Origin of the sequence: Catenibacterium faecis, assembly GCF_014306455.1 — a bacterium.
Taxonomy (GTDB): Bacteria; Bacillota_I; Bacilli_A; order Erysipelotrichales; family Coprobacillaceae; genus Catenibacterium; species Catenibacterium mitsuoka_A.
In genome coordinates this window covers 1-57,671 of sequence record NZ_JACRWG010000001.1, presented here as the reverse complement: position 1 = coordinate 57,671, position 57,671 = coordinate 1, and the positions used below count along the sequence as shown (strand labels likewise).

Annotated in this window: 56 protein-coding genes and 21 tRNA genes (1 of these 77 running past the window's edge); 68 read left to right on the top strand and 9 right to left on the bottom strand. The window is 34.5% G+C overall.

Annotated elements, in window-relative coordinates; genetic code table 11:
• A protein-coding gene (locus H8909_RS00375) for an RnfABCDGE type electron transport complex subunit B (RefSeq protein ID WP_238928179.1) crosses the window boundary here: on the top strand, positions 1-303 show its final stretch. Its footprint begins 483 nt before the window's first position; only the last 303 of its 786 coding nucleotides appear in the window; the start codon falls outside the window, past its left edge; its stop codon occupies positions 301-303.
• Positions 304-326: 23 nt separating this feature from the next.
• Here H8909_RS00375 and H8909_RS00370 read toward each other — a convergent pair whose 3' ends face one another.
• Positions 327-1,295 (bottom strand): FAD:protein FMN transferase, encoded by a 969-nt coding sequence (locus tag H8909_RS00370; RefSeq protein ID WP_187011479.1) that lies wholly within the window; start codon positions 1,293-1,295, stop codon positions 327-329.
• Between the two features lie 37 nt (positions 1,296-1,332).
• Between H8909_RS00370 and H8909_RS00365 the strand changes: the two genes are divergently transcribed.
• The 6 genes from H8909_RS00365 (at position 1,333) to H8909_RS00340 (ending at position 6,492) form a co-directional block, all read left to right on the top strand.
• Positions 1,333-1,686 (top strand): NusG domain II-containing protein, encoded by a 354-nt coding sequence (locus H8909_RS00365; protein WP_187011478.1) that lies wholly within the window; start codon positions 1,333-1,335, stop codon positions 1,684-1,686.
• The gene (locus tag H8909_RS00360) at positions 1,670-2,179 is read left to right on the top strand and encodes a Gx transporter family protein (RefSeq protein WP_187011477.1); all 510 of its coding nucleotides are present in this window, start codon (positions 1,670-1,672) and stop codon (positions 2,177-2,179) included. The genes H8909_RS00365 and H8909_RS00360 overlap by 17 nt, the downstream gene beginning before the upstream one ends.
• Before the next feature lie 77 nt (positions 2,180-2,256).
• Positions 2,257-3,615 (top strand): sodium-dependent transporter, encoded by a 1,359-nt coding sequence (locus tag H8909_RS00355; protein WP_117458824.1) that lies wholly within the window; start codon positions 2,257-2,259, stop codon positions 3,613-3,615.
• Positions 3,616-3,698: 83 nt separating this feature from the next.
• Positions 3,699-5,081 carry an ROK family protein gene (locus tag H8909_RS00350; protein ID WP_187011476.1) on the top strand — a complete coding sequence of 461 codons (1,383 nt, stop codon included), beginning with the start codon at positions 3,699-3,701 and terminating at the stop codon, positions 5,079-5,081.
• A 5-nt stretch (positions 5,082-5,086) separates the two neighbouring features.
• Positions 5,087-6,004, top strand: a complete 918-nt coding sequence (locus tag H8909_RS00345; protein WP_187011475.1) for a toprim domain-containing protein — start codon at positions 5,087-5,089, stop codon at positions 6,002-6,004.
• A 14-nt stretch (positions 6,005-6,018) separates the two neighbouring features.
• On the top strand, positions 6,019-6,492 hold the full coding sequence (locus H8909_RS00340) for an LURP-one-related/scramblase family protein (RefSeq protein ID WP_187011474.1): 474 nt from the start codon (positions 6,019-6,021) through the stop codon (positions 6,490-6,492).
• 25 nt (positions 6,493-6,517) lie between these two features.
• On the opposite strand, the gene H8909_RS00335 is transcribed toward H8909_RS00340, so the two are convergent.
• Complete coding sequence (locus H8909_RS00335; RefSeq protein WP_187011473.1) at positions 6,518-7,978, bottom strand: C69 family dipeptidase; 1,461 nt, start codon at positions 7,976-7,978, stop codon at positions 6,518-6,520.
• Positions 7,979-8,092: 114 nt separating this feature from the next.
• Between H8909_RS00335 and H8909_RS00330 the strand changes: the two genes are divergently transcribed.
• On the top strand, positions 8,093-8,545 hold the full coding sequence (locus H8909_RS00330) for an RNA polymerase sigma factor (RefSeq protein ID WP_187011472.1): 453 nt from the start codon (positions 8,093-8,095) through the stop codon (positions 8,543-8,545).
• A complete protein-coding gene (locus H8909_RS00325; RefSeq protein ID WP_187011471.1) occupies positions 8,538-9,653 on the top strand; it encodes a hypothetical protein in 1,116 nt (371 codons plus the stop codon). The genes H8909_RS00330 and H8909_RS00325 overlap by 8 nt, the downstream gene beginning before the upstream one ends.
• 39 nt (positions 9,654-9,692) lie before the next feature.
• Here H8909_RS00325 and H8909_RS00320 read toward each other — a convergent pair whose 3' ends face one another.
• The gene (locus tag H8909_RS00320) at positions 9,693-11,744 is read right to left on the bottom strand and encodes an elongation factor G (protein ID WP_187011470.1); all 2,052 of its coding nucleotides are present in this window, start codon (positions 11,742-11,744) and stop codon (positions 9,693-9,695) included.
• 320 nt (positions 11,745-12,064) lie between these two features.
• On the opposite strand from H8909_RS00320, the gene H8909_RS00315 reads away from it, so the two are divergent.
• Complete coding sequence (locus H8909_RS00315) at positions 12,065-13,474, top strand: PTS sugar transporter subunit IIC (RefSeq protein ID WP_187011469.1); 1,410 nt, start codon at positions 12,065-12,067, stop codon at positions 13,472-13,474.
• Positions 13,475-13,540: 66 nt separating this feature from the next.
• Entirely contained in the window at positions 13,541-14,392 is an 852-nt protein-coding gene (locus H8909_RS00310; RefSeq protein WP_187011468.1) for a MurR/RpiR family transcriptional regulator, read from the top strand.
• A 44-nt stretch (positions 14,393-14,436) separates the two neighbouring features.
• Here H8909_RS00310 and H8909_RS00305 read toward each other — a convergent pair whose 3' ends face one another.
• Positions 14,437-15,666, bottom strand: a complete 1,230-nt coding sequence (locus tag H8909_RS00305) for an aminotransferase class I/II-fold pyridoxal phosphate-dependent enzyme (protein ID WP_187011467.1) — start codon at positions 15,664-15,666, stop codon at positions 14,437-14,439.
• 177 nt (positions 15,667-15,843) lie between these two features.
• On the opposite strand from H8909_RS00305, the gene moaA reads away from it, so the two are divergent.
• The 14 genes from moaA to yqeC all read left to right on the top strand — a co-directional run bounded on the left by moaA (position 15,844) and on the right by yqeC (position 26,845).
• Positions 15,844-16,788 carry a GTP 3',8-cyclase MoaA gene (gene moaA / locus H8909_RS00300; RefSeq protein ID WP_187011466.1) on the top strand — a complete coding sequence of 315 codons (945 nt, stop codon included), beginning with the start codon at positions 15,844-15,846 and terminating at the stop codon, positions 16,786-16,788.
• Position 16,789: 1 nt separating this feature from the next.
• Entirely contained in the window at positions 16,790-17,269 is a 480-nt protein-coding gene (gene moaC, locus H8909_RS00295) for a cyclic pyranopterin monophosphate synthase MoaC (RefSeq protein ID WP_187011465.1), read from the top strand.
• Positions 17,254-18,195 carry an MOSC domain-containing protein gene (locus tag H8909_RS00290; protein ID WP_187011464.1) on the top strand — a complete coding sequence of 314 codons (942 nt, stop codon included), beginning with the start codon at positions 17,254-17,256 and terminating at the stop codon, positions 18,193-18,195. The genes moaC and H8909_RS00290 overlap by 16 nt, the downstream gene beginning before the upstream one ends.
• Positions 18,185-18,865 (top strand): molybdate ABC transporter permease subunit, encoded by a 681-nt coding sequence (gene modB, locus H8909_RS00285; protein WP_202985876.1) that lies wholly within the window; start codon positions 18,185-18,187, stop codon positions 18,863-18,865. The genes H8909_RS00290 and modB overlap by 11 nt, the downstream gene beginning before the upstream one ends.
• Position 18,866: 1 nt before the next feature.
• Positions 18,867-19,526: a sulfate/molybdate ABC transporter ATP-binding protein gene (locus H8909_RS00280; RefSeq protein ID WP_187011463.1), complete on the top strand. Its 660-nt coding sequence runs from the start codon at positions 18,867-18,869 to the stop codon at positions 19,524-19,526.
• Positions 19,510-20,289 (top strand): molybdate ABC transporter substrate-binding protein, encoded by a 780-nt coding sequence (gene modA / locus H8909_RS00275; protein WP_187011462.1) that lies wholly within the window; start codon positions 19,510-19,512, stop codon positions 20,287-20,289. The genes H8909_RS00280 and modA overlap by 17 nt, the downstream gene beginning before the upstream one ends.
• Before the next feature lie 87 nt (positions 20,290-20,376).
• Entirely contained in the window at positions 20,377-21,396 is a 1,020-nt protein-coding gene (locus H8909_RS00270) for a molybdopterin-binding protein (protein ID WP_187011461.1), read from the top strand.
• 1 nt (position 21,397) lies between these two features.
• Positions 21,398-21,751 (top strand): winged helix-turn-helix domain-containing protein, encoded by a 354-nt coding sequence (locus H8909_RS00265; protein ID WP_187011460.1) that lies wholly within the window; start codon positions 21,398-21,400, stop codon positions 21,749-21,751.
• Positions 21,738-21,968, top strand: a complete 231-nt coding sequence (locus H8909_RS00260; RefSeq protein WP_006504393.1) for a putative Se/S carrier protein — start codon at positions 21,738-21,740, stop codon at positions 21,966-21,968. Before H8909_RS00265 ends, H8909_RS00260 begins: the two co-directional genes overlap by 14 nt.
• A complete protein-coding gene (gene selD, locus H8909_RS00255) occupies positions 21,968-22,990 on the top strand; it encodes a selenide, water dikinase SelD (RefSeq protein WP_187011459.1) in 1,023 nt (340 codons plus the stop codon). The genes H8909_RS00260 and selD overlap by 1 nt, the downstream gene beginning before the upstream one ends.
• Before the next feature lie 2 nt (positions 22,991-22,992).
• On the top strand, positions 22,993-23,574 hold the full coding sequence (gene yedF / locus H8909_RS00250; RefSeq protein WP_022424566.1) for a sulfurtransferase-like selenium metabolism protein YedF: 582 nt from the start codon (positions 22,993-22,995) through the stop codon (positions 23,572-23,574).
• A gap of 1 nt (position 23,575) precedes the next feature.
• Positions 23,576-24,394: a selenium-dependent molybdenum cofactor biosynthesis protein YqeB gene (gene yqeB / locus H8909_RS00245; RefSeq protein WP_187011458.1), complete on the top strand. Its 819-nt coding sequence runs from the start codon at positions 23,576-23,578 to the stop codon at positions 24,392-24,394.
• Positions 24,381-25,481: an aminotransferase class V-fold PLP-dependent enzyme gene (locus H8909_RS00240; protein ID WP_187011457.1), complete on the top strand. Its 1,101-nt coding sequence runs from the start codon at positions 24,381-24,383 to the stop codon at positions 25,479-25,481. The genes yqeB and H8909_RS00240 overlap by 14 nt, the downstream gene beginning before the upstream one ends.
• Entirely contained in the window at positions 25,478-26,845 is a 1,368-nt protein-coding gene (gene yqeC / locus H8909_RS00235; RefSeq protein ID WP_187011456.1) for a selenium cofactor biosynthesis protein YqeC, read from the top strand. Before H8909_RS00240 ends, yqeC begins: the two co-directional genes overlap by 4 nt.
• Here the strand turns inward: yqeC and H8909_RS00230 are convergent.
• Entirely contained in the window at positions 26,829-27,080 is a 252-nt protein-coding gene (locus H8909_RS00230) for a hypothetical protein (RefSeq protein WP_187011455.1), read from the bottom strand. The genes yqeC and H8909_RS00230 overlap by 17 nt on opposite strands.
• 226 nt (positions 27,081-27,306) lie before the next feature.
• On the opposite strand from H8909_RS00230, the gene H8909_RS13260 reads away from it, so the two are divergent.
• The 7 genes from H8909_RS13260 (at position 27,307) to H8909_RS00200 (ending at position 36,610) form a co-directional block, all read left to right on the top strand.
• Complete coding sequence (locus H8909_RS13260; protein WP_202985870.1) at positions 27,307-27,648, top strand: MerR family DNA-binding transcriptional regulator; 342 nt, start codon at positions 27,307-27,309, stop codon at positions 27,646-27,648.
• Between the two features lie 252 nt (positions 27,649-27,900).
• Entirely contained in the window at positions 27,901-28,119 is a 219-nt protein-coding gene (locus H8909_RS13255) for a helix-turn-helix domain-containing protein (RefSeq protein WP_226793764.1), read from the top strand.
• Positions 28,120-29,064 carry an RNA-guided endonuclease InsQ/TnpB family protein gene (locus H8909_RS00220; RefSeq protein WP_369409782.1) on the top strand — a complete coding sequence of 315 codons (945 nt, stop codon included), beginning with the start codon at positions 28,120-28,122 and terminating at the stop codon, positions 29,062-29,064. It abuts the gene before it with no gap.
• A gap of 194 nt (positions 29,065-29,258) precedes the next feature.
• Positions 29,259-32,378 carry an ABC transporter ATP-binding protein/permease gene (locus tag H8909_RS00215; protein ID WP_187011454.1) on the top strand — a complete coding sequence of 1,040 codons (3,120 nt, stop codon included), beginning with the start codon at positions 29,259-29,261 and terminating at the stop codon, positions 32,376-32,378.
• Between the two features lie 348 nt (positions 32,379-32,726).
• The gene (locus H8909_RS00210) at positions 32,727-35,036 is read left to right on the top strand and encodes a glycyl radical protein (RefSeq protein ID WP_187011453.1); all 2,310 of its coding nucleotides are present in this window, start codon (positions 32,727-32,729) and stop codon (positions 35,034-35,036) included.
• Positions 34,999-35,925, top strand: a complete 927-nt coding sequence (locus tag H8909_RS00205; protein WP_187011452.1) for a glycyl-radical enzyme activating protein — start codon at positions 34,999-35,001, stop codon at positions 35,923-35,925. Before H8909_RS00210 ends, H8909_RS00205 begins: the two co-directional genes overlap by 38 nt.
• 4 nt (positions 35,926-35,929) lie before the next feature.
• On the top strand, positions 35,930-36,610 hold the full coding sequence (locus tag H8909_RS00200) for a fructose-6-phosphate aldolase (RefSeq protein ID WP_117459327.1): 681 nt from the start codon (positions 35,930-35,932) through the stop codon (positions 36,608-36,610).
• 30 nt (positions 36,611-36,640) lie between these two features.
• Here H8909_RS00200 and H8909_RS00195 read toward each other — a convergent pair whose 3' ends face one another.
• The gene (locus H8909_RS00195; RefSeq protein WP_187011451.1) at positions 36,641-37,234 is read right to left on the bottom strand and encodes an HAD family hydrolase; all 594 of its coding nucleotides are present in this window, start codon (positions 37,232-37,234) and stop codon (positions 36,641-36,643) included.
• A gap of 72 nt (positions 37,235-37,306) precedes the next feature.
• Here H8909_RS00195 and recG point away from each other — a divergent pair, with 72 nt between their 5' ends.
• The 35 genes from recG to H8909_RS00025 all read left to right on the top strand — a co-directional run bounded on the left by recG (position 37,307) and on the right by H8909_RS00025 (position 53,920).
• Positions 37,307-39,307, top strand: a complete 2,001-nt coding sequence (recG, locus tag H8909_RS00190) for an ATP-dependent DNA helicase RecG (protein ID WP_187011450.1) — start codon at positions 37,307-37,309, stop codon at positions 39,305-39,307.
• Between the two features lie 33 nt (positions 39,308-39,340).
• Positions 39,341-40,315 carry a phosphate acyltransferase PlsX gene (gene plsX / locus H8909_RS00185; protein WP_187011449.1) on the top strand — a complete coding sequence of 325 codons (975 nt, stop codon included), beginning with the start codon at positions 39,341-39,343 and terminating at the stop codon, positions 40,313-40,315.
• Positions 40,315-41,007: a ribonuclease III gene (gene rnc / locus H8909_RS00180; RefSeq protein ID WP_187011448.1), complete on the top strand. Its 693-nt coding sequence runs from the start codon at positions 40,315-40,317 to the stop codon at positions 41,005-41,007. Before plsX ends, rnc begins: the two co-directional genes overlap by 1 nt.
• 102 nt (positions 41,008-41,109) lie before the next feature.
• Complete coding sequence (locus H8909_RS00175; RefSeq protein ID WP_117459467.1) at positions 41,110-42,573, top strand: nicotinate phosphoribosyltransferase; 1,464 nt, start codon at positions 41,110-41,112, stop codon at positions 42,571-42,573.
• Positions 42,570-43,394, top strand: a complete 825-nt coding sequence (locus H8909_RS00170; protein ID WP_187011447.1) for a prephenate dehydrogenase — start codon at positions 42,570-42,572, stop codon at positions 43,392-43,394. Before H8909_RS00175 ends, H8909_RS00170 begins: the two co-directional genes overlap by 4 nt.
• A gap of 143 nt (positions 43,395-43,537) precedes the next feature.
• Entirely contained in the window at positions 43,538-44,071 is a 534-nt protein-coding gene (locus tag H8909_RS00165) for a helix-turn-helix domain-containing protein (protein WP_022425431.1), read from the top strand.
• Between the two features lie 14 nt (positions 44,072-44,085).
• A complete protein-coding gene (gene potA / locus H8909_RS00160; protein ID WP_117459469.1) occupies positions 44,086-45,129 on the top strand; it encodes a spermidine/putrescine ABC transporter ATP-binding protein in 1,044 nt (347 codons plus the stop codon).
• Positions 45,129-45,998, top strand: coding sequence for an ABC transporter permease (locus tag H8909_RS00155; RefSeq protein ID WP_117459470.1), 870 nt, complete (start codon positions 45,129-45,131; stop codon positions 45,996-45,998). The genes potA and H8909_RS00155 overlap by 1 nt, the downstream gene beginning before the upstream one ends.
• Positions 45,973-46,779 carry an ABC transporter permease gene (locus tag H8909_RS13375; protein ID WP_226793816.1) on the top strand — a complete coding sequence of 269 codons (807 nt, stop codon included), beginning with the start codon at positions 45,973-45,975 and terminating at the stop codon, positions 46,777-46,779. Before H8909_RS00155 ends, H8909_RS13375 begins: the two co-directional genes overlap by 26 nt.
• Positions 46,763-47,809 (top strand): ABC transporter substrate-binding protein, encoded by a 1,047-nt coding sequence (locus H8909_RS13370; RefSeq protein WP_226793819.1) that lies wholly within the window; start codon positions 46,763-46,765, stop codon positions 47,807-47,809. The genes H8909_RS13375 and H8909_RS13370 overlap by 17 nt, the downstream gene beginning before the upstream one ends.
• A 209-nt stretch (positions 47,810-48,018) precedes the next feature.
• A tRNA-Cys gene (locus H8909_RS00145) sits at positions 48,019-48,093 on the top strand.
• Between the two features lie 7 nt (positions 48,094-48,100).
• Positions 48,101-48,189: transfer RNA gene (locus tag H8909_RS00140), tRNA-Leu, on the top strand.
• Positions 48,190-48,199: 10 nt separating this feature from the next.
• Positions 48,200-48,276: transfer RNA gene (locus H8909_RS00135), tRNA-Arg, on the top strand.
• Positions 48,277-48,286: 10 nt separating this feature from the next.
• Positions 48,287-48,363: transfer RNA gene (locus H8909_RS00130), tRNA-Pro, on the top strand.
• Positions 48,364-48,370: 7 nt separating this feature from the next.
• A tRNA-Ala gene (locus H8909_RS00125) sits at positions 48,371-48,446 on the top strand.
• 20 nt (positions 48,447-48,466) lie between these two features.
• A tRNA-Met gene (locus tag H8909_RS00120) sits at positions 48,467-48,543 on the top strand.
• Positions 48,544-48,571: 28 nt separating this feature from the next.
• Positions 48,572-48,648 (top strand) — tRNA-Ile (locus H8909_RS00115).
• Positions 48,649-48,658: 10 nt separating this feature from the next.
• Positions 48,659-48,735: transfer RNA gene (locus H8909_RS00110), tRNA-Met, on the top strand.
• Between the two features lie 4 nt (positions 48,736-48,739).
• A tRNA-Asp gene (locus tag H8909_RS00105) sits at positions 48,740-48,817 on the top strand.
• 4 nt (positions 48,818-48,821) lie between these two features.
• Positions 48,822-48,897, top strand: a tRNA-Phe gene (locus H8909_RS00100).
• Between the two features lie 10 nt (positions 48,898-48,907).
• Positions 48,908-49,000: transfer RNA gene (locus H8909_RS00095), tRNA-Ser, on the top strand.
• Positions 49,001-49,059: 59 nt separating this feature from the next.
• Positions 49,060-50,112 (top strand): FUSC family protein, encoded by a 1,053-nt coding sequence (locus H8909_RS00090; RefSeq protein ID WP_187011446.1) that lies wholly within the window; start codon positions 49,060-49,062, stop codon positions 50,110-50,112.
• A 443-nt stretch (positions 50,113-50,555) separates the two neighbouring features.
• Positions 50,556-50,990: an 8-oxo-dGTP diphosphatase gene (locus H8909_RS00085; RefSeq protein ID WP_187011445.1), complete on the top strand. Its 435-nt coding sequence runs from the start codon at positions 50,556-50,558 to the stop codon at positions 50,988-50,990.
• A 127-nt stretch (positions 50,991-51,117) separates the two neighbouring features.
• Positions 51,118-51,206 (top strand) — tRNA-Leu (locus tag H8909_RS00080).
• 104 nt (positions 51,207-51,310) lie between these two features.
• A tRNA-Arg gene (locus H8909_RS00075) sits at positions 51,311-51,387 on the top strand.
• 5 nt (positions 51,388-51,392) lie between these two features.
• Positions 51,393-51,469, top strand: a tRNA-Pro gene (locus tag H8909_RS00070).
• A gap of 7 nt (positions 51,470-51,476) precedes the next feature.
• Positions 51,477-51,552, top strand: a tRNA-Ala gene (locus H8909_RS00065).
• A 20-nt stretch (positions 51,553-51,572) separates the two neighbouring features.
• Positions 51,573-51,649: transfer RNA gene (locus H8909_RS00060), tRNA-Met, on the top strand.
• A 28-nt stretch (positions 51,650-51,677) separates the two neighbouring features.
• Positions 51,678-51,754: transfer RNA gene (locus tag H8909_RS00055), tRNA-Ile, on the top strand.
• Positions 51,755-51,764: 10 nt separating this feature from the next.
• Positions 51,765-51,841, top strand: a tRNA-Met gene (locus H8909_RS00050).
• Between the two features lie 4 nt (positions 51,842-51,845).
• Positions 51,846-51,923: transfer RNA gene (locus H8909_RS00045), tRNA-Asp, on the top strand.
• Between the two features lie 4 nt (positions 51,924-51,927).
• Positions 51,928-52,003: transfer RNA gene (locus H8909_RS00040), tRNA-Phe, on the top strand.
• Between the two features lie 10 nt (positions 52,004-52,013).
• Positions 52,014-52,106: transfer RNA gene (locus H8909_RS00035), tRNA-Ser, on the top strand.
• A 114-nt stretch (positions 52,107-52,220) separates the two neighbouring features.
• Positions 52,221-53,405: an MFS transporter gene (locus H8909_RS00030; RefSeq protein WP_187011444.1), complete on the top strand. Its 1,185-nt coding sequence runs from the start codon at positions 52,221-52,223 to the stop codon at positions 53,403-53,405.
• Between the two features lie 2 nt (positions 53,406-53,407).
• Positions 53,408-53,920: a nitroreductase family protein gene (locus H8909_RS00025; protein ID WP_187011443.1), complete on the top strand. Its 513-nt coding sequence runs from the start codon at positions 53,408-53,410 to the stop codon at positions 53,918-53,920.
• 24 nt (positions 53,921-53,944) lie between these two features.
• Here the strand turns inward: H8909_RS00025 and H8909_RS00020 are convergent, their stop codons facing one another.
• The 3 genes from H8909_RS00020 to H8909_RS00010 are packed head-to-tail and all read right to left on the bottom strand — an operon-like array spanning position 53,945 to position 55,528.
• Positions 53,945-54,091, bottom strand: a complete 147-nt coding sequence (locus H8909_RS00020; protein ID WP_187011442.1) for a glycine zipper domain-containing protein — start codon at positions 54,089-54,091, stop codon at positions 53,945-53,947.
• A 48-nt stretch (positions 54,092-54,139) separates the two neighbouring features.
• On the bottom strand, positions 54,140-54,943 hold the full coding sequence (locus H8909_RS00015) for an HAD family hydrolase (protein ID WP_187011441.1): 804 nt from the start codon (positions 54,941-54,943) through the stop codon (positions 54,140-54,142).
• A 6-nt stretch (positions 54,944-54,949) separates the two neighbouring features.
• Positions 54,950-55,528 (bottom strand): histidine phosphatase family protein, encoded by a 579-nt coding sequence (locus H8909_RS00010; protein WP_202985868.1) that lies wholly within the window; start codon positions 55,526-55,528, stop codon positions 54,950-54,952.
• Between the two features lie 1,034 nt (positions 55,529-56,562).
• Between H8909_RS00010 and H8909_RS00005 the strand changes: the two genes are divergently transcribed.
• Entirely contained in the window at positions 56,563-57,198 is a 636-nt protein-coding gene (locus H8909_RS00005; RefSeq protein ID WP_187011500.1) for a phage minor head protein, read from the top strand.
• The last annotated feature ends 473 nt before the right edge of the window (positions 57,199-57,671 follow it).

The window sequence follows — 57,671 nt, the reverse complement described above, 5'->3', positions numbered from 1 at the left end:
GGTATAGCTGTTGTAGATAAGGAAAAATGTAAAGGATGTCAGAAATGTATGGAAGCATGTCCTAATCATCTGATTGAAATGGTACCTTATGATGCAATACATCGTGTTCAATGTAATTCTCATGATAAGGGTCCAGTTGTCACTAAAAGCTGTCAATCAGGTTGTATTGGCTGTCGTTTATGTACAAGGGTATGTCCAAATGGAGCGATTACTGTCGATGATTTCTTAGCACATATAGATTATTCTAAATGTACAAATTGTGGGGCATGTGTAGAAAAATGTCCTAGAAAAGTCATTCAATAAAAAAATCCCTTTATTGGGATTTTTTAAGAGTGCTTGAAGTGTGTTGTATAAGTGATTTGATTATTTGTATCAATAAAGCATGCTTCTACATCGTCTAGTGACTCAGTGAGTGCTTTACCTTTTTCGAGTCCTAAAGAGAAACATACAGTACTTAATGCATCACCCTGCATTGAAGAAGGGGATACAATAGTAACACTAGCAAGCCCGTTATCATAACTATAACCCGTACGAGGGTTTAAAATATGATGATAAATATGATGGTTCACTTTCATCTGTCGTTGATAAATGCCACTTGTTACAACTGATTTATCTTCTATTTTAGTACTTATAATAGATTCATTTGTTTTTTGAGGATTGGTGATTCCAATACGATATCCTTCTGTCATCTTATCTCCGACACATAGGATATTACCGCCAAGATTAATCAAGGCATTATTGACTTTATGTTGGATTAAATACTCTTTAAGTTTATCTGCGATATATCCTTTCGCTATTGCACCTAAATCTATCATTGTATCAGGATTCTTATAGAGTATTCTTTTGTAATCACAGATAATATTTTGATAGTTGACTGATTGAAGACTTTCTTTTATGAGAGTTTCATCGGGTAAAATTGCTTTAGCACTTTTGAAATCCCACAAAGAACTGACAGCACCAATCGTAATATCAAAAGTACCTTTTGATAACTCACTATAATAAAGTCCCTGTTTAATGACAGAGGCGAGTTCATTAGAAATAGTTTGATATTGGGTTTTATTCTTATTATGATTAATTTGATAGAGTTCACTAGAAGTATTTGTGGTAGAGAAGATCAGCTCATATTTCTTACATAAATCAAAGCAGTTATTTAGAATCTTTTTTGAAGATGAATCATATAAAGTAATAGAGACAATTGTATCTAAACAGAACTTTTTCTGAGTAATGGGTTCATTATTAGGCTTACAGCCACTAAGTAAAGAAAAACATAGGATAAGTGAAAGTATTCTTTTCATAAAGCACCTCCTTATTCTATTATACAAGGAGGAAATAATGAAAAACAGAAAATATGATATTTATGTGTTGACTGTTTTATTGATTGTAGCTGCTGCTTGTTTTCTTCTTCGTCCTCAGTCAAAAAGTAATATAATTAAAATTACTTTAAACAAAGAAGTTTATGGCTATTATGATCTAAATAAAAATCAAACAATACATATTAATAAAGAGAATACATTAAAAATAGAAAATCACAAAATAAGAATGATTTCAGCTACCTGTCCAGATCATTTATGTATCAAGCAGGGGACAATTAATAAAAAGGGGCAGAGTATCATCTGCCTTCCTCATAAACTCATTGTAGAGGTGGTGTCAGGAGGTGAAAACAAACAGGATGATCAAGCATACTAGAGTCAGACAATTGTGCTTTCTTGCAATATTTTGTACTATATCTATCATATTGAATTATATAGAAATGTTGTTTCCTATTTATTTAGGAATCCCTGGCGCAAAACTTGGTTTAGCCAATATTGTATCTTTGACTATTCTTTTATGCTTTGGATTTAAATATGCAGTCGGTGTCGCATTGCTTCGTATCTTTATTATAGGAATCACATTCACAAATCCTTATATGATGCTTTATAGCTTAGCTGGAGGCCTTCTTTCTATTAGTATTATGGCATTGATGGTAAAGACACATCTCTTCTCAAATATCGTTGTCTCTATAATAGGAGGCGTATCTCATAATATAGGGCAGTTACTTGTTGCCTTTGTCTTCTTTTCTACCTCTGCCTTTGTCTATTATCTTCCATATCTGATATTACTTGGTATTGTATCAGGCACGGTGGTAGGAATAATCGCACAAATCATATATATTAAAATAAAAAGGCATATTATTGGGTAAAATATGGGAGTGAAACATTTCCATATTATTTTGTATATGTTATTATAAGGCGGTATGTTTAAAAGAAGGGTGAAATTATGAAAGAACGTGAACAATTTAAATCGAGAATAGGCTTCCTGCTTCTTTCTGCAGGATGTGCTATTGGTATTGGAAATGTATGGAGATTCCCTTATGTTGTAGGACAAAATGGTGGAGGAATCTTTGTCTTCTTCTATTTGATTTTCTTGCTTCTTATTGGTGTTCCGATTCTAAGCATGGAATTCTCTGTGGGACGTGCAAGTGCTAAAAGTCCAGTTAAAGCTTATCAAACTTTAGAAAAGCCAGGACAGAAGTGGCATTTACATGGTTATGTTGGGTTATTAGGTAACTTCTGTTTAATGATCTACTATACTACAGTGTCAGGATGGATGTTGAACTATTTCTATAAGTTCTTAACAGGTGGATTTACAGGAGTCAAAACATCTCAGGTTGCATCAGTTTTCCAGAATGTATTATCTAGTCCATCTCAGAATGTATTCTGGATGATAGTAGTTGTTGTTATTGGTATGTTAGTATGTTCAATGGGATTACAGAATGGTGTAGAAAGAATTACAAAAGTCATGATGATTGGCTTACTTGGACTCATTGTAGTTCTTGCAGTACATGGGTTAACACTTGATAATGCGATGGCAGGTGTTAAATTCTATTTATATCCAGACTTTAATAAAATCAAACATATTGGCTTATTAAATGTGATTGTAGCGGCAATGAACCAGTCTTTCTTTACTTTAAGTATCGGTATTGGTTCAATGGCGATATTCGGTAGCTATTTAAAGAAAGATAAAACTCTTTTAGGGGAAGCAGTGAATGTTGCAGTGTTAGATACATTTGTCGCTATTGTGGCAGGTCTTATCATCTTTCCAGCATGTTTCTCATTTGGAGTAAATCCTGACAGTGGCCCTAGTCTCATCTTTATTACTTTGCCTAATGTCTTTTTATCAATGACAGGAGGTAGAATCTGGGGTGCTCTATTCTTCCTATTTATGGCTTTCGCATCATTATCTACAGTCATTGCAGTATTTGAAAATATTATTGCCTGCACAATGGAATTATGGAACATCACAAGAAAGAAATCAGTAATCATTAATTTAATTCTTATTACTGTATTCTCATTACCTTGTGCTTTAGGTTTTAATGTCCTTGACTTCTTGCAGCCTCTTGGCAGTGGTTCAACAATATTAGATTTAGAAGACTTTATCGTAAGTAATCTTCTCTTACCACTTGGTTCTCTTGTTTATTTATTATTCTGTACATCTCGCTTAGGATGGGGATTCAAGAATTATCAAACAGAAGCCAATATGGGTGATGGTCCTAAGATTCAGAACTGGATGCAGGGTTATCTTACAATTATATTGCCTATTGCGGTCATATTCGTATTTATCAGCAGTTTGATTTAAACAGTGGATTCCACTGTTTTTTTCTTTAGAGAATTCTTCTTAATATGAGTATAATATAAATAGAGAGAGAAAGGAGGCTTTTTATGACAAAGCAACAATATCAATTATGGATTTTAGAACATCAATCAGATGATTATATTTTAGAAAGAAAGAATGAAGATCTTATACAGCTTGATACATCCTATGCAGTAGCTTCTGTACAGTTTTCTTCTATTGAAGACAATACACTAGTAGAAATTTCTATTGTTTCAAAGAAGGATGAGCGTACTAAATTTTATCTTCATTTTGAATTGAAGGAAGAAGAACATGCTAAAAAACTCTTTGATGAGATGGTTGAAACGCTGATTCGCTTAAAGGGCGAAAAGAAAGTCAGAGTATTATTATCTTGTTCTGCTGGTTTAACAACTTCGATGTTTGCATCTATGCTTACTGAAGCGGCTGCTACGCTAGGATTGGATTATGAATTCAATGCAGTGAGTTGTATGAATATTTATGAAGAGGCGGATCATTATGATTTAATACTGATTGCACCTCAGATTGGTTATATGCTGAATCGTTTAAGAAGCAGTCTCCCCGATCATCTTATTCTACAGATACCTACAGCTTATTTTGCATCCTATAATACAGGAGAAACAATACAGTTTATACAAAAATCATTGGATGATTATTGTAGAAAGAAAAACGATAATAAGAAAAAAATATGTCATTGTAAGAAATCTCAAAAGCGTATTTTATCCATTGTTATTCAAATCAATAAAAATAAGCAGCGTATCTCTTATCGTCTTTATAATAAGAATGAGGTACTAGATGAAAATCTGATTATCAAACCTACCTATAGAATTCAGGATCTTTATGATATTATTGATACACTCTTATTAAAGTACACTTTTATTGATTGTATTAGTATTGCGACACCAGGTATTGTGAATGATAATAAGCATTTTGTAGAGGCTTATACAGGAAGTATCATTGATATTCATGAATTATTTGAAGAAAAATATCATATAAGTACATATGTATTTAATAATGCGAATGCTGCCTGTGTGGGCTTTTCTTTAGAGCATCCTGAATATTCTCATATTATTTTCCATTCTCAGCCATTTGGTGTTGGTCATGGAGGACAGGGAATCATTGCTAATAAGATGCTTCTTACAGGATATAAAGGTATTGCAGGAGAGTTAAGGTATTATCTTCATCGTATGCAGTTGTCTGATGATGAAAATAAGCTGATCTGGACAGAAGCAGGGGCTTTAGAAGTTGTTACAAAAGCTTTATTACCTTCTATTATTACAATAGGACCAGAGGCAGTGGCTATCAGTTGTCGTATGACGCCGGATATGAAGGAAATAAAGAAGACACTTTCTTCTTTCATCCCAGAAGAATATCTTCCAGAATTTTATTCTATTCAGGATCCTATTCCTTATATGCTAGATGGTCTTGCTCATCTTGCTGATGAAATAATTTAAAGACTATGAAAAGAAACCGTATAGAACATGTGAAGAAATATAGTATGCTTTCTCTTGTAGAAGATTTAGGCTTTACTCTTGTTTATGAGAGTTCTAATTACTATCATCTTGAGGAACATGATTCATTAAAAATCAGAGTAAATATCAATAGATTCTATTGGTATTCAAAAGGATTTGGGGGAGACACGATTACATTATGCCAGACATTGGGTTTAGAAAAGAATCCAGAATTTCATTCTTTTATTTATACGATTCTTTATCTGGAAATGAGAATGTATAAGAATCCTCATCATGAATTTAAAAAGATTAAAAGACAAGAGAGAAAACTCTATTTACCACGTAAAGATATTAATAATAAGAAGGTCTATTATTATTTATATGAAAGAGGCATTAGTCTCAATATTATTGATTATTTTATTGATCATGATTATCTCTACCAGGAAGCAGTGCACCATAATCTTGTCTTTGTATCTTATAAAGGAAGTCAACCAGTATTCATAAGTAAAAGGGGAAGTGTGATAAATAATCGTTATATGCGTGAGCAGGCAGGAAATGATTATAACCATTGCTTTTATATATCGCATAACTCATCACTGCTTATTGTGACTGAATCTATTATTGATATGATGTCTCTAATGACTCTTACAAATAACTTTAAGAAGTATGATTATCTATCACTTAATTCTGTCTCTCATTATCGTGCACTCTTTTATCATTTAGAACATCAACCAATAGAAAGAGTCCTATTAAGATTAGACAATGATCAAGCAGGAAGAGGGGCAGTTCATACAATCGTTGATATTTTAAATAAGAACTATCCCTCTATTGAAATAGATATAGCCTATCCTTATAGGCATAAAGATTGGAATGATTATCTTGTTTATGGTATTAAGCAAAAAGAAAATGATATAATTGTATTCTAGAGAGGATGAGATACATGAAACTTATATTAAAACAAAAGATCTTTAGTTTGATGGATAGTTATAATATCTATGATGAACATGATCAGGTTGTCTATACAGTAAGCAGTCGTCTTTCATGGGGTCATAAATTAGACGTATATGACCCATCAGGTTATTGTCTAGCAACCATTAAAGAAGAAATATTCACATTCATGCCAAGATTTAGTATCTACATAGATGATCATTATATCGGTTCATTCCAAAAGAAAATCAGTTTCTTATTTCCTAGATATGTCCTAGAATTTAATGATTGGGTCATTGATGGAGATTTCATGAATTGGAATTATAGTATAAATGATTCTGATCATGAGATAGCAACTATATCAAAAGAATTATTTCATTTTACTGATGTCTATGTCATTGATGTTCATAATAGCCAGGATGCACTTTATGCATTGCTTGTAGTACTAGCAATAGATGCTGAAAAGTGTTCAGCCTCAAATAACTAAAAAAAAGAAGCCGAGGCTTCTTTTCTTATGCATCAGAACGGGCAAATTTATTCTTCATAGTAAAGCTTAATTCATCTAAGACAAGATGTAATGTCTTTGAAGTTTCCTTCTTCAACATATCAGCTGCCTTTTGATTGGCTTCATGTCTTAGCTCTGTTTTTCTTGCTTCATCTGTTTCTTTTTCAATTAGTTCATCATATGTATGAATAATATGATGTGAATGAGATTGTACCACTCTTTGATAACGTTCAATATGGATGGCTGATTGTTTATCACATGCATCAGCCATAGCTCCTATAAGTCTATTGGCCCAATAGAAGTTATCAGTAGATACTTCGCCTGTTGTATTACTGTAATATTCAGGTACGGTATCAATATGAATATATAATGGAACAAGTGTATTGAATACATTTGAACCAAATGTAAACCATTCAATAGGTTCCTGTCCCTGTCTTACCTGTAATACAGATAAGAAGTCGTTTCTATTGATTCCTACAGGACGTAATGCACCTTTATTAGATAAATCTCCACGCGTAATATATGGATCATAACGCGTATTCTGGAAATGCGTGGATAATGCATATTTTACATCTTCAACAGTAATCTTTCTTTCAGGTACCATAGTCCAAGGAATATCATCAGAAAATGGTGTAAAGTCTGCATTTTCTCCATCCCATTTATAAGTACGTGGATTTAAATAACGTCTAATAAACCAATCACGTGGTGTGTTATAGACATGATCTGAATCATCATGTGAACCAAATGCATAACGTGCATTAAATGAATCATCTAGATTTAAACATAAATGATTCTTTTCAATAAATTCCTTTAAATCATCACTACATAAATGATTTTCTTTAGTAGTAAAAGCGTCCTTTAAATCAAATGTATCAATACCTAACTGGTTAGGCATTACAACATAAGCATCATCAGGTACTCTTCTTGCAATCCAATGATGACCACCAATAGTTTCTAACCACCAGATTTCATCATGATCAGAGAAGGCAATTCCGTTCATTTCATATGTTCCATACTTTTCTAGTAATGAACCAAGTCTTAAAACACCTTCTCTTGCACTATGAATATAAGGTAATACAAGATAGACAATATCTTCTTCACCAATACCGCCTGGTGTATTTGTTTCTTCATCATATTCTACAAGTGGATCAGCCCCTAATACACGAGGATTAGAAGTGATTGTTTCTGTCGCTGTCATTGCGACTTCGGCTTCATTAATTCCACTTGCTGCCCAGATACCTTCACCTTTTAAGGCATTTGGCATCGCAGTATATCTCATTGGATTATCAGGTAATTGAATCTTTAAATGAGATAATACTGTTTCATATTCTCTTTTTTGTTGTTCTGGATGAATCACTGCAAGTTTCTTTGGTGTAAATCTTGTAGATTGTGAATCATCATTTCTTGCGATTAAGGTAGAACCATCATAAGATGCATTCTTACCTACTAGTAATGTCGTACATGGCATACATTCTCTCCTCCTTGTAGACTTTATTATAGACCCTAAAGTAAAATAATTCAGCACATATGTGCAACCAAATGGAGGAAATCATCGTATTAATAGTGAAGGGAGGAAAATATCATGACAATAGAAGATGTAATTGATACCTATGGGGATATGGTGACTCGCATTTGTATCATGAATTTGAGAAATAGTGATGACGCGAAAGACTGTTTTCAAGAAGTTTTCATTAAACTCTATAAGCACGGCATAATAGAAGACCATGATTATCTAAAACACTGGCTGATTCGTGTCACAATCAATACATGTAAAGATTATCGTCGTGTTTTCTATAAGAAGACAATTAATATAGAAGATGTGCTTATACAAGATGAGAAGAAGGATTATGTATTGCTTCCTGTGATATTAGATATGCCAACGCGTTATAAGAATGTACTTTATCTATATTACTATGAAGGATATAAAACAGATGAAATTGCAGAAATATTAAAGATGAATATCAATACAGTGAAATCAAGATTAAAAAGAGGAAGGGAGATACTAAAGAAGAAAGTGGGTGAGGATGATGAATAAATGGAAGGAATTTGATGATATTCATACGCCAGAAGATTGGAAGAAGATCACATATACACAAAAGAAAAAACATTATTCATTTTCTATGGTTTTAACTGCTGTTATTGTATGTATTTCTTTAATAACTGTCAGTGCATTTCATTCTGATATGTCAGAATGGCTGACAAATCACTTTTCTAAAGAGGATATTCATCCTGTTGAGAATGTGGCTTTTAAGGATATCAGCTGGGTTGAGGCTCCTTTTGGATATACATATACCAAGGATGATAAAATAAAAAATATTTATCTTATGCATCATAATCAAATCAAACTACAAAAACCACGTACATATAAGGGTGTTTATAAGAAACCATTCTCTTTTAAGTATGTGCGTTATCACCATGATATTTTCATGTATGATTTTTCAGAAAACATATGGTATGGTGTTAATCGTATATTTAACAATACTGTCTATTTATCTACAAAAGAGAATGATATCATTGCCTTGAATATGAAGACAGGAAATATTGAAGCAATAACCACTGATCATCGTTCTGTAAATCCATACCTATCACCTCATGGACGTTATCTATTTATTAATAAGCAGGATGAGTATTGGACAATCTATGATACAGTCAATAAGACAGAAAAGATTGTGCCTGATATATGTGGGTATGCTTTATCAAATGAACATTCATTTTATGGTGATGATTATATTATTACTTATGGTGATGATTATACGATTGTGATTGATTGTGCAACGCAGAAGGTGGTTGAAAAATGGAATGGTATTACTGAATTTGCGTCTGCATTTGAATTAGTAGATAATACAATCATTAATCATGTCACTAGAAAGAGTTGTGAAATAAAGGAAGAAAATTATCGTATAAAAATTGCAAGTTCTACAAGTCAATATCTTCTTATCACAAATGAAAATGAAGATTCTTTCTATGATAAGCATGTCAATTATTATCTCTATGATATTCAAAAGAATAGCTATGTCCCATTATCTTTACCATTTAAAAATGGTGTTGATATTTCACTCTATGAATATGAAGGAGAAAACAAATTGATCATCTATGATGATAAACAAAGCTATTTAGTCAATCTTCAATCATTGTTCCAATAGAAAAGCGGGGGAGTTCAAAAACTAAATTCCCTCGCTTCATTATTTATTTAAAATCTTTTTTACTACATTCGCAGGTGCAAATTCATAATCAAGGAATTCCATTTCAAATACACCTTGACCTTGAGTCATAGAACGAAGATCAACTGCATAGTTCATCACTTCACTCATAGGCGCTTCTGCAATAATCTTAATTAATCCATCTTCAAATACATCAGAACCGATGACTCTCGCACGTAATGTATTTAAATGACTCATAATATCACCTGTAAACTCATCATCAATAATAACCTTCATCTTCATATATGGTTCAAGTAATGCAGGTTCTGCCTTAGGCATCGCTTCCTTGAAGCACATAGATGTTGCAGTCTTAAAGGCCATTTCAGAAGAGTCAACAGAATGATAGGCACCATCAATAAGAGTTGCTTCAATACCTAATACTGGATAACCACCTAAGCATCCTGCTTTTACACTTTCAATAAGTCCCTTTTCAACAGCAGGGAAATAAGTACGAGGTACAGCACCACCAAATACTTCTTCCTTAAAAATATAAGGCTTATCATAATCACGAGAAGGTTTGAAAGTAATTTCTACTTCACCAAACTGTCCATGACCACCAGATTGTTTCTTATATCTTGTTCTTTGAGTCACTTCCTTTTTGATTGTTTCACGATAAGGAATCTTGACATCTTCAAACTTTGCTTCTACCTTAAATCTTGCTTTTAATTTATTAAGCACTGTATCAAGATGAATATCACCAATACCAGATAAGCATTGTTGCTTTGTTTCTTCGTTATATTCATAAACTAAAGTAGGATCCTCTTCGAGTAATCTATTAATCGCATTCGCAATCTTTTCTTCATTGCTCTTACCAAGAGGTACAATAGCTTTCTTATAATATGGTTTAGAATATTCTGTATCAGGAATAAGGATAGGAGAACGTGGATCACATAATGTATCATTTGTATGACATGTAGTTGAACGTGTAAATGCACCAATTTCCCCTGCATGAAGTTTATCTACTTCAATCAAGTTTTTACCCATAGGCTGATAAATCTTCACAATCTTTTCATCTTCTTTTTCTTTTGGATTATAAAGAGTCATACCTGCATATAAAGTACCACTTGTTACTTTGAAATAAGAAGTCTTACCTACAAATGGGTCAGTGATTGTCTTGAAGACAAATAAGCTTGTAGGCGAATCTTCATTACATTCTAAGATCTTTTCATCATCTTTCTTTAAATCCTTTACAATAAGTGCATTCTTTGGATGATTGGCTGAATCAAAGAAAGCACACATAGAATTCAAGATAATACTAATACCAATACGATCAGTACCACAAAGTACAGGAATCAAACTACCATCAGTTACACCCTGTCTTAATGCATTAGAAATCTCTTCTTTTGTGAAAGGTTCTTCTTCTAAATATTTTTCAAGTAATTCATCACTTGTATTCGCCACGGCTTCATCAATCATTGCCTTGATTGGTAATACTTCATCCATCATATCTTCAGGAATAGGGGCAACATGCGTCTGACCATTTTCAAACATACGTCCTTCCATCTTTGCAACATTGACATAACCAACCATCTTATTATTATCCATGATTGGTACCTGTATTGGGGCAATACCCTTACCATAAGTATCCTTTAACTGCTGAAGCTTTGTAGGATAATCACTATTTGGATTATCTAATCCATTAATATAGATGATCTTACCTTTATCTCTTGCCTTATACATTGCCTGTTTGGTACCTGCTGAAATACCCGCATAACTTGGACAAATAATTAAAGCAGATTCACAAACAGATAAAGCAGCTTCTGTTTCACCTACGAAGTCAAAAGTACCAGGAACATCTATTAAATTAATCTTACAGTTATCCCATTCAATCGGAACGATTGATAAATTAATAGAAGACTGACGTGCAATCTCCTCAGCACTATAGTCACTAATTGTATTACCACTTTGGATATTACCAATCTGACCAATTGATCCAGCGCGGTAAGCCATAGTTTCTACTATACTTGTTTTACCACATCCAGAATGTCCTAAAACAGCTACATTTCCAATTTCGTGCGCATGATAATCTCTCATAAACATCTACCACCTTTCTAATGCACTTCTATGTAATGTAAATCTATAGAAATATTTTATCATACATCATTTTAATAATGGAAAATAATCACTGTTTTAAAAAAAGTTTTCTAAAATAAGGAGTGAAAGGTTATAATTGAAATGAAAGTACTTTGGTAAATAGATTATAACTGTATCATATTTACAAGATAATGATATGTGAAAAAGAGTTCTTTGTAACAATCGTGCTCGTGATAGCGCATCCATGGACTTACATTTTAAATTGTGTAAAATAGTACCTGTACAAGAGTTACGCCGACTCTTGAAAGGGAGGAAATTAAATGGACGCTTTTGCTGATAAGCTAGGACGTGTCGGTGCTTGGTGTGGTCAGAATAAGTACTTGAATGCAATCAAGAATGCATTCCAGAACTTTATGCCAGCTACAATCTCAGGTGCCGTTGGTGTTCTTTGGACAAACGTTTTAGTAAATGATTCAACAGGTTTAGGTGCTTTATGGTCTCCAATTATGGTTCTTAAAGTTCTTAACCCAATTTTTACTGCAATGCAGTATGCTACAATCTCATGTATTACTATTGGTATTACTATGCTACTTGCTTCTGAAATTGCTGAAGCAAATGGTGAAACTGGTGCTTTCCCAGCTGTATTAGGCTTCGTCTTATGGATGATGGTAACTCCAACTTCATTTGCTGCAAAAGATTTATCTGCTTCTTTCATCGATAAAGCTGGTAAATCTCATGGTTATACTTTAGGTAAATTTATTAATGTGACTGGTGAAGCTGCTAAGCATAAAATTTCAGCTGATAGCTTTACTTACAGTGGTATTTTAAATAACTACACTGCTGCAACTGGTTTATTCACAGGTTTAATTGTTGCAATCGTTGGTATGGAAATCTACAACATGTTCCGTAAGAATGATTCATTAAAGATCAAGATGCCTGAACAGGTTCCACCTGGAGTTGCTCGTGCATTCGAAGTATTAATTCCAACTTGCTTAACTGCAATCATTATTGGTGCAGTAGGATTAGTATGTCAGTTAGCTACTGGTTCTGAATTAAACGCATTTATCTTTAATGTCGTTCAGAAACCATTACAGAGCTTAATTGGTAACAACATCTTTGCAGTTGCTATTCTTTATGTAATTATCTCATTATTCTGGTGCGTAGGTATTCATGGTAACAACATGGTTTCTGCTGTTAAGGAACCAATCTTCAGACCATTACTATATGCTAACACAGCTGCATTTACTGCAGGTGCTGCTCAGAAGGATATTCCATATGTAATGAACTTAACTATGTTACAGATGTTTGGTGAATTCGGTGGTTCTGGGGTTACAATCGGTTTAGTAATCGCAATTCTTATCTTCTCTAAACGTGAAGATAACAGAACTATCGCTGGTATCTCTGTTGTTCCAGGCTTATTCAACATCAACGAAACTATGACATTTGGTGTGCCTCTAGTATTGAACCCAATTCTAGACATTCCATTTATCATTGCTCCAGTAGTTACACTTGTTGTAGGTTATCTATTAGTTTCTAGTGGATTCTGTCCTAAGATCGTACTTGAAGTACCTTGGACAATGCCACCAGTATTCTTAGGATTCTTATGTACAGGTGGTAGCCCAATGGGTGCAGTATCACAGTTAATCGTTATCGCATTATCTGTTGTAATCTATACACCATTCTTGATTGCTTACGAAAAGTATCAGGCTAAACAGTCTGAGGCTGAATAATCAATCATTTCTAGGTACTTTCTAGGCGGGAAAGTACCTTTTTATGCGTATAAGGGAGGAAAAGTTATGTTATTAGATGAACTTATAGAATCTGGAGGAAACCTTCAGGAAGGTATTGAATTAAATACAAAACTCAGTGATGCTGAAAAATCAATCTGTCAGTATATTATCGAACATTTAGATCAGGTGCCTTATATGTCTTCAAGAGAATTAGCGCGTTTGACTTATTCTAATCCAACATCTATATTGAGACTCTCTAGAAAGTTCGGTTATGCCAATTTTAATGACTTTAAATTTGATATTGTATTAAAACTACGCGATATGCATATGCCTAAAGTAGAACTTGACAAAAATGATAGTGGACTTGAATGCATTAATAAAACAGCGCAACTTTATGATAATGTAATCGCACGCACAAAAAATAATATATCACTTGCACAATATGATGAAATTATTGATGTATTAAATAAATGTGAGGCAATTGATATTATTGCGACAGATATGAACGCAGATATTGCGCATTATGCGCAACATATTTTGATGCCAATTGGTAAACCAATTCATGTTTATGAAAATCAGGACTTACAGGTACATGCTAGTCTAAATGTTCCATCAACTCATGTTGTTATCTTGGTCACTAAAACTGGCTTTAAACGACATATTCTGGATAATGCACGTATATTATGCCGTAGAGGTATTACAACTATTGCTATTACACCAGATGATAAAGGACCAATCTCTAAATGTGTCACATATATAATCAAGGCAGAAAGCAATGAGACACTTATGAAATTACGAGATGTTATTTTCAGTATTTCTACTAAGTTTATCTTTGATTTATTCTTTACATCTTTATGTGCTATCAACTATGAGAATACATTGAATTCTGATGAATTTTACAATAAAACTGTTGGTTAAAACAAATAAAAAGGATTGAGCCATTTGACTCAATCCTTTTGCTTTTACTGAATTGTATCTAAGATATCCTTCATTTTCTTTGCTAGACCTTTAGTCTTTTCTACTGATAATGAACAGATAGCGACACGAATACCAAGATTAACCTTTACAGTAAAGATATTGTTTGCCATTAAAGCTTCATGATATTTATCACGAGTTTCATTATCCATAGCAAGTGTAACGAAGAAACCTTCTTTATATGGGTAATACTTTAATCCTACTTCATCTGCTTCAGAAGTAAAGATATCTCCTCTTTCTTTTAATAACTTCACATATTTTAATCTTTCCTGATCATATTCTTCACCATGGTTATCTAATACATCTACAAATGTTTCCATTGCCCCATTGTTGATATTTGACCAAGTTGCACGAGCATTCTTTTCAAATACGATCTTTACCTGATTCACTGATTCTTTCTTCTGACCTAAGATGATTGCTGCACCACATCTTAAACCATAGCTTGTCATTGACTTAGATAATGAGAATGAAACAACCACAATCACATTATCGCTGATCTTGTCAAACTGACCAAAATAAGTCTTAGCTTCTTTTTGACGGCTTGAGAAATCAATATAAGCAATATCATTTAATAATACAATAGCATGAGTCTTGCTGCATTCATTTAAGAAAGTAATCACTTCATCCCATTCTTCATGAGTTAAAGAATAACCAGTAGGGTTATGACATGGGTCATTGATAACAATCACTAACTTATTCTGCTTCTTCATTGTTTCAAGACATGTTTCCTTGAAAGAGGCAATATTGAAATGATCTCCTTCAAATAAAGAATACTTAGCCATTTCAAGATTATGCATCTGAGCCATTAATGCATAACTACCCCATGCAATTTCAGGAAGGATGACAGTCTGACCTTCATCTAAACATTCCTGAATAGTCATAGATACAGCACCAGTTCCTCCTGGAGTTGCCACTACTTCATGTTCAAGATGGCTATTACCATCGAGTACCCAATCATAAGCCTTCTGTCTAAATGTAGGGTTACCAGTAAAGCTTGCTGCATACTTTGCAAGAACCTTATTATCAAGATTCTTTAAAGAATTGAAGACACTGTCCAATGCGACAAGCTGACCTTCTTCATTATATAAAGAACCGATAGTTGCATCTACAACCTGATCAGCTCCATACTTTTCTTTCGCTTCCTTTGCTTTCGCAACAATAGTAAATACTGTATCTACTATTGGCTGCTGATTTACGCTATCTTTTACGAAATTCATACGTTATCCTCCGCTTGTTTAGTAATATAGATACTATTCTAATACGCTAATGCATTTGAAACAAGTCAACAAAGCGATATTTCTCATTTGTTTCACAAAATCATTGTATTTTAATGTACATCATTGTACACTATGTATGGCGTTGTTCTCGAACGAGAATAACGGAAAGGAGTTTGTATGAAGGATTGTTATAACCGTACAATTGATTATATGAGAATATCTATTACAGATAGATGTAACTATCATTGTGTATATTGTAATCCAGATAAATTCAAATTTCTTTCACATAATGATATTTTACGCTATGAAGAAATACTAGATATATGCAGAGTGGCAGTAAAACTAGGTATAGTAAACTTCAAGGTGACTGGTGGAGAACCAACGGTAAGAAAAGGATATCTTTCTTTTTTAAGACAGCTCAAACAACTAGAGGGTGTGAGACAGGTAACTCTTACAACCAATGGCTTATTACTAGATGCACGTGCTATGGATGAATTAAAGGACATTGGGATTGATGGCATCAACTTCTCTATAGATACACTTGACTCAAAGAAATATGCTTCTATCTGTGGTAAGGATACACTTGATACAGTATTAAATAATCTTCTCTATGGTGTTTCTATTGGACTCAATATAAAAATCAATGCAGTCGTAGGACCACTTTTTACACAAAGTGATTTAGAAGGCTTGATTGATTTTTGTCAAGATTTACCAGTAAGTCTTCGTTTTATAGAACTCATGCCACTTGGTTCAAATAAAAGAGAAAATAGAATAGAAGAGGTACAGTCATATTTTGCATTACATTATAATATAGAAGAAATCACAGAAAGATTAGGCAATGGTCCTGCACATTATATAAGAATAAAGAATATGAAATGTGTCATTGGCTTTATTGAAGCCTTACATCATAAGTTCTGTCATGAATGTAATCGTGTGCGTTTGTCTAGTACAGGATCATTAAAATTATGCTTATTTCATAAGAATAGTATCGCATTAAAACCTTATATAGGTGACGAAATCAAACTAGAAGAAGTAATGAGAGATGCCATTTATATGAAGCCAGAACAGCACCATTTCGAAGATGAACAAAGTGGTACTGTGATGAATCAAATAGGAGGGTAATATGGAATTTACACATTTTGATGAAGATGGAAACGCCATTATGGTGGATGTATCTGATAAAGAGATTACAAAAAGAACAGCTTATGCAAGAGGGACTATTCAAGTCAATCATGAGATTATTGAGCATATTAAAAATAATACAATAGAAAAAGGAGATGTTCTTGGCGTGGCAAGAATTGCAGGTATTATGGCCGCAAAAAAGACAAGTGATATGATTCCTCTTTGTCATATATTAATGATTACTAATGTCACTGTTGATTTTGAAATAGATGAAGAAATCAATCAGATTCATGCCTTTGCGACAGTGAAATGTAAAGGGAAGACAGGGGTAGAAATGGAAGCATTACACGCAGTAAGTGTTACATTATTAACTATTTATGATATGTGTAAGGCAATTAGTAAAGAAATGGAAATTAAAAATATTCATTTATTAAAGAAAACAGGTGGAAAGAGCGGTGAATTCAATTGGCAGGAAAAATAGAAGCAATTTGTATTAGTGAGAAGAAGGGGACTGAAAAGAAACCTATACAAGAAACTAAAATAATAGAAGATTTTGGCTTAGAACATGATGCCCATGCAGGTAAATGGCATAGACAGGTCAGTTTATTACCTTATGAAGAAAGAGAAGACTTTAAAAGACGTGGTGGAGATGTTGAAGATGGCGCTTTTGGTGAGAACCTTCTTATTTCTGGTATTGATTTTAATGAACTTGTCGTAGGAAGCCATGTTCATATTGGTGAAGTGGATTTAGAAATCACCCAGAGAGGTAAAAGCTGTCATGCTCATTGTCGTATTTATCACCAGGTAGGTGAATGTATTATGCCTCGACTTGGTATTTTCGCAAGAGTCATTCATGGCGGAGTAATTCATTGCGATGATGAAGTGACTTATACACCTCCTACAGATTCACGTATACGTGTTGCTGTGCTTACTTTATCCGATAAAGGCAGTCAGGGACAAAGAGAGGATGAAAGTGGTCCTTATATTAAAAAATATATGGAAGAAAGAGGTTATCGTGTCACATCATTAGATATTCTTCCAGATAATCAGAAAATGATTGAACAGGCACTTATTAATTTAAGTGATCGTTGTGAGAATGATTTAATTTTGACTACAGGAGGTACAGGTTTGTCACTTAGAGATGTGACACCTGAAGCCACTTTAAAAGTGGCCACACGCCTTGTCCCAGGTATTTCTGAAGCGATTCGTTATGAATCTATGAAATATACGAATCGTGCGATGTTATCTCGTGGCGCGAGTGTGATAAGAAACAACACACTCATTATAAATCTTCCAGGAAGTGTCAAGGCAGTGAAGGAGAGTTTAGATATTATTATAGATCCTCTTCATCATGGCTTAGAAATCTTAAAAGGAGATGCACACGATTGTGCAAGAAATGATGATTGATTATTCACCTATATGGATCTCATTTAAATGCGCTGCTTTTTCTATCTTTATCACATTTTTTCTAGGACTTTTTGCAGCAAGATGGATGATGACACTTAAAAATAAAGTCATTCAACTCATCTTTGATGGAATCTTCACACTTCCACTTGTTTTACCACCAACAGTAATGGGTTTCTTCTTATTACTCATCTTTGGTGTCAATCAGCCGATTGGTTCATTTTTCTTAAATGTATTTGGTGTGCGTATCGCTTTTAGCTTTAGTGCCACAGTGATTGCGGCAGTCGTCATCTCTTTTCCCATCATGTATCGCTCTGCAAGAGGAGCTCTCGAACAGGTGGATACAGATTTAGTAGATGCTGCAAGAACACTTGGTATGAGTGAAACAAGTATCTTCTTCAAGGTACTCGTACCTAACGCTTTGCCAGGTATTATCAGTGGTGGTGTATTATCATTTGCGAGAGGTTTGGGAGAATTTGGTGCCACAGCGATGCTTGCAGGTAATATTGTTGGAAAAACACGAACACTGCCTTTAGCTGTTTATAGTGAAGTTGTCAGCAGTGATATGCATAGCGCATCTTTCTATGTTGTTGTTATTATCGCTATATGCTTTACGGCTGTAATATTACTGAATATTTATCAGTTATGGGAGAAGAAAAAGAGAGGTTATTAATATGTTTTTAGAAGTGGATATCTATAAAAAACTAAGTGAATTTGACTTAGATGTTCATTTTAAGATTGATGAAATATGCTTGGGTGTGATGGGGCCAAGTGGCAGTGGTAAAAGTATGACACTTAAATGTATTGCTGGTATAGAAACACCTGATTCAGGAAGAATTGTATTAGACGGAAGAGTACTCTATGATTCTAATCAACATATTAATTTATCACCTCAGGAAAGAAATATTGGATATATGTTTCAGAATTATGCATTATTTCCAAATATGACAGTTTATGACAATATTGCCTCACCTCTTGTAGCCCGCAGACTTGATAAGACTATAATTCATGATTCAGTGATTCGGCTGATGAAGGAGTTGCATATAGAAGGATTAGAAAAGCGTTATCCAAGACAGTTGTCAGGGGGACAGAAACAGCGTGTTGCCTTAGCTAGACTTCTTATTTATAACGCTGAGGCGATTCTTTTAGATGAACCATTCAGTGCTTTGGATGAAGATTTAAAAGGTGAACTCTTAAAAGAGATGAAGACGAAACTAGATGCTTACCATCGACCTGTTGTCTTTGTATCCCATAATAAGGATGAAATCAAAACTTTGAGTCATGAAATGTATATCATAAAAAAAGGAGAAATGATTCATGAAGAAATTAGTTAGTATCTTATGTGCTTTTGCGCTCGTATTCGGTTTAGCTGGATGTGGTCAAGAAAAGAAGCCTGAAAAGAAAGTTACTATTACTATTGCGGCTGCAGCCAGTCTGGAAAAGACTTTTGAAGAAACACTTATTCCTCGTTTTGAAAAGAAATATCCAAATGTGAACGTAAAGGGTGTTTATGACAGTAGTGGTAAATTACAGATTCAGATTGAACAGGGATTAGATGCTGATGTATTCTTTAGTGCAGCCACTAAACAGATGGATAGCTTAGTTGATGAAAAACTTGTTGATTCTAAGAGTGTTGTAAATTTATTAGAAAATAAACTTGTATTAATCAAAGGGAAAGATACAAAAACTGCTGTAAAAGGTATTTCAAACATCACTGATGCGAAGATGATTGCGGTAGGTGATCCTGAAGTAGTACCTGCAGGTCAATATGCGAAAATTGCACTTACTAACGCAAATACTTGGGATGCAATCCAGAATAAGATTTCTTTTGGTGGTAATGTCACTGAAGTATTAAGCTGGGTAGAAAGTGGTAGTGCTGAAGTAGGTTTAGTTTATTCTACAGATGCAGCCAGCAGTTCTAAAGTAACAGTACTTGAAAAAGTTAACAACAATCTATTAGATACACCTGTTATTTATCCAGTAGGACGTGTAACTAAAACTAAACATAAAGAACAAGCAAATAACTTAATCAAGTTCTTACAGACTAAAGAATCGAAAGAAACATTCAAGAAGAGTGGTTTTACTATTTGTAAGTAGACTAGAGGAGGGGATTTCCCTCCTTTTTTGCAAGTATTGACACATTAGATAATAAGAAATAAACTTTAACTATTAGGAGGACAAACCATGAAACAAATCAAGACAGAAGATGCAGTAGGGGCAGTGTTATGTCATGATATTACTGAAATTGTGAGAGGCGTAAGAAAAGGCGCACGCTTTAGAAAAGGTCATATCGTAAAAGAAGAAGATATTCCTGTATTGTTATCTTTAGGGAAAGAAAACCTCTATGTATGGGAAAATGATGAGACAATGATGCATGAAAATGAAGCAGCAGAAGTATTATGTAAGTTGTGTCAAAATGATCATATGTCTACAACAGAAATTAAAGAAGGTAAAATAGAATTAATAAGCACCATTGATGGCTTATTTAAAGTGAATAGAGAAAAGTTATTAGAAGTGAATCGTATGGGTGAAATGATGATTGCAACAAGAAATGGAAATACAGTTGTTCATTCTGGTGATCATTTAGCAGGTATGCGTATTATTCCGTTAGTTATAAAAAAAGAAAAGATGGAAGAAGCATCAAAAATCACTGATACACCAATACTTGAAGTAAAGCCTTTTGTATTTAAGAAAGCAGCGGTTATTACTACAGGAAGCGAAGTCTATAAGGGACGTATTAAAGATACATTTACTCCTGTTATTATTGATAAATTAAAAGAATACAATGTAGAAGTTGTATTCCATAAATTATGTCCAGATGATCCAGATATGGTGACAAGTGCTATACAAAAAGCACTTGACATGCATGTAGATATGATAATCTGTACGGGTGGTATGAGCGTTGATCCAGATGATAAGACGCCACTTGCAATCAAAAATACAGGGGCCAATATTATTAGCTATGGTTCACCTGTTTTACCAGGTGCGATGTTCTTATTGTCATATAAGGGAGATACACCAATTGTTGGTTTACCAGGATGTGTGATGTATGCAAAAAGAACAGTTTTTGATTTAGTTCTTCCTCGACTTGTTGCCAATGATCCAATCACTGCTGATGAACTTGCAATGCTTGGTGAAGGTGGTTTATGTTTAAATTGTCCACAATGTACATTCCCAAATTGTGGTTTTGGAAAGGGCTGGTAGGATGACATATCATAATCCTGAAAAATTTGATTTTAGAGTCAGACTCTTTAATGAAGAACCCTGTTTTGGAAAAGGTGTCTCACAGTTACTACATTTATGTGATGAGTATGGCTCTTTAAGTAAGGCATGTGAGGTTATGGGGATGTCCCATTCTAAAGCATGGAAGATATTAAAGAGAGCTGAAGAAGATCTAGATATGAAGTTATTAGAACGTGTATCTGGAGGAAGTAATGGAGGAGGAAGTGTTTTAAGCGAAGAAGGAAAGACATTATTAAAGAAATATGATGAATTCCAGAAAAGAATAAAAGACTTCGCAGATGAAACATTTCAAGAACTATTTAATGAAGAAAGATAAATATTTGATTATTGCGTTTGATTCTACAAGCCATGCACTAGACTTAGAGGATAAAGCAAAAAATAAGATGCAGGGAAGACTAATTCCTCTTCCAAGAGAAATAGAAGCAGGTTGTGGTCTCTGTTTTGCCTCTTTAGAATTAGACCAAGAGAAATGGCATAGATTCTTAGAAGAAGAACATGTACAATATGCTTATATGAAAGAGGTGATTTTCTGATGAGTGAGAAGATTTACTGTCAGGGTGGAGGATGCAGCGCAAAGCTTGGCGCAAAGAAGCTCTCTCGTATCCTTGAGAAGATTGATAAGTATGAAGACCCAGACTTGTTAGTAGGCTTTGATAGTCATGATGATGCATCTGTATTAAAGATAACGGAAGATAAAGGAATTGTCTCTACATTGGATTTCTTTCCTCCAATGGTAGAAGATCCTTATCTTTATGGTCAGATTGCAGCTACTAATGCATTAAGTGATGTTTATGCTATGGGCGGTGTGCCTAGAACCGCTTTAAATATTGTTTGTTTCCCAGATGAAGAAGATTTAAATATATTAGGAAGAATTATTGAAGGTGGGAATGATAAGTTAAAAGAAGCTCATGTCACACTATCTGGAGGGCATTCTATTAGAGATACATCTATTAAGTACGGCTTAAGCGTAACTGGTATTGTGGATGTTGATTCTATTAAGACAAACAATAATGCCCAGACGGGAGATGTACTTATACTTACTAAGAAATTAGGCGTAGGTATGACACTCAATGCGATGCGTATGAAAGACGCTGCGCCAGAAGTATTAGATGATGTTTTTAAGAGTATGACAACACTTAATAAGTATGCTGCAGAACTACTGAAGCCATATGATGTTCATGCACTGACTGATGTCACAGGTTTTGGTTTAATGGTTCATTTAAATGAGATGTTAGATCATAAAAAGAGTGTACTGCTTTATGGGAATAATATTCCTTATTTTAGAGATTGTCCCTATTATGTAGATGAATTCTATTTAAGTGGAGCTGCTCAGACAAATAGAAATAGTGTAGAAAAAGAAGTTGTTTTTGAGAAGGAAAACTTCTTCTTAGAAGAAATTATGTATGATCCTCAGACAAGTGGGGGATTACTTGCGAGTGTTGCGAAAAAAGACTTAGATGACATACTTGATGCATTTAAAGAAGCAGGAAGAGAATGTTATGTCATTGGAGAAGTTGTTGATTTAAAAGATAAAAGTATATATGTAGGAGAATAAACATGAGAAAGTTAGATGCAAGAGGATTAGAATGTCCATTACCAGTTGTAAAGACTAAGGAATTATTAAAGGAAAGTAGTGAAGCTGTAGAAGTATTAGTAGATAATGAAACAGCTGTAGAAAACTTAAAGAAGTTTGCGAAAGTAAAAGGTTATAATGCCGTAAGTAGTAAAGTCAACGAAGATTATACTGTAGTCATCAGCTCAGGTGAACAGGTTGTAGAAGAAGAGAAGGCTGACAATATCTTGAAAGGACAGATTGTTGTAATAAGCAGTGATAGTTTGGGAAGTGACAAGGAATTAGGTAAAATCTTAATGAAATCTTTCATTTTTGCGCTTACTAAGCAGGATGCCTTCCCAGAAACAATTATTTTCTATAATGAAGGTGTTAAGATTACTACTCAGGAAAGTGATACAGTGAAAGATTTATTATTCTTAGATTCTGAAGGTGTAGAAATTGTGAACTGTGGAACATGCTTAGACTTCTTTAAGTTAAAGGATGATTTAAAAGTGGGCAGCATTACAAATATGTATGATATTGTAGAAAGAATGGAAAAGGCTGAAAAAGTCATCAAGCCTAACTAATATGAATAATCTTGTAGTAGTAAGAGGTGGCGGTGATATTGCGACTGGCACTATTTATAAGCTTGCCCGCTGTGGGTTTCATGTGCTTGTATTAGAGATTGCCCATCCAAGTGCGATTAGACGCAATGTTGCATACTCTGAAGCAGTATATGATGGTCATAAGGAAGTAGAAGGTATTGAATGCGTACTGATTCATTCACTTAATGAATTAGGATCTGTATTTAAAGAAAATAAGATTGCGATGATGGTGGATCCTGAAGGGAGTTCTATTGATATCTTAAAGCCAGAAATTGTGATTGATGCGATACTTGCGAAAAAGAATATGGGTACTTCAAGAAATATGGCGCCTATCACGATAGGTTTAGGTCCTGGATTTAATGCAGGAAAAGATGTAGATATCGTGATTGAAACAATGCGAGGACATCGCTTAGGCCGCTTGATTGAAGAAGGATCAGCAATGAAAAATACAGGGATTCCTGGACTGATTAAAGGATACGGGAAAGAACGTGTCATTCATGCAGAAGTAGAAGGTACTGTTCATCAGGTAAAGAAGATTACGGATACAGTTGAAAAAGGAGATGTGCTTGCTTATATAGAAAACAAGGAAGGACAGCATCCTGTATATGCTTCTATGTCAGGGTTACTTAGAGGTTTGATTCGTGAAGGTTATTATGTCACAAAGGGATTCAAGATGGCAGATATTGATCCTCGTTTAGATGAATATGAGAACTGCTTCACTATTTCAGATAAAGCAAGATGTATTGCAGGTGGTGTATTAGAAGCTATCTTCTATTTAAGAGGGCAGCATGATTTATCTTGATCAAGGGGCAACAAGTTTTCCTAAACTGCCCTCTGTTAAACAAGCAGTAATGGATGCACTTGACCACAATATGAACGCTCAAAGAAGTACAGGTGCTTTTAAGACAGATCGTCTTTTATATTCTACCCGTAAATTTATTGCACAGTATTTTAATCTTCCTTATTTTGATCATGTGATTTTTAATAGTGGTAATACAGAAAGCTTGAATACATGTTTAAAAGGAATCTTATCAAAAGATGATCATGTCATTACGACTTATGCGGAACATAATTCTGTCTTAAGACCACTTCGTCAAATAGGAGTTGATTTAACTGTTACAGCACCTTATAAGGAAGATATTCTTAAAGAAATAAGAGAAGACACAAAGATGATTGTAATGACGCATAGTTCTAATGTGACAGGAGAACTCTATGATATAGATGCCATTGGTCAAATAGCCTATGAAAATCATATCTTATTTGTGGTTGATAGTGCACAAAGTGCAGGTCATATCTCTATTGATATGCAAAAATCTCATATTGATTTGCTTACTTTTAGTGGTCATAAGGGATTACTAGGAATGAGCGGTGTAGGAGGAATCTGTGTCAATACAGATATATTCATTCAACCACTTAAGACAGGTGGGACAGGCATTGATTCCTTTAATAAAAAACAGCCTGATAGTTATCCAGAACACTTAGAAGCAGGTACTTTGAATATACCTGGTATTGCCTCTTTAAATGCAGGTATGACTTATTTATTAGAACATCAAAAAGAGATAGAAGAAAAAGAAAAACAGCTTTTTGATGCTTTATATGAAGGTATGAAACATATTAACGGAATCACATTCTATTGTGATTATGATACCTGTAGCCATACACCTATCATTGCCTTTAATCTTGAAGATTATGATTCATCTAAGATCAGTGATGTCTTAAGTTATAAATATGATATCATTACACGCTGTGGTGCCCATTGTGCACCACTGATGCATACACATCTTAATACAGTAGAAAGAGGTATTGTACGCTTCAGCTTATCATTTATGAATAGTATGGAAGAAGTCAATACTGTTATTGATGTCTTAAAGGAGATGAGTGAGGAATGATCATTAGTATTATTGGGTCAGGTGGAAAAACAACACGTATGAAGGAACTACTTTTTAAGTATAAGGAAGAAGGAAAAACAGTTCTTATGACGACTTCTACACATATGCGTATAGAAGAAGATACTTTAGTTGATCCTACTTATGAAGAAATTCATGAAGAAATAAAAAACAAAGGCTATGCCTTTGCAGGAAACCGTTTTGATGAATCTAAGATCAAGGCTTTAGATCAGGATTTACTCAATCAATTAAAAAAAGAAGTAGATGTCATTTTAATTGAAGCAGATGGTTCAAGAGGATTCCCTCTTAAAGTACCAGCTGATTATGAACCTGTTATTGATGAAGATACTGATGAAATTATTTTGATTACTTCTATGAAAGGATTAGGAAAACGAGTCAAGGATGTTGTACATCGTTATGAATTATTAGACCTTGATCCAGATAGAATAGTAGATGGTGCGCTTATTCAATATCTTGTGAGATATTATTTAAAGAGATATCCTGATGCAGTTATTGAAGTCAAGCAACCTGAAGGACTTTATCAAAGAGCTTTAGCTTCTTTAATAGAACACAACGTAGATGTGACATGTATACAAAAAGAGTGGTTCATGCCCCAGCCAAAATTAGTATTACTAGGTGCAGGACATGTCTCACAATATGTAGAAAAAACAGCGCATCTATTAGATTTTTATACAATAGTCATTGATAATCGTGAAGAATTTGCGAATAAAAATATCTTTACAGAAGCCCAGGAAGTGCATTGTGTCAATTATGAGGAAGCAGAACAGTATTTTCCAAAAGAAGAGAATACGTGTTATGTTATTGTGACAAGAGGTCATAAGGATGACAAGGTTTGTCTTAAAAAGGCCCTTGATCAAACAGCGCTCTACATAGGGATGATTGGAAGCAAAGGCAAAGTGAAAAAGACTATGGATGCCTTAATAGACGAAGGTTATGATGAAGATCTATTAAAACAAGTTCATGCACCTATTGGTCTTCCTATCAATTCACAAACACCTGCAGAAATTGCGATAAGTATTATGGCTGAAATTATACAGATTAAAAATACGCATCAATACTCTACAATGACAAGTGATCTCTATCATACAAAAGAAAAAGGTACTCTTTGTATCATTACATCCAAAGAAGGGTCTGCACCTCGAGGAGTAGGAAGCATGATGCTTGTCACTGATGATCACATCATTGAGACAATTGGTGGAGGACGTGTCGAATACCAGACAATATGTGACGCTAGAAATGAAGAAGGTATACGTTCTCATCACTATGAACTAAGTAATAAAGAAGGTGCAACACTAGGTATGATCTGTGGTGGTCGTAACGATGTATTATTTATTCCATTAAAGTAGAAAGCGTACAGGGTTGATCAGTTTGTATCACAATACTATTTGATAAAATATCATCATAAAGTAATATACGATTGTTAGAAAACATATAACGTTGAACACGTGACTTATCAAAATCTACAATCAGTTGATCAATAAAAGAAGGATGAAGTTTATTTTCTATAGAATGACATATTTTTAGAAAAATATCGCTTGATTCTTCTTTTTTTATTTTATAAACATATAAATAAGATCTCATAATTCTCACCTCTATAACTATTATATATATTTATAAAATAAAATGCGTTATGTATCCCTTCGACAACTCCTTGAATGAGGCGCTTATTTAAAATATGTGAAAATTTAGTGAAACATCTTTGTTTTTACACATAATATATTATGTTATGATAGAAAAAAAGGAGAAAATCTAAGTAACTGAATATGTTGACTATTGTGTTTGAATGTGCTTATAGAGGAACGTTAAAATGAACACATCAAATATCAAAAATTATAAGCCAAAAGATTTTGCCAAACTTTTAGGTGTTTCTGTTAAGACATTACAACGTTGGAACAGAGAAGGTACTTTAAAGGCAAACCGAACTCTAACTAATAGGCGTTATTACACATATGATCAGTATCTACAATTCAAAGGTATGAATATTGAAAATGATAAACGTCAGGTGGTTATTTATGCCATAGTGTCTACAAAGAATCAAAAAGATGATTTACAAAATCAAGTTGCATTTTTAAGACATTTTTGCAATGCGAAAGGAATTATTCTAGAGCAGTGTATTGAAGGTTATGGAAACCGTGTAACGATTTATTAGATGAAGTAATGGAACGGAAAATCAAAGCCACAATTTGAATCCCCACAAACCATAGGCTAGTGAAAATTAAATTTCATAAGCACCTATTAAACGGCGTTCTCGAAGCTGAACCTAATACATGAATTTTCCAGTTGTTCTATAATTAGATTAGAAATCAGATGGAGAACTCATGCAGGATATTGTTTCAATACTCCATGTGTTCTCATGCAGGCTGCAAAGGGCTTCGTAAGTATAAAAAACAGATAGAAAGGGATGAGGAAATTGCTGAAGAGCTTCAAGACGGAAATAAATCCGACAGAGGAGCAGAAAGTAAAGATTCGTAAAACAATAGGTACTTGCAGATTTATCTATAACTTCTATCTTGCTCATAATAAGGAACTTCATGAAAGTGGCAAAAAGTTTATGAGCAGCAGCCAGTTTAGAGTATGGCTCAACAATGAATATCTTCCGAACCATCCAGAATATTCCTGAATCAAGGAGGCTTATTCAAAATCGGTAACACAGGCAGTAAATAACGGACAGACCGCATTTACAAGATTCTTTAATCATAAGAGCGACTTTCCAAAATTTAAGAAGAAAGGCAGATCTGATGTGAAAATGTATTTTGTAAGGAATAATCCAAAAGATTGCCACTGTGAAAGACACAGAATCAAGATTCCGTCACTTGGCTGGGTACGCATCAAAGAGAAAGGATATATCCCCACTACAAAAGATGGAAACGTAATTAAGAGCGGTCATGTCTCAATAAAAGCTGACAGATACTATGTTTCAGTTCTTATAGAAATCCCAGACAAAACGACAGCCAATAATTCCAGTGAAGGAATTGGCATTGACCTTGGATTAAAGGACTTTGCGATTGTTTCTAATGGAAAGACTTATAAGAATATCAATAAATCTGCAAAATTAAAGAAGCTTGAAAAAAAGCTTGCTCGAGAACAGAGAAGTCTTTCTCGAAAATATGAAAATCTAAAGAAAGGAGGGTCCACTCAAAAAAGAAATATACAAAAACAAAGGCTTAAGATACAGAAGCTTCATCATAGAATTGACAATATTCGTACTGATTACATCAATAAGACAATCGCAGAGATAGTGAAAACCAAGCCATCTTATATAACGATTGAAGATCTAAACGTATCAGGAATGATGAAGAACAAGCATCTTTCAAAGGCAGTTGCTTCGCAGAAGTTTTATGAATTTAAAACAAAGCTTCAAGCTAAATGCAAGGAGAACGGAATTGAACTTCGAATAGTAGATAGATGGTTCCCATCATCTAAAACATGTCACTGCTGCAAGAGTATCAAGAAAGATTTAAAGCTTTCAGATAGACTTTTCAGATGTGACTGTGGCTATATCGAAGATAGAGATTTCAATGCTGCACTAAACCTGAGAGATGCTACGACTTACGAAGTTGCATAAATGAACGCAAACGTAGGTATGTACCGAAGGCTATTTCGGGAATTTACGACTATGGAGTGTACATGAACTTGTGAGTAGATATGATTTCGGTCAATCGAAAGCATACACAATAAAATAGTAAGTAATGTTCGTGAGAACTTACATTATCTCTATGTGAGTATATTTAATCACATTTTGAGTGGCAGTTGAGAAGAATGCTTACAATTAAGGATTTATGCAAACAATATCATACAGGTGAACTCACTCAGACAGCTCTTGATCATGTGTCTTTATGTTTAAGAGATAATGAATTTGTCGCAATATTAGGACCATCTGGTTCAGGAAAAACAACTTTATTAAATGTGATTGGCGGCTTAGATCAATATGATTCAGGAGATCTTATCATCAATGGTATTTCCACAAAACAATATAAGGATAAGGACTGGGATTCTTATCGAAATCATACAATAGGTTTTATTTTTCAAAGCTATAATTTGATTCCACATCAGACAATTCTTGCGAATGTAGAACTCGCTCTCACAATTTCAGGTGTTTCTAGAGAAGAAAGAACACGTCGTGCACAAGAGGCACTTAGTCAGGTAGGACTTAAAGAACAGTTTCATAAACTACCAAGTCAGTTATCTGGTGGACAGATGCAAAGAGTGGCTATTGCCCGTGCATTAGTGAATGATCCAGATATTTTACTTGCGGATGAACCAACAGGGGCACTAGATAGTGAAACAAGTATACAAGTTATGGACTTGCTTAAACAGGTTGCGAAAGAAAAACTTGTAGTCATGGTCACTCATAACCCAGAACTTGCACATATGTATGCTAATCGTATTGTGAATCTAAAGGATGGTGTGATAGTCTCTGATTCTAACCCAGTATCATTTAAAGAAGAAAAGCCTGTTCATAAAAATTTGGGAAAGACATCTATGAATTTCCTAACCGCATTAATGCTTAGTTTTAATAACCTTAAGACAAAAAAAGCTCGTACAATATTGACATCATTTGCTGGCTCTATTGGTATTATTGGAATTGCACTTATTCTATCTATTTCCACTGGTGTCAATGCCTATATCTCATCCATTGAAAAAGAGACGTTATCAGAATATCCTCTTTCTATTCAATCTACAGGAATTGATATGAGTGCGATGATGGGCGAACCAGTCAAGAAAAACAACAGTGAAGTCAAGGTTGTGGATATGATGGAGAATATGTTCTCTAAGATCGGTTCTAATGATTTAAAGAACTTAAAAGCGTATATAGAGGAACATAAAGAAATTAATCAATATGCCCGTGCTGTAGAATATGATTATGGTATCTCACCACAGATTTATGCAAATGATCAATATGGAATCAGACAAGTGAATCCTGATGCCACAATGAAAAAACTTGGCATGGGAACAAGCAGTAATTCTATGATGAGTAGTATGATGAATACGAATGTTTTCTATTCTCTTCCATCTCATGCCTCTTTATATGATGATCAATATGATGTAAAAGCGGGTCACTGGCCTAAAAATAAAAATGAATGTGTATTGGTACTCTCTAAAAAAGGTGGTATCAGTGATTTTATGCTGTATACATTGGGTTTAAGAGACCCAGCACAATTAGATCAGATGTTAAAAGCTTTTAGTGAAGAGAAAAATATTAAAGTCACAACAGGCAAACAAGGATATCGTTATAATGATCTATTAGGTATTACTTTTAAAGTAGTGAATGCATCCTCTTATTATCAATATGATGATACATATAAGGTATATAAAGATAAAAGTAATGATACAAACTATATCAATTCACTTGTACAAAATGGCAGTGATTTAAAAATTGTTGGTGTTGTGCAGCCTAAAGAATCGACTAACGCTTCTATGCTTGCTATGGGGATTTATTATCCTTACTCACTTGCCACTTCTACTATTAAAGATGCGAGTAATAGCCAGATAGTAAAAGCACAGCTAGAAAATAAAAATATAAATGTGATTACTGGACAATCTTTTAATGATCAGTCTCAAAAATCATTTGATTTATCATCTATGTTTCAAGTAGATAATAATGCACTAAAGAATGCATTTCAGTTTGATACAAGTAAGATAAATATGTCCATGCCACAAATTGATATGTCTAGTATTTTAAGTCAGATAATAATTGATATATCTCAAAATGATGCATCATTATTTATGTCCACGCTTACTTCAGGCTATAACGATTATTTAAAGGAACATCCTTTAAAAGAAACAGAAAATTTAAATGAGGTGGTTCAAAAATATCTTCAATCCAAAAGAGCATCAGATATTATTAAGAAAGGTATTGATGATGCAATTAAAGAAAATGGTGAAATAAAGATCACTGAAGAACAGATGCAGAAGATTATGAAGAATGTAGCGGATGACTTTAGTGATTATGCAAAAGAAGATATCAATTCATTTACATTAGGATTGCAGAATAGTATGATGAACTATCTCAATTCACAGGATTCTAAGCAGGTCATCAATCAGTTTATTAATAAAGTTATCAAAGATAATCATCTAGAAGAACAGTTGAATACTATTATGGCAGGATATATGCAAAATGTCACAAAACAATTGTCTACCTCTTTATCTCAGGCATTTACTTTTAATCCTGATATCTTTAAACAGGCCATTAAAATGAATAGAGATAGTACGGATATGACTGAGCTTATGAAATCAATGATGAATACAGAACAAACAAGCTACGATAACAATCTAAAGAAATTTGGCTATTGTGACTTTGATAATCCAAACAGTATTAGTATTTTTCCACAGAATTTTGAAAAGAAACAGTCTGTTTTGAATTATTTGGATCATTACAATGAGAAGATGAAAAAGATAGATGAAGATAAGGTGATTACTTATACAGATGTTGTAGGTACACTTATGTCTTCTGTGACTGATATTGTTGATGTAATCAGTTATGTGCTTATTGCCTTTGTTGGTATTTCTTTAGTTGTTTCTTCAATTATGATTGGTGTAATTACTTATATTAGTGTATTAGAAAGAAAAAAGGAAATTGGTATACTACGTGCAATAGGTGCTTCTAAGCACAATATTTCACAGGTCTTTAATGCAGAAACATTTATTATCGGTTTATTATCAGGACTTATGGGGATTGGTATTACCTTGCTTCTATTGATTCCAACTAATATAATTATACATAACGTTTCCAATCAGACCTCTATCAATGCGATGCTGCCAGTAAGTGGCGCAGTTGTTCTTATATTATTAAGTATTGGTCTTACATTACTAGGTGGATTAATTCCATCACGTAAAGCTGCAAAAGAGGATCCTGTCAAAGCATTACGTACAGATTAAAGAAGTAAATGATGCCAAAGAACGTCATTGAAGAAATCTATTCATCCCATGATCATTTCTTTGACTTAGAAAAAATACGAAATATTTCATGTATCATACAAGTGAAGCTTCTGTTTTTTGTTTTTATATGGCCGTTGTTCTCATGTGATTGCCATTGCAGTAATAGAAATACTCTATCTTTGAAGGAAGAGGCACATTAAAAGAGCGCTAAACATGAAGATTTGATTGCAGGAGATAAGATATAAGGTATGCAGGTGATGTATACCTTTTTATTTATCACAAACAATAATAAAAGTATTGAAAACAATAATGCAATGAGTATAATGAAGTTGAAAAGGAGAGAAGACTATGAGAAACAGAATTACAATATTAAAAGAGAAGATGCTTGATGAAAAACGTTATGCATCTATTGAACAAGCGCGTATCATAACACGTATTTATAAAGAGAATGAAACTCTTTCTGTTCCTATGAAACGTGCTCTCTCTTTAAAAGTAGCGTTAGAAGAAATTGAAATTGGTGTTGAAAAAGAAGAATTGATTGTCGGCAATCGTACAAAAGGTGTACGTGCTGGTGTTGTATTTCCTGAAAGTGGCTGTTCATGGGTGGATAAAGAATTTGAAACACTTCCTACACGTCCTCAAGATCAGTTTGAAGTGAAAACTGAGGATATTAAAGAATTTAGAGAAACCATATACCCATACTGGAAAGGACATTCTATGGAGGATGTCATTAGAACACGCTATGGCAAAGAAATTGATCATATCAGTAAAGTAGTCAAGATCAATCAGAAAGACCATGCACAGGGTCATATCTGTCCTGATTCAGCTTTATGGTTAAAGTATGGTCCACAAGGATTATTAGATAAGATCAATGGCAAACAAGAAACAGAATTCTATACATGCACAAAACTTGTATTAGAAGGGGCAATCACTTTCATGAAGAGATATCATGATTATATTATCTCTATGCCTGATTATCATAAGAGTGATGATTTAAAGCGTGTTGCAGATAACTGCCTTTCTTTATCTCAAAGACCTCCAAAAACATTCCATGAAGCCGTACAGTCTTTATGGTTCTTGTTTGTAATATTACATATGGAATCCAATGCATCTTCATTCTCACCAGGGCGTATGGACCAGTATCTTTACCCATATTATGAACATGATTTAAAAGAAGGACTTATTAGTAAAGATGATGCATTAGAAATATTAGAATGCCTCTGGTTGAAGTTTAATCAGATTGTTTATCTTCGTAACAGTAATTCAGCTAAATACTTTGCGGGATTCCCGATTGGGTTTAATATTGCGGTAGGTGGCTTAGATGAAAAAGGACATGATACATATAATGATTTATCCATGCTTTGTCTAGAAGCACAGAAGGAATTATGTCTTCCTCAGCCTAACTTATCAGTAAGACTTAACAAGAATACATCGCATGAACTCATGCAGAAGGCGATTGAAGTTGTGGCATTAGGTAGTGGTATGCCACAGTTCTTTAATGATGAAGCCATTATTCCTGCGATGGAAAGACTTGGTATCAGTCACGAGGATGCTTTAAATTATGCGATTGTCGGATGCGTAGAACTTACAACCCATGGTAATAACCTAGGTTGGAGTGATGCGGCTATGTTTAACCTCAATAAGGCATTAGAACTTACTTTAAATAATGGTAAATGTTTATTGACGGGACAGAAACTTGGCTTGGATATGGGATCACTTGAAACGTATCAAACATATGAACAGTTAGAAAAAGTTTTCAAGATTCAGATTGATTACTTTATTGAAATGATGATGAAAGCAGAAGAAGTTGTAGAAAGAGTACATCAGGAATGTTTACCGACTGCCTTCTTATCATGCGTCATTGATGACTGTTTAGAAAAAGGCATGGATGTTACAAGAGGTGGCGCTAAGTATAATTTATCTGGTATACAGATGATTCAGATTGCGAACCTTGCAGACTCACTTGCGGCTATTAAGAAGTTAGTCTATGAAGACCATCTCTTAGATTCAAAAGAATTGCTGACAGCTTTACAGGATGACTTTAAAGGGCATGAAATTACACAAGCCATGCTTCTAAATAAAGTACCTAAATATGGGAATGATATTGCCTGGGTAGATGAATGTGGTGCTAAATGGGCACGTTACTTTAGAAATAAGATGAAAGAGTATAAGAATTATCGTGGTGGTCCTATTCATACAGGTATGTATACTGTTTCAGCTCATGTTCCTATGGGTGAAAATGTAGGAGCATCTCCAGATGGCAGAAATGCTTATACACCTCTTGCAGATGGTGGTATGTCCCCTGCTTATGGTAGAGACTTAGCAGGACCTACAGCTGTTTTAAAATCTGTCTCTAAGCTAGATGATGATCTCACAACCAATGGGGGATTACTCAATATGAAGTTCTTACCAGACTTCTTTAAAACAGAAACAGGACGTATGAAGTTTGAAAACTTCCTTCGAGCTTTTGTAGACTTGCATGTACCTCATATTCAGTTCAATGTCGTCAATAAGAAAGATTTATTAGATGCGAAAGTTCATCCTGAAAGACATCGATCACTTACAATCCGTGTAGCTGGATATACAGCTTACTTTGTAGAACTAGCAGGTAAATTACAGGATGAAATTATTGCGAGAACAACCTATGACAACATCTAATTATCTTGTATTTGATATCAAAAGATTTGCAGTACATGATGGTGAAGGATTACGTACAACAATCTTCTTTAAAGGATGTCCTTTAAGATGCAGATGGTGTCAGAATCCTGAAGGACTTTTGCCACAAAGAAAGCCTATTTACTTAGAAAATAAGTGCATGCATTGTAGAAATTGCGAGAAGCACGGAGCAGGTAAAATAGTCTATCGAGATAGACCTGTATTTATAGACGATGATTTGGATGAAATCTTTAAGTATTGTCCTACTGATGCGATTCAGTATGATAGCTCATATTATAGTTTAGAAGAACTTGTAGATAAGGTGATGGAAGATGAAGTTTTCTTTAAATATGGTGGAGGTGTGACAGTTTCTGGTGGAGAGCCTTTTATGCAGCAGGAAAAACTGATACAATTATTAAAGGAACTTCATAAAAGAGTACATACAGCCATTGAAACTTCACTTTATACTTCACTAGATTTAGTGAAGAAGGCAGCACCTTATCTTGATCAGATCTATTGCGATTTAAAGATAGAAGATGGCAAAGCACATCTAGAAGCAACTGGTGTATCAAATGCAATCATTAAAGAAAATCTAGCTTATTTACTCACAAGTGAGCATAAAGATAAAGTGATTGTAAGAACACCACTTATTCCTGGATATACAGGTGATGATAACAATATTAAGAGTATTGCCTCTTATCTTTATAGTTTATATCCAGAAGTACGTTATGAATTATTGAATTATAATCCTCTTGCATCCGCAAAATATGATTTAACAGAATTTGAATATGGTGTTAAAGAGGATCAGAAGGCCTATAGCCAGGAACAATTAAGCCATTACTATCAGATTGTATCTGATAGTGGAATAAAAAATATAATCAAGGGAGATTAAAAAAATGGAATTTATTATTGATACTGTAGATTTAGAAGAAATTAGAGATGCAGTGGATCACTTACCAATCGTAGGTGTCACTAGTAACCCAAGTATTGTAAAAAAGACAAGCCCAAAGGATTTCTTTGGACATATGAGAGAAATCAGAAAAATCATTGGTGATGAACGTTCTTTACATATTCAGGTTATTGCGACAGAAGCAGATGAAATTGTGAAAGAAGCACACAAGATCTTTGAAGAAGTAGATGACAAGGTATATGTAAAAGTACCTACTACTTATGAAGGTGTTAAAGCTATGAAAATCTTAAAAGCTGAAGGTAAAAATGTAACTGCCACAGCTGTTTATGATTTGATGCAGGCTTATATGGCACTCGCAGCAGGTGCTGATTATATTGCACCATATACAAATAGAATTGGAAACTTAGGAAATGATCCTTTTGAATTAATGGCTCATTTATCTAATAGAATCGTAGAAGATGGTTATGACTGCAAGATTCTTGCAGCTAGCTTCAAGGGTGTACAGCAGGTAAGAGATGCATTTAATGCAGGTAGTCAGGCTGTCACTGCACCAGTAAGCGTATTAAAGGCTATCTTTGAAAATCCAAGTATTTCTAAAGCTGTGACTGATTTCAATAATGATTGGTATTCAGTATACGGAGAAGACAAAGGTCTTTGTGATATGTAATGAAAGAAACGAGCGAGGGCTCGTTTCTTTTTATATAATATGATGTTCTTTTAATTTTTCTTCTAGTTTTGAATGATCAGGTAAATGAATACCATCCATGCCGACGTTCTTACATGCATTAATATTATCAAGAGAATCATCAATAAATAGACATTCATTTGCATTTAAATGATAACGTTCTAATAATAATTCATAGATTTTTAAATCAGGTTTGATTAGTTTTTCTTTGGCACTAATTATAGCTCCATCAAATAGAGTAAACCAATCCTGCTTCTTTAAGAAACGATTATATGCATCTAAATGGAAATTAGAAATAATATAGAGAGAATAACCTTTCTCCTTTAATAAAGAAACGAGCTTTATATTATTTTCAATAGGAATAAGTAATTCAATCCATTCTTCCATGATTTCTTCTATATCCAATGCAAGTTCAGGATATTCGTTGATTAATTTTTCTGTAAACTGTTCTCTTGTGATGGTTCCTTCATCTAGTTTGATCCATAAAGGATTCTGGAAGATGATTTCAAATAATTCATTATAATGCGTATAGTTCTTCTTTTTCAGCCAAACTAAAGGCTGATAGTCTAAGAGAACACGTCCTAAATCAAATACAATATTTTTCATTTTTTTCTCCTTTTTATTATTATATGATATACTTAATAAAATGTATATGTTAATCAAGGAAGTGGTGATATTATGGAAGAATTAAAGAAAGTAACTACAAGTCAAAATAGAATAGATTTATTACATGCTTCCTCTATTGATACGTTAGAAGATATTATTTATCATTATCCTTATAAATATGATGAAGTGACTGAAATATGGCCTCCTGTAGAAGACAAATGCTGTGTAGAGGGGGTTATCATAAGTAGTCCTAAGGTATTTTATAAAGGGCGTTTTTCTCGTATGACATTCAATGTAACGATTAAAGGCAATGATTATATAGTCACAATCTTTAATCGACATTTTCTTCGCCCTCATCTTACACTTAATCGCATTGTTACGTTACAAGGTAAGGTAGAAGGAAATCGTTTCACTGCTTCTAATATATTATTAAAGAATCTAGATCAATTATCAGGTATTACACCTGTCTATTCATTAAAGGATGGACTTACAAGTCATGCCTTTTCCCAATATGTTAAAAAAGTATTAGGAATGAACATACCTATTGAAGATAGTCTTCCTATAGAAATAAGAGAAACAGTCGATCTCATGAGTAAGAAAGAAGCACTTTATGCAGTCCATTTTCCAATGAACCATGAACAACTACAAAAGGGTATTAAAACTCTTAAATATGAAGAATTCTTAAACTTTGAATTGGCTCTTTCTTATCGTAAAATGCAAAGAGAACAGGAAGTAGGCTATGCAAAGGATTTTTCTTTAGATGAAGTCAATGCCTTTATTCATACGCTTCCCTTTAAATTAACGAAAGATCAAAAACAAAGTGCTAAAGATATACTGTTAGATCTTCATAATCCAACAATCATGTATCGTTTCTTACAGGGAGATGTAGGAAGTGGTAAGACAATTGTGGCAGCTATAGGGTTATATGCCAATTATTTAAGTGGCTATCAAGGGGCTCTCATGGCACCGACTGAAGTGCTCGCAACGCAGCACTATAGTAAGCTTAAAAAGACATTTGAAGCATATGATATGAGTATTGCGTTACTCACAGGATCACTTACTTTAAAAGAAAAGAAAGAAATCTATGAAGGTTTAGAAAGTGGCGCTATTGATCTAGTTATTGGGACACATGCATTATTCCAGGAGAGCGTTCATTATAAAAAACTTGGATTTGTAGTAACAGATGAACAGCATCGATTTGGAGTCAAACAAAGAAAAGCCTTAAAACAAAAAGGTGAAGGTGTTGACTTCCTTGTCATGAGTGCGACTCCTATACCTAGAACTCTTGCAATGAGTTTATATGGAGATATGGATGTTTCAAGTATAGAAACAAGACCTGAAGGTAGAAAGCCTATCCTAACAAAATATTTTGAAGGCAGTTCTATGAAGCCTTTCTTAAAGCAATTAAAAGATTATTTAGCTCAAGGTGGACAATGTTATGTCATCTGTCCTTTGATTGAAGATAATGAAGATCTTCCATTAAAAAGCGCTTTGGCTATTTATGAAGCGATGTCTTCTTATTTTAAAGGACATTATCAAACAGGGCTACTTCATGGTTCTTTAAAAGATGAAGAAAAAAATGCAGTGATGCAGGATTTTAAAGATAATAAAATACAAATTCTAGTCTCTACTACAGTGGTAGAAGTAGGGGTTGATGTTCCCAATGCGAATATGATGGTTATTTATAATGCTGAAAGATTCGGCTTATCTTCTATTCATCAGTTACGTGGTCGTATTGGAAGAGGAAATCAACAAGGCTATTGTTTTTTGTTATCTGAAGCACAAGACGAGCCAGCAAAAGAAAGACTACACTATCTAGAAGAACATGATGATGGATTTGAAATATCACAATATGACTTAAAAACAAGAGGACCAGGAGAACTATTGGGTGATAAGCAGAGCGGTCTTCCGGCCTTTATGATGGGTGATATTTTTAAGGATATGAATATTCTAGAAGAGACAAGAAGATATGCAATTAAGATGATTCATGATTATTATAAGTACGGGGAATATGAAAACTATATTGAGATGATCAAGAAAAAGATAAAAAAAGGGAATGAATATATTGATTAGTTATGATATTATGTAACTGACGAGGTGATTTTTATGAAATTAGCAATCGATGCGATGAGCGGAGATTTAGGTAGTGCACCTGTTGTGGAGGCCTGCAAGAAGTTTGCAGAAAAGCATCCATATGTTGAATTATATGTGACAGGTAAAAAAGAAGAATTAACAGCTTTAGAATCTATTAATTCTATTCATATTGTAGATGCACGTGATGTTGTATTAATGACGGATAGTGTATTAGGTGTAAGAAGAAAGAAAGAATCTTCAATGGTGAAGGCTTTAATGATGGCCCGTAAGGATGAAGTAGATGGAGTTGTATCATGTGGTTCTACAGGTGCTTTTTATACTGCTTCTATGTTGTTTGTAAAGCGTATTGAAGGCGTAGAAAAATCATGCTTAATGGCAACTCTTCCTACATATAGCGGTAATAGTACATGCCTGATGGATGTTGGTGCTAATGCGACTAATACAGCACAACAGCTACAAGAATTTGCGGTAATGGGCTCATTATATAGCAAACTTGTATTAAATAAGGAAAATCCAAAGGTTTCTTTACTTAATATTGGTGCAGAAGATCATAAGGGTGATGAAATGCATCAGGAAGCCTATAAACTATTAAAAGATTGTGATAAGATCAACTTCACGGGTAATATAGAAGGTAGAGAATTATTATCAGGGGATATTGATGTTGTTGTGACAGATGGATTTAGTGGGAATATCGCATTAAAAGCATCAGAAGGTGCAGCCATTCTTCTTATGAAGGCAATGAAAGAATCATTATTTGCGACATTAAGAGGAAAGATTGGTGCCTTATTTGCAAAACCTCAATTATATGCTTTGAAAGAACGCTTTGATTATAAATCGGTTGGTGGTGCTCTATTTATGGGCTTTGAAAAAGCAATCGTAAAAGCACATGGTGGTTCAGATGCCAAGGCAGTTTTTAATGCGATGGAACTTGTATATAGAATGGTAGACTTAGATGTTGTAGGTCGTATGAAAGAAGGACTTCAATAATGAAAATATTAGATTTCTTACAGAAAGAAAACATTCCTTTTAAACGTATTAGTCTTTATAAGGAAGCATTTACTCATTCGTCTTATGCGAATGAATCAAATGTTCATATTCCCGATTATGAAAGACTAGAATTTATGGGAGATGCTGTTTTACAGCTATTTGTATCAGAATTCATCTTTGCATTACATCCAGAATATAAAGAAGGACAGTTAACACAACTTCGTTCTAAACTTGTAAGAGAAGAATCTTTAGCTCGCTTTTCTGAAGAACTTCATTTGGGTGAACTTCTTTACTTAGGTGTAGGTGAAGAAAAGAGCGGCGGACGTCATCGTGAAAGTGTTCTTGCAAATATTTATGAATCATTTATAGGTGCACTTTATCTAGATTGTGGTAAAGAACAGGTCATGCGCATTCTTGAAAAGACAATCTTTAAACATGTCAATGAAGTAAACGAATTTGATGATATCACTGACTATAAGACTAAATTACAGGAATTAGTGCAGTCAGATGACCGTAAGACAGTCAGTTATCATGTAAAGAGTTCAACTGGACCAGCCAATGCCCCTGAATTTGTCATTGAAGTTATTTTAGATGATATGATTTTAGGTGTTGGCAAGGGAACAAGTAAAAAGCGTGCAGAACAGCATGCGGCAAAAGATGCATTAATGAAAATGGCAAAGAAGGCTTCATAGTCTTCTTTTTCTTATGTGTAAGTTTTGTAAAAAAAGACAAATCACTTTACTTTTTGTATAATGATAGTATGATAAAAAACAAACAAGTTAGGAGATTACAATATGGGAAATAGTACAGTAAGTGATGCAAGAAATATAACTCTTGTCATGGACTTTTATGAATTAACAATGTCATATGATTATTTTAAACAGGGAAAAAAGGATGAAATTGCATATTTTGATATGTTCTATCGAAAGAATCCTGATAATGGTGGTTATGTCATCATGGCAGGACTACAACAGTTGATTGAAGCAATCAAAGATATGCACTTCTCAAAGGGCGATATTGACTATTTACGTACTTTAAATATGTTTGATGAAGAATTTTTATCTTATTTAGCTGATTTCAAGTTCGATGGTACAATCTGGGCAGTCCCTGAAGGAACACCTGTATTCCCTTATGAACCATTAGTCACTGTTAAAGGAAAATTGATTGAAGCACAGCTATTAGAAACTTTCCTTTTAGTAACAATCAACCATCAGTCATTGATTGCAACTAAAACACATAGAATTGTACAGGAAGCTAAGGGCCGTCCTGTTATGGAATTTGGGGCAAGAAGAGCACAGGGATATGATGGTGCAACATATGGCGCAAGAGCAGCTTATATTGGTGGAGCAGCAGGAACTGCTACAGTATCAGCAGGTAAAGCTTTTGGTATTCCAGTACTTGGTACAATGGCACATTCTTTTGTTCAATCATTTGACACTGAATATGATGCATTTAAAGCCTATGCTGAAATCTATCCAGATTCATGTATTCTCTTAGTAGATACATATGATACATTAAAGAGTGGTATTCCAAATGCGATTAGAGTCGCAGAAGAAGTATTACAGCCAATGGGTAAGACATTAGCTGGTATTCGTATTGACTCAGGAGATATCGCATATCTTACTAAGAAAGCAAGAATGATGCTTGATGTTGCTGGATTGATTAATACAAAGATTTCTATTTCTAACTCATTAGATGAATATTTAATCCGTTCTGTACTTGAACAGGGTGCACGTATTGATTCATTTGGTGTAGGGGAAAACATGATTACATCTAAGTCTTCTCCAGTATTTGGTGGAGTCTATAAGATGGCGGCTATGGAAAAGGATGGTCAGATTGTTCCTAAAATCAAGATTTCAGAAAATAAAGAAAAGATTACTAATCCAGGCTATAAGAAGGTCTATCGTTTAATAGAGAATGAAACAAATAAAGCCATTGCGGATATTGTAATGTTTGCGGATGAAACAATTGATCCAGAAAAGAATCTCACTATTTACTCTCAGTATGATAAATGGAAGAATAAAACATTAATAGGTGGGTCTTATACATTCTTTGAATTACAGAAACCTGTCTTTGTAGATGGCGAATGTGTATATGAAGAAAAGACACTTGAAGAAATCAGAGAAAACGTTAAAAAACAGGGCACATTATTATGGGATGAAATATTCCGTTTAGAATACCCACATGCTTATTATGTAGACCTTTCTGAAAGACTTATTGACTATAAATTAAAGATGCTTGAGGAAAAACGCGGATGAAAATTACAGTAGTAGGATTAGGCGTTATTGGTGGCAGTTTTGTTAAGGCGCTTAAAGGAAAGGGTTATGAAGTCTATGGTATCGATACAAACCAGCAGACTCTAGATATGGCTAAAGAAGAGGGATGCATCATTGAAGGATATCTAGATGGGAAGGATATTATTCCTGAAACAGACCTTACAATCATCTGCCTTTACCCAAGTCTTGTCTTAGACTTTATTAAAAACAACCAATTTAAACCAGGAAGTATCGTCACAGATGCCGTAGGAATTAAATCTTATTTTTTAAGAGAAGCACTTTCTATCATTCCAGACGATGTAGAATATATTTCTATTCATCCAATGGCAGGTAGAGAAAAGAAGGGCTATCAATATGCCTCTAAACAGGTATTTGAGAATGCGAACTTCATTATTGTCTATCATGATGATAATAAGAAATCCACTATAGATTTTGTTCAAGAATTCTCTAAGCAGTTAGGTTTCCGTTCAGTTAAGATCATGTCTCCTGAAGCTCATGATGAAATCATCTCATTTACTTCTCAGTTACCTCACTGTTTGGCTGTATCACTTATGAATAGTGATGATCAGAAATATGAGACAGGAAAGTATATTGGTGATTCATTTAGAGACCTCACACGTATTGCGAATATTAATGAAGACTTATGGGATGAGTTGTTTATGAATAATAAACAGTATTTGCTTGCTTCTATTGAACGATTTGAAGAGCAGTTAGATATTCTAAAAAATGCGATTCGTGATAATGATGATGAGACTTTAAAGTCTGCATTTAGAAAATCTACAAAAAGAAGAGAACATTTGTAAGAATGTTCTTTTTTTTATTGTGAAAGTTTAATATATAAAACAAAAAGTTTAAAAAATAGGTTGAAAGATTACTATAAGCGTGTATAATATCATTGTTTGATTAAGTGAACAAAAAGTTAATTATATAAAACAGGGAGGATTAGATGGATCTCGGAAGGAAAATTAAACAGCTGCGACTTGCAAATGACTTAACTCTTGAAGAACTTGCAAACCGCAGCGAATTATCAAAAGGTTTCCTCTCCCAGGTTGAAAGAAATCTAACATCACCATCTGTCGCAACACTTGATGATATTCTTGAAGCATTAGGTACTAATCTTCATGATTTCTTTGATCAGCAGGAGGATGAACAGCTTGTTTTTGGCAAGAAGGATTTTTTTGTGAATGAACAGGATGATTACATCATTCACTATATCGTACCAAATGCTCAGAAAAATGAGATGGAACCTATTCTTATTGAACTAGAAAATGGTAAACGTTCAATGAAGATGGAACCCCATGGTGGAGAAGAGTTTGGTTATGTATTAGAAGGTAAAGTTGTTCTTCATTATGGGATGCGAGAAGAAATTGTTAAAAAGGGTGAAACATTTTATTTGAAGGGCACACGTGCACATTATTTAGAGAATCAGTGGGAAAGAAAGGCGAGAGTGATCTGGATTTCTACACCACCATTATTTTAAATGAGGAGAGTTTTATGAAGAAAATTATTGAATTAGATAATCTGACTAAATCATTTGATGGTCAGGTCATCCTAAAAGGAATTCACTTAGACATCTATGAAAATGAATTCGTAACACTTCTAGGTCCAAGTGGATGCGGAAAAACAACTACACTAAGAATCATGGCAGGATTTGAAGAACCTGAATCAGGTACTGTATTATTTGATGGTATGAACATGGAAGGTGTACCACCATATAAGAGAGAATTAAATACAGTATTCCAGAAGTATGCTTTATTCCCACATATGGATGTTTATGATAACGTAGCATTTGGTTTACATATTAAGAAAATGCCTGATGAAATCATTGATCATAAAGTAAGAAGAATGTTGGAACTTGTAGGTTTAAAAGGTTATGAAGAAAGAAATATTTCTCAGTTATCTGGTGGTCAGCAGCAGCGTGTTGCGATTGCAAGAGCTCTTGTTAATGAACCAAAAGTACTTCTTCTTGATGAACCATTAGGCGCACTTGACTTGAAACTCAGAAAAACAATGCAGATTGAATTAAAGAAGATCCAGCAGCAGGTAGGTATTACTTTCGTTTATGTTACTCATGATCAAGAAGAAGCACTTACTATGTCTGATAAGATTGTCGTAATGAATGAAGGTTTAATTCAGCAGATTGGCTCACCAATTGATATTTATAATGAACCAGAAAATAGATTTGTTGCCAACTTCATTGGTGAATCTAATATTGTAGAAGGTCATTTCATTAAGGATTACCTTGTAGAATGGCATGGTCAGCAGTTTGAATGTGTAGATAAAGGATTTGAAGAAGGTCAGGAAGTAGATATTGTATTACGTCCTGAAGACTTAGATATTGTAGAACCAGGTAGAGGTAAAATTGCAGGTGAAGTCGTATCAGTTATCTTTAAAGGGGTACACTATGAAATCATGGTGCGTACAGAAAATCAGGACTATAAGATTCATACAACAGATTTAACAGAAGTAGGAAAGAAAGTAGATTTAGATTTCTGGCCTGAAGATATTCATGTCATGGAACCAATGGGTACTTATTAATGAAACAGTATAAAAAACTCATTACACCTTATGTCCTATTTCTATTCCTGTTAACTGTATTGCCGATGGTGTTGATTGTATTCTATGCTTTTACACAAAAGGCATCCGCAATCAAGACATTTGAATTCACATTCGCAAACTTTGCGAAATTCTTTGATCCAATCTTTGTCCAGGTATTGATTAAATCATTCGGACTTGGATTACTTACTACATTAATCTGTTTATTAATTGGTTATCCAGTCGCTTTTATGATTTCTAAGTGTAAACAGCATACTCAGACTATTCTTATTATGTTGATTACTATTCCAACATGGATCAACCTTTTAATGCGTACTTACGCATGGGTTTCTATTTTATCTAGAAACGGTATTTTAAATAACATCCTAGGATTACTTGGCTTAGGCTCTTTTAGAATGTTATATACTGATGGGGCAGTTGCAATCGGGATGATTTATAACTTCCTCCCATTTATGATTCTGCCAATCCATACATCTTTAACTAATATGGATCCTTCACTTGTAGAAGCAGCCTATGATTTAGGTGCTAATAAGGTTACAGCCTTCTTTAAGATTACTTTTAAGTTATCACTTGGTGGCGTATTAACTGGTATTACAATGGTATTCTTACCAGCTATCAGTGAATTCGTTATTCCAAAGATGTTAGGTGGAGGACAGTACTCTTTAATTGGTAACTTCATTGAAAACCAGTTCATTACTGTAGGTAACTGGCATTTCGGTAGTGCTGTATCACTTATCTTAGGTGTGATTGTTATTATTTCTATGGCACTTATCTATCGTGCTGAAAAGAAGACAAATAATGAAATTGAACAGGGAGGACTTACTAATGCGAAAAGAAAAAAAGCTCAGTAAAGTGATTATTATTTCACTATGTATGGTCTTCCTCTATTTCCCAATATTTATTATGGCAGTTTTCTCATTTAATAGCGCCAAGTCTTTATCACATTTTGGTGGCTTCTCAGGACGCTGGTATGTACAGTTATTTAATAACACACAGCTATTAAATGCCATCTTTGTATCAGTTAGTATAGCGGTTATTGCGACAATCTGTTCAGTTGTTTTGGGAACAATTACAGCCATTGCATTATCTAAATCTAAAAAGACTGTCAGAACTATTGTACAGCAGGTCAATAACTTACCAATCATGAACCCTGAAATCGTTACAGCTATTTCTTTGATGTTATTATTTAGCTTTGTAAGCTTTGAAAAGGGTTATATGACAATGTTGCTTGCGCATATTGCGTTCTGTACACCATATGTGATTACAAATGTTTATCCTAAAGTCAAGCAGTTAGATGACAATCTAGCAGACGCTGCAATGGATTTAGGAGCAACACCATTCCAGACATTGACTAAGGTCATCATTCCTCAGATCAAGCCTGGTATCTTTGCAGGAGCACTTTTATCTTTTACTATGAGTTTTGATGATTTCATCATTTCATACTTTGTATCTGGTAATGGTGTAGAAAATATTTCTATCGTTGTTTACAACATGTCTAAACGTGTTGATCCGAGTATATATGCATTATCTACAGTTATTCTTGTAGTTATTTTAATTGGGGTATTATTAGGCACTTTTGTACCATATATTTATTTGAAGAAGAGAGGGGTAAAAAATGAAAAAGCTATTTAAAGGTTTACTTTGCGTTGCAGTTATCTGCGGCCTAATGACTGGGTGTGGGTCTAAAAACTATAAACACACATTAAAGGTATTCAACTGGGGTGTATATGCCGATATGGACGTTATTAAGGCGTTCCAGGATGAATATGATTGTAAAGTTATTTATGAAACATATGATTCAAATGAATCAATGTACACTAAATTATTAGGTGGCAACCAGTATGATGTATTAGTACCATCTGATTATATGATTGAACGTATGATCAAGGAAAATCTTTTACAGAAGATTGACTGGTCTAAGATTACAAATAAGAAATCATTAGATACTAAAGTATTAAATCAGCAGTTTGACCCAAACAATGAATACTGGGTACCATATTTCTGTGGTAACGTAGGTATCGTTTATGACAAAACACAGGTTAAAAAAGAAGATTTAAAAGCAGGATGGGAAATCCTACGTAATCCTAAGTATAAGGGTAACCTTTATATGTATGACTCTGAAAGAGACTCTATGATGGTTGCATTAAAGGCTTTGGGGTATTCTATGAATACTACTAACGAAAATGAAATCCAGGCTGCTTTCAACTGGTTAGTAGAACAGAGAAAGACTATGGATCCTACATATGCAACAGATGACTCTATCGATAACATGAAGAATGGTGAAAAAGCACTTTGTGTTATGTATTCAGGTGATGCAGCAGATGTAATGAAAGAAAACCCAGATATGGGCTTCTATATGCCAGAAGAAGGTACTAACTATTGGTTTGATGGATTTGTCATCTCTAAGGATTGTAAGAACACAGATATGGCTAATAAATTCATTAACTATATGATTTCTGATAAGAACGCATTCTTAAATACACAGGAAGTAGGTTATTTAACTACTAATACTGTAGCAGCTGCAAAAGCAAGAAAGAAAGAATTCAAGAACAACAATGCTTACAGCATGCGTGTTGGACCAAAAGATGAATGTTTCAACTATCAGGATACTAAGACTAAAGAAATGTTTAGTAACTACTGGACAAAAGTTAAAGCAAAATAACACATTTTATGGTGATTCTAGATCTAGAATCACCATTTTTTTCTTTGTAAGGATTCTCTTAGGAGTTCTGATAAAAAAAGTCATATTTTTTTGATTTAAAAAACCTCGTGTTTATCAAATTAAATGTAAACACTCAGAAAAAAGTTCTAAAAACCCCTTGCATTATTTCAAAATACATAGTATAGTATACAAGCAATCTCGATTGCGACGGTTCCATAGCCAAGTTGGTAAGGCAGAAGACTGCAACTCTTCGACCATCGGTTCAAGTCCGGTTGGAACCTCCATACGTGTGCCCTGGTGGCGAAACTGGTAGACGCACAGGACTTAAAATCCTGCGGACTTCAAACTCCGTGCCGGTTCGATTCCGGCCCAGGGCACCATTTATGAATTGCGCTAGTAGCTCAACTGGATAGAGTACTTGTCTACGGAACAAGGGGTTACGGGTTCAATTCCTGTCTAGCGCGCCAATTGTATAAACGGGAAGTAGCACAGCTTGGTAGTGCACCTGGTTTGGGACCAGGGGGTCGCAGGTTCAAATCCTGTCTTCCCGACCATTTATTCGGGGCCTTAGCTCAGCTGGGAGAGCGCCTGCTTTGCACGCAGGAGGTCAGGAGTTCGATCCTCCTAGGCTCCACCAATTTAATTAATCATATACATGGCGGGATAGCTCAGTTGGCTAGAGCATTCGGTTCATACCCGGAGTGTCGGGGGTTCAAATCCCTCTCCCGCTACCATTTGATTAAAAAGCACTCTGATAGATGAGGACCCTTAGCTCAGTTGGTTAGAGCCACCGGCTCATAACCGGTTGGTCGCTGGTTCGAGTCCAGCAGGGTCCACCAAATTACATATCGCGGGATGGAGCAGTCTGGTAGCTCGTCGGGCTCATAACCCGAAGGTCGTTGGTTCAAATCCTTCTCCCGCAACCAAGATGGTCTGGTAGTTCAGTTGGTTTAGAATGCCGCCCTGTCACGGCGGAGGTCGCGGGTTCGAGCCCCGTCCAGACCGCCATTTTGGTTCCGTAGCTCAGTCGGTAGAGCAGAGGACTGAAAATCCTCGTGTCGCTGGTTCGATTCCGGCCGGAACCACCATTAGAATGATGCAGGTTTACCCAAGTCCGGCTGAAGGGATCGGTCTTGAAAACCGACAGAGGATTAACGTCCTGCGGGGGTTCGAATCCCTCAACCTGCGCCATTGAATGTTACTCGGGAGAAATCCTGAGTTTTTTTGTATTTTGATTAAGGAGGTATTATATGAAATTTTACCAGGAATTACAATTGAATCAGAAAGGCTCAAAAGAGTTAATTAAAAACAGTCAAACAACAAAAGAGAAACTATATCATATAGCAGTTTATCTTTTTAAAATTGCGATCACAGTGGCATTCTGCTTTCTCTTTGTAACATTATTTAGTATTTTATTTGGAAGTGAGAATAGTATTGCTGGAGTGGTTGTTCTCTTATGTATAATGGTATTTAGACAGGCAGACTTTGAAATTCATGCAGGACAATCTACAGTGCTTCTGGCATTATTTTTCATTAATATGACTTTATGTTCACACCTGGCTAATAAACTTCCTCCAGTCGCAGGAATGTTGGTAAATATTGGTGCATTAGCTATATTAGTATTCCTAGGATGTCATAATCCATCTATGTTCAATCAATCTACACTCGTTCTAGGATATTTACTATTATATGGTTATGATGTATCTGGAAAGAGTTATTTGATGAGACTTGCTGGAATGGCTGTAGGTGCAGTTCTTACCTGTATCGTGTTCTATCGAAACCATAAGCATAGAACTTATAATAAGCATGTAATGCATTTATTACAAGAATTTGATCTTTCTTCTACTAGAACAAAATGGCAGCTATGTCAGATTATCTGTGTGCCAGTTGTAATATGTATTGCGGAACTCTGTGATATGCCACGTGCTATGTGGGCTGGTATTGCCGCAATGTCTGTAATCTTACCACTTATGGACGATATGCAGTATAGAGTACGTAAAAGAATTATTGGAAATATTGCAGGTGTTCTATGTTTTACAGTGTTATATTTCTTGCTTCCTTCACCAATCTATGCATTTATCGGTGTCATTGGTGGTATTGGCGTAGGGTTTTCTACAAAATATGGCTGGCAGGCTGTCTTTAATACATTTGGTGCATTAGCTATTGCGACAGAGCTATATGGATTAAAGGGTGCAGTAAGTTTAAGATTAATCCAGAATATATTTGGTGTTGTCTTTGCATTATTATTCTGTATTATTTTTCATTGGTTTGTATCAAGAATTAAAGTGAAAGAAGTATTATAGGATATAATGAGGTCATAAGCTTGTTTTGACATAAGGACGTACGAAAATGTACGTTCTTTTTTTGCATATGTTCAATAGTTTTTCGATATGAAAATAATATATAGAAAAGTCTAACTAAAAAAGATGGAGGAGATAAAAGATGGATTATTATTAAAAATAAACTTGTTAGTAGTTACATGTTTATTCGCAAGTTTAGTAGGAGAAATATGTTGAATCTGTTCCTCATGATACATTATATCTAATGAGAATGTCTTAATATGTATCTGATATAAGAATGACATGTGCAATATTGCTGGTTTTTACACATAGGGATAAGAATTCACTGCATCTCTTTTGTAATATGCGTAAATAAGCGTTTTGAGGCAGTTTTGTATATATATGACAACTGTTTGTGTATAATGTGTTATAAAGCTTAGAGAAGCGATATATGAGGAGAAAGTGGCATGAGAACTGAAATGGTTGAATTGACTAATCTCTGCATGATTAAAGATGGAGATAAGTATTTACTGCAGAATAGAGTTAAAAAAGATTGGCAGGGATATACATTTCCTGGAGGGCATATAGAACATGGAGAATCAATTGTACAATCTGCAATAAGAGAAGTAAAAGAAGAAACAGGCTTAACTATGAAGAATCCCCGTTTAGTAGGAGTGAAACAATTCTGGGCAGAAAGTGGAAGATATATAGTATTTTTATTTTCTGCAAATAAATTTACTGGTGATTTAAGAGATAGTAATGAAGTTGAAGTGGGGTGGTTTACCAAAGAAGAGATGAAAAATATCAATTTAGTGAGTCATTTTTTTGAACATTTAGCTGTATTTGAAGGTGATTACTCAGAATATATCTATGAATCTGAAGATTCTATTAAGATTTACTAAAAAAAGATACATAAAAAAACATTGATATATAGTGCATATTTTATAAACTTAAAAAATAATTTTAAAAAAGGGGTTGCAAAACCTTTGAATTCATTGTATATTATACGAGCAGTCTCGATTGCGAAGTGCCCTGGTGGCGAAACTGGTAGACGCACAGGACTTAAAATCCTGCGGACTTCAAACTCCGTGCCGGTTCGATTCCGGCCCAGGGCACCATCTATTTATTAACTCAGTGTACTGAGTTTTTATTAGGACTTAGAAATGAAAATAAGTCTTGACAAAGAAATGATGATTTGATAGACTAATCAAGCATCACAAACGCGCCAGTAGCTCAACTGGATAGAGTACTTGTCTACGGAACAAGAGGTTACGGGTTCAATTCCTGTCTGGCGCGCCATCTAACGGGAAGTAGCACAGCTTGGTAGTGCACCTGGTTTGGGACCAGGGGGTCGCAGGTTCAAATCCTGTCTTCCCGACCATTTATTTGGGGCCTTAGCTCAGCTGGGAGAGCGCCTGCTTTGCACGCAGGAGGTCAGGAGTTCGATCCTCCTAGGCTCCACCAATTTAATTAATCATATACATGGCGGGATAGCTCAGTTGGCTAGAGCATTCGGTTCATACCCGGAGTGTCGGGGGTTCAAATCCCTCTCCCGCTACCATTTGATTAAAAAGCACTCTGATAGATGAGGACCCTTAGCTCAGTTGGTTAGAGCCACCGGCTCATAACCGGTTGGTCGCTGGTTCGAGTCCAGCAGGGTCCACCAAATTACATATCGCGGGATGGAGCAGTCTGGTAGCTCGTCGGGCTCATAACCCGAAGGTCGTTGGTTCAAATCCTTCTCCCGCAACCAAGATGGTCTGGTAGTTCAGTTGGTTTAGAATGCCGCCCTGTCACGGCGGAGGTCGCGGGTTCGAGCCCCGTCCAGACCGCCATTTTGGTTCCGTAGCTCAGTCGGTAGAGCAGAGGACTGAAAATCCTCGTGTCGCTGGTTCGATTCCGGCCGGAACCACCATTAGAATGATGCAGGTTTACCCAAGTCCGGCTGAAGGGATCGGTCTTGAAAACCGACAGAGGATTAACGTCCTGCGGGGGTTCGAATCCCTCAACCTGCGCCATTGAATGTTACTCAGGAGAAATCCTGAGTTTTTTATTTTCAGAATATGTAAGAGATTACAGAATTGTTTCTGTTCTGTTATAATATTGTTATCACATGTAAGGGAGATTATATAATGGATCAGTCAAAAAGTATTAATGTTAGATACTCAATGTTGCAGGGGATTTACTTTGTAGGCTTCTGTACAGTTATCGGCTATGCTGCAGTTTATCTAGGATCAATTGGCATGAGCTCATCTTTAATTGGGATTGTACTTGCAATCGCAAATATTCTAACAAGTATCGCACAACCTGTACTTGGAGGATTTGTGGATAAGTCAAACATTTCTATGAAGAAAGTCTTAATGATCATGTTTGGTCTTTGTAGTATTCTATCTGTATTACTTATGTTTACGAGTAAGGTTACATTCTTAGCTGCTGTTTTGTTTGTTGCAGTCTCTACAATACTCTATACAACAATGCCTTTAGTTAACTCACTTGCTTTCGCATTCCAGAAACAGGGCATTGACGTTAAATTTGGTGTAGCACGTGGTATTGGATCAGTCGCTTATGCTCTTGCGTCTCTTGTATTAGGAAACGTTGTAAAGGCAGTAAGTCCTACTTTAATGCCTCTTGCCTATATTGTCATCTTCTTAGGTATTTTACCTCTTATTCGCTCATTTAAGATGCCAGAAGCTGAAGTAGATGAAGTCATTGAAGAAAAAGTAGTAGAAAAAGAAAGCACAGGAGCTTTTATTAAGAAGCATCTTAAATTCATGATTTTTTTAGTTGGTTTTGTATTAGTTTATTTTGATCATACAATCATCAACAATTTCTTTATTAATGTAATTAAAAACGTTGGTGGTAATACTGGAGATATGGGAAATGCAGTATTCTTGGCTGCGATGTTAGAACTTCCTACTATGGCTTTATTTGAAAAGTATAAGAATAAAATCAATATCAAAAATACAATCATCATTTCTGCAATATTCTTCACACTTAAACATACATTAACTTATTTTGCGACAAATATGGTTATGATCTATTTAGCTCAGGCAACTCAAATGCTGGCTTATGCATTATTTATTCCTGCATCTGTTTATTATGTAGATAAATTATTTGATGCAAAGGATGCAGTTAAAGGACAAGCACTCGTTACTACAAGTATGACCGTATCTGGTGTACTAGCCAGTTTCTTAGGTGGTATTTTACTAGATAGTATGGGTGTTTATGAAACATTATTTTTAGGTTTAGTATTAAGTGCAGTAGGTACAATTGTGATGATTGTGACTGTTGAGAACGTAAATAAGAAGGGGGCTTAAATGTGTTAGATGTTTTAAAAACAAGAAGAAGTATTAGAAAATATACAGATGAAATGCCTAGAGATGAAGATCTTGAAAGAATTGTAGAAGCTGGTTTATATGCTCCTACTGGTATGGGCAGACAGGGCGTTAAGTTTGTAGTAGTAAAGAATAAAGAAATGAGAGATCATTTATCAAAGTTGAATGCTGGTGTTATGGGAAGTGATAAAGATCCTTTCTATGGTGCGCCTGTCGTTATTGTTGTTTTATCAAAGAAAGAATATCCTACATATATCTATGATGGATCACTTGCAATTGGCAATATGCTCAATGAAGCGCATGGCTTAGGACTTGGTTCTTGCTGGATTCATCGTGCGAAAGAAGTATTTGAAGGTGAAGAAGGAAGAAGACTCCTTAAAGAATGGGGCATTGAAGAAGACTATGAAGGTATCGGAAATGTTATTATAGGATTTGCAGATGGTAAGGCTCCAGAAGCATCACCCCGTCTTGATCATCGTGTAATTACAATCGAATAATGAAATAATCCTCCTTGCGGAGGATTATTTTTTTATCGGAAACAATGAAAGGGCAGCACCGACACCTAAACAGATTCCTATACCTATATTGTCAAAACAAATACCAAATACGACACCTAAACTGATGCCAATAGGTAAATAATATGCTAATTTACCATTGTTTTTTTTCATGAAATCACCTCGACTAGAGTATATCATACCTATGTGAAGATAAGATGTTTATTGTGGAAATAATGCCTTAAGAATATCCTCTAATCCATTTTTATCGATAGATTTACAGATGATATCGGCTTGTGCCTTTAATTCATCTACGGCATTACCCATAGCTACACCTATCTGACATAACTGAATCATTTCAATATCATTAAGACCATCACCAAATGCATAGGTATCTTTGATATCTAAACCATAATGTTCGATAACCTTCTTAATGCCCACTGCCTTACTCATTGTAGGAGAAAAGAACTCAAATGAATTATCACTGCCATGCTGGTCATAACTAATAGTAGTACCAAACTTACCATCTAAATAGTCGCTTACTTTTTGTTTGTCTTTATTTGTGACATTGGCTTCTATTTTAATGGCACGTTTTAAGACATCATCACGGTCAAAATCCATAGAGAACATCTCTTCCATGCCGAGGTTCTTAAAGAACGTATAAAGCTCTTTATAACGCTTATCAATATAAATATGATGTGCTGTTTCAATCATATAATCACAATTCAGTTCTTCAAGCATATCAACTGTCTGAGTCGCAAGTTCTGTATCCATTCTCTCTTCAAAGATAGATTCACCATCAATCTCGATATAACCACCATTATATAAGACATAACCATCAAAACCCAAATCAAGGAACTGCTGGTTAATCATGGCTTTAGGACGACCACTGCAGATAAAAAGCTTATGCCCATCATTTTGAATTCTTTTAAGTTCTCTTTTTACACCTTCAGGTACTTCATGAACTCCATAAGTGTTATCTACAAGCGTACCATCAATATCAAAAAATAATACTTTCTCTTTCATATGTATCTACTTTACCTCTGGTCTTAATATTTCTACAAATTTAAACTCATTGTTGTCATATGTATAATGAAGAATACAGCAATTAGTAAATCCTCCAGAGTTAAAAATAATGTCTGGATCATTAAATGCACTAAAGAATTGCATAGAAGCACCGGCATGACTTACTGCAAGAACAATTTCGTGATTTTCTTTGTTCATTACTTCTGTTAAAGTATTAACTAATCTGTTTCTTACTTCTTCTGTTGTTTCGCCACCGTAATGGGGAAATAAGTCATCATATTTAAAATCATCAAAATGAGGATTTAAATCTTCACTTTCTCCTTCAAATAATCCAAAACCTCTTTCTTTAAGCCCTTTAAGTCTTGTATAAGGTACTTTACCCTCTGTTACTATTTCTAGCGTGTCAGAGGCTCTTTCAGCTGTACTAGAATAATAATGATCAAAAGGAATGTCCTTAATCAACTCTCTTGCAGCTTCTGCCTGCTTAATACCTAGTTCAGTAAGTGGAGAATCACATGAACCCTGGATTCTTCTTCGTACATTAAAGAGAGTTTGTCCATGGCGCATCATATACAAATGTTTCATAATAATTTTCCTCCTGTATTTATGCGGTTTTTTAGGGATTTGAAACACTATGAAAGCGTAAACTAGTAACAAATCAGTAACAAGAAAAGCCACTTAGAGTGCTTCAACCGCTAACACAATAAGTATATCATAATATAATAAAAAAGCCGACTGCTGCCTGTTCTCTAAGATAAGAAAAATAATAAGTTTATTTATATCTTGACAACGGTCATATCATAACAGGTAGTTTTAATCTGTCTTTTATTACTTCTGTTGATTTCATAAAAATCGCTCCTCATAAATATTAAAAAGATATGAGAGTAAACAATCAACAAAAACGTTTAACATTATTAAACTCCTCTATTGATAATGAAGTTTAAGAAAGTAAAACTAATAGAGGAAGGAGGAAATATCAGTGAAAAAAGCGTAAAAGAAAAAGCAAGCACAAATTGCATTGGCCCGCATCGCACTTGCTACATCAATCATCAACCTAATTATTTCAATAATTGACTTGATAAAAGAAATTAAGAAATAACGGTTGGGGAGAGGTTCTTCCTCTCTCTGATAGATATTAACTTTTTGGTTCACTGTTGTCAATATATATCAGAGACGAAAGGAGATATATATCAGAGACGAAAGGAGATAACATATGAAAATGAAATTTTTAAACTAATTATAAGAATCACTTGGCTTATTATTGCTGTTTTTGGGGTAATTTTATTATTTTGGAAGTAAATAAGGAGGTTGAAGTATGAACACTAATGAAGTGTATACATTAAGAACTGCACGAGAAAGATTAGGTTTATCTCAAAAGGCAGTTAGATGAACTGATTGGGAATTTAAGTGTTGATTCTTATGACAGTATCACAAGATATCTAACAGATTCCTATTACACAGGACATATCGGAACTATGTACGATATTCAAGGCCAAGGCATTCCATTAATCACTCCTATCAATGAGAAGCAAGTCACAAGGGCTATGACGTTAAATACTAAATTGAGCGTACCACTGTATACTAGAATGGGTATTGATGTTGTTATTCTTAAGAAATAGATTGCAAAGCATATCTCAAGAGGTATAGCCACATCTTCATCTTATGCACACATTGCTAGAAACATAGATGGAGCGTCTAATATTGGTTTTAATAAGGCAATGAGGATTGCTAGAACAGAAGGACATAGAATCCAAGTTCTTAGCGCTAATGATGCACAGCATGCAGCAAAAGCCAAAGGTTGTGAAGTAGTTAAGCAGTGGGATGCTACGCTTGACGGAAGAACTAGACCAATGCATAGGCTTCTTGATGGTAAACTTGCAGAAATAGACGAGCCTTTTGTGGCAGATGATATAGAGGTTATGTATCCTGGTGGCTTTGGAATTGCTTCACAGGATGTAAACTGCAGATGCGCACTCCTTCAACGTGCTAGGTGGGCTTTAGATGCTGATGAACTCAAGACGCTGAAAGAAAGAGCCGAGTATTATGGCTTAGATAAAACTAATGACTTTGATGAATTTAGGCAGAAATACTATAAAATTGAAGATTTTATGAAAGAACAATCTGAATTTTGTGATAAATATGGATTATCTACTGATGAACGATATGCAATAAATGCTTACGTTAGTTCTTTGGCATATACAATAAATGATTGTTTGAGAAATGACTTGGAAATGCAGAAAAACGAGAAAAAATAGTATCTGATTTAAGAAGTGCATTAAATAAAATTCCTGATTATACAAAAGAGGTAACGCGCTCAATTGTTTTTTATACGAATAAGGAATTAGAAGATTTTATCGATGATTACATAAATAATAAATCTATTACTATAAAATCTTTTGTTTCTACAACTAGAGTAGGCATTTATAATCCGGAGGCACAGGTACAGATTTTTTTCAAAAACGTAAAACACGGAAAAGATATATCACTTTTTAATTTTGATGAAAAAGAAGTTTTATATTCAACAGATATAGAATTTGATATACTGAATATAGAAATAATTAATGGCAAATATTATATTTATTTATCAGAAAAAGAAAGGTGATATCTATTGTTAAACCGCAAACTCTACCCATCTGATAACTGCAAATTATATTACCCTATATAATAATGTATTCTTATAGCGACCGCAGTTTATTTCAATCAATAAATCATAGATAAAGAAAAGATG

Coding starts and splice junctions, on each gene's coding strand:
- H8909_RS00370 (WP_187011479.1), bottom strand. CDS start 1,295: ATGAAAAGAATACTTTCACTTATCCTATGTTTTTCTTTACTTAGTGGC.
- H8909_RS00365 (WP_187011478.1), top strand. CDS start 1,333: ATGAAAAACAGAAAATATGATATTTATGTGTTGACTGTTTTATTGATT.
- H8909_RS00360 (WP_187011477.1), top strand. CDS start 1,670: ATGATCAAGCATACTAGAGTCAGACAATTGTGCTTTCTTGCAATATTT.
- H8909_RS00355 (WP_117458824.1), top strand. CDS start 2,257: ATGAAAGAACGTGAACAATTTAAATCGAGAATAGGCTTCCTGCTTCTT.
- H8909_RS00350 (WP_187011476.1), top strand. CDS start 3,699: ATGACAAAGCAACAATATCAATTATGGATTTTAGAACATCAATCAGAT.
- H8909_RS00345 (WP_187011475.1), top strand. CDS start 5,087: ATGAAAAGAAACCGTATAGAACATGTGAAGAAATATAGTATGCTTTCT.
- H8909_RS00340 (WP_187011474.1), top strand. CDS start 6,019: ATGAAACTTATATTAAAACAAAAGATCTTTAGTTTGATGGATAGTTAT.
- H8909_RS00335 (WP_187011473.1), bottom strand. CDS start 7,978: ATGCCATGTACGACATTACTAGTAGGTAAGAATGCATCTTATGATGGT.
- H8909_RS00330 (WP_187011472.1), top strand. CDS start 8,093: ATGACAATAGAAGATGTAATTGATACCTATGGGGATATGGTGACTCGC.
- H8909_RS00325 (WP_187011471.1), top strand. CDS start 8,538: ATGAATAAATGGAAGGAATTTGATGATATTCATACGCCAGAAGATTGG.
- H8909_RS00320 (WP_187011470.1), bottom strand. CDS start 11,744: ATGAGAGATTATCATGCGCACGAAATTGGAAATGTAGCTGTTTTAGGA.
- H8909_RS00315 (WP_187011469.1), top strand. CDS start 12,065: ATGGACGCTTTTGCTGATAAGCTAGGACGTGTCGGTGCTTGGTGTGGT.
- H8909_RS00310 (WP_187011468.1), top strand. CDS start 13,541: ATGTTATTAGATGAACTTATAGAATCTGGAGGAAACCTTCAGGAAGGT.
- H8909_RS00305 (WP_187011467.1), bottom strand. CDS start 15,666: ATGAATTTCGTAAAAGATAGCGTAAATCAGCAGCCAATAGTAGATACA.
- moaA (WP_187011466.1), top strand. CDS start 15,844: ATGAAGGATTGTTATAACCGTACAATTGATTATATGAGAATATCTATT.
- moaC (WP_187011465.1), top strand. CDS start 16,790: ATGGAATTTACACATTTTGATGAAGATGGAAACGCCATTATGGTGGAT.
- modB (WP_202985876.1), top strand. CDS start 18,185: ATGATGATTGATTATTCACCTATATGGATCTCATTTAAATGCGCTGCT.
- H8909_RS00280 (WP_187011463.1), top strand. CDS start 18,867: ATGTTTTTAGAAGTGGATATCTATAAAAAACTAAGTGAATTTGACTTA.
- modA (WP_187011462.1), top strand. CDS start 19,510: ATGAAGAAATTAGTTAGTATCTTATGTGCTTTTGCGCTCGTATTCGGT.
- H8909_RS00270 (WP_187011461.1), top strand. CDS start 20,377: ATGAAACAAATCAAGACAGAAGATGCAGTAGGGGCAGTGTTATGTCAT.
- H8909_RS00265 (WP_187011460.1), top strand. CDS start 21,398: ATGACATATCATAATCCTGAAAAATTTGATTTTAGAGTCAGACTCTTT.
- H8909_RS00260 (WP_006504393.1), top strand. CDS start 21,738: ATGAAGAAAGATAAATATTTGATTATTGCGTTTGATTCTACAAGCCAT.
- selD (WP_187011459.1), top strand. CDS start 21,968: ATGAGTGAGAAGATTTACTGTCAGGGTGGAGGATGCAGCGCAAAGCTT.
- yedF (WP_022424566.1), top strand. CDS start 22,993: ATGAGAAAGTTAGATGCAAGAGGATTAGAATGTCCATTACCAGTTGTA.
- yqeB (WP_187011458.1), top strand. CDS start 23,576: ATGAATAATCTTGTAGTAGTAAGAGGTGGCGGTGATATTGCGACTGGC.
- H8909_RS00240 (WP_187011457.1), top strand. CDS start 24,381: ATGATTTATCTTGATCAAGGGGCAACAAGTTTTCCTAAACTGCCCTCT.
- yqeC (WP_187011456.1), top strand. CDS start 25,478: ATGATCATTAGTATTATTGGGTCAGGTGGAAAAACAACACGTATGAAG.
- H8909_RS00230 (WP_187011455.1), bottom strand. CDS start 27,080: ATGAGATCTTATTTATATGTTTATAAAATAAAAAAAGAAGAATCAAGC.
- H8909_RS13260 (WP_202985870.1), top strand. CDS start 27,307: ATGAACACATCAAATATCAAAAATTATAAGCCAAAAGATTTTGCCAAA.
- H8909_RS13255 (WP_226793764.1), top strand. CDS start 27,901: ATGAGGAAATTGCTGAAGAGCTTCAAGACGGAAATAAATCCGACAGAG.
- H8909_RS00215 (WP_187011454.1), top strand. CDS start 29,259: ATGCTTACAATTAAGGATTTATGCAAACAATATCATACAGGTGAACTC.
- H8909_RS00210 (WP_187011453.1), top strand. CDS start 32,727: ATGAGAAACAGAATTACAATATTAAAAGAGAAGATGCTTGATGAAAAA.
- H8909_RS00205 (WP_187011452.1), top strand. CDS start 34,999: ATGAAATTATTGCGAGAACAACCTATGACAACATCTAATTATCTTGTA.
- H8909_RS00200 (WP_117459327.1), top strand. CDS start 35,930: ATGGAATTTATTATTGATACTGTAGATTTAGAAGAAATTAGAGATGCA.
- H8909_RS00195 (WP_187011451.1), bottom strand. CDS start 37,234: ATGAAAAATATTGTATTTGATTTAGGACGTGTTCTCTTAGACTATCAG.
- recG (WP_187011450.1), top strand. CDS start 37,307: ATGGAAGAATTAAAGAAAGTAACTACAAGTCAAAATAGAATAGATTTA.
- plsX (WP_187011449.1), top strand. CDS start 39,341: ATGAAATTAGCAATCGATGCGATGAGCGGAGATTTAGGTAGTGCACCT.
- rnc (WP_187011448.1), top strand. CDS start 40,315: ATGAAAATATTAGATTTCTTACAGAAAGAAAACATTCCTTTTAAACGT.
- H8909_RS00175 (WP_117459467.1), top strand. CDS start 41,110: ATGGGAAATAGTACAGTAAGTGATGCAAGAAATATAACTCTTGTCATG.
- H8909_RS00170 (WP_187011447.1), top strand. CDS start 42,570: ATGAAAATTACAGTAGTAGGATTAGGCGTTATTGGTGGCAGTTTTGTT.
- H8909_RS00165 (WP_022425431.1), top strand. CDS start 43,538: ATGGATCTCGGAAGGAAAATTAAACAGCTGCGACTTGCAAATGACTTA.
- potA (WP_117459469.1), top strand. CDS start 44,086: ATGAAGAAAATTATTGAATTAGATAATCTGACTAAATCATTTGATGGT.
- H8909_RS00155 (WP_117459470.1), top strand. CDS start 45,129: ATGAAACAGTATAAAAAACTCATTACACCTTATGTCCTATTTCTATTC.
- H8909_RS13375 (WP_226793816.1), top strand. CDS start 45,973: ATGCGAAAAGAAAAAAAGCTCAGTAAAGTGATTATTATTTCACTATGT.
- H8909_RS13370 (WP_226793819.1), top strand. CDS start 46,763: ATGAAAAAGCTATTTAAAGGTTTACTTTGCGTTGCAGTTATCTGCGGC.
- H8909_RS00090 (WP_187011446.1), top strand. CDS start 49,060: ATGAAATTTTACCAGGAATTACAATTGAATCAGAAAGGCTCAAAAGAG.
- H8909_RS00085 (WP_187011445.1), top strand. CDS start 50,556: ATGAGAACTGAAATGGTTGAATTGACTAATCTCTGCATGATTAAAGAT.
- H8909_RS00030 (WP_187011444.1), top strand. CDS start 52,221: ATGGATCAGTCAAAAAGTATTAATGTTAGATACTCAATGTTGCAGGGG.
- H8909_RS00020 (WP_187011442.1), bottom strand. CDS start 54,091: ATGAAAAAAAACAATGGTAAATTAGCATATTATTTACCTATTGGCATC.
- H8909_RS00015 (WP_187011441.1), bottom strand. CDS start 54,943: ATGAAAGAGAAAGTATTATTTTTTGATATTGATGGTACGCTTGTAGAT.
- H8909_RS00010 (WP_202985868.1), bottom strand. CDS start 55,528: ATGAAACATTTGTATATGATGCGCCATGGACAAACTCTCTTTAATGTA.